Below are 56,147 nucleotides of genomic sequence, written 5' to 3'. Positions count from 1 at the left end.
GTAAATGCCACCTGAAGGTCTGACCTGCGGTGATTCGCGGTTAATCCACAGATCGCGCCGCCGGTGTCGCTCCACTGTAGAGCTTCGCGGGCAGTCGAGCCTTGATGCGGCAAGGGATTCCACTCCACCGGACCCGGGGTGGAGCAATGCGGCCACCCGTCCGGGTGGCCGCATTTTCGCGCAGTCTCAGTTCTCCGACAAAAAGCGAGAAATCTTCACTCGAAAGGGTGGTGTCACCAGTTCCGCACGGCCGGCGCGTACCCCGCCGGCTTGTCGCCGACTTTCGTGTCCGGCGAGATGATCCAGTTCTGGTACTGCGCCGTGAACATCCGGTACACCGACGCCGGTGGCACCGCGCTCGCCTCGTCGAGCACCTTGCGCAGCTCGGCCGGGATCTCGAAGTCCAACGCCGCCATGCTCGCGCCGAGCTGGTCGGCGTTGCTGGCTCCGACGATCGCCGACGCGATGCCCGGTTGCGTGGCCACCCAGTTGATCGCCACCTGGGCCATCGTCACGCCCAGCTTGCCCGCCACCTCTTCGAGGGGCTTCAGCAGCAGCTCCCAGTCGCGATCGTGCCAGGTTTGCGCGTCCGGGCCGGCGAAGCGGCCTTCCGTCGGCTTGCGGTACTTGCCCGTGAGAAAGCCGCCGGCCAGGGGGCTCCACGCCGTCACGCCGAGGCCGAGGTGCTGTCCCATCGGGACGTGCTCGGTCTCGATTTCGCGCTCCGCCAGGGAATACGGCAGCTGCAGGTTGATCATCGGGGTGAGCGAGTTCGATTCGGCGATGCTCTGGGCCCGGGCCGCGTACCAGGCCGGGACGTCGGACAGGCCCGCGTAGCGGATCTTGCCCGCTCGGACGAGGTCGTCGAGCGCGCGGACGACCTCCTCGACCGGGGTGAGCCGGTCCCATGTGTGCAGCAGGAACAGGTCGACGTGGTCGGTGCCCAGCCGGCGCAGCGACGCCTCGAGCGCGCGAATCAGGTGCTTGCGGCCGTTGCCGCCCGCGTTGGGGTCGCCGGGGTCGACGCTGTTGGTGAACTTGGTGGTCAGGACCACCCGGTCGCGCACCTTCGCTTCGGCGATGAGGCGGCCGAGGATGGTCTCGCTTTCGCCGGCGGTGTAGAAGTCCGCCGTGTCGAGGAAGTTGCCGCCCTCGTCGAGGTACTTGCGGAAGATCGGGCGGGCTTCGGCTTCGGTCTTCCCGTAGGCGGCGTGGAAGCCGCCGGTGCCGAAGTTCATGGTGCCGAGCGCGAGCCTGCTGACGCGCAGTCCGGATCGGCCGAGGAGGTAGTACTGGTCGAGTGCCATGACTCCACCGTGCCGAGCCATTTTTGGACCCGCAAGTCCAATCGCCGTGGGTGCCGGAGGGAGGCCGGCACCCACGGCGGGGATTCAGCGGCAGCGGTAGCTCGACGCCACCGCCGGGTCGCCACCCGTGTAGCGCGAGACCGACGGGTACGGGCACAGGTTCCGGGTCTTGCCGTCCGCCGAAGCGGCCGTCAGCGTCGCCGGGGCCTTGCCCTTCTCGACCCAGTCGACCAGCTGCCCGAGCGCGTTCGTCGGCTCCGGACCGCCACCGCCGAAGCAGTGCTCGACGCCCGGCGCCGAGAACAGCCGGTAGAAGTCGTTCACCCGGTGCGCGCCACCCATGGTCCGCTCGACTTCACGGCGGTAGGACAGCGTGCCGCCCGGCGGGATCAGCTGGTCGTTCGCGCCCACGAACGTGATCAGCTTGCCGCCGGCGCGGTGGAACGCCGACAGGTCCGGGTCGGACGTGCCGATGACGTCGTCGTACTCCCGCACCGACTGGCGGAACACGTCGGCGTACTGGGCGTACGTCAGCTTCGACGTGTCGAAGTCCGCCTGCTTCTCCACGAACGACTGCACCCACTTGACGGCCACCGGGAAGCCCGGCGCGACGAGCGTGCCGTCGGGGCCGGGCGTCGTGCCGGCCAGCCAGGTGAAGTCCGCGCCCTTGGGCAGTCCGGACCACAGCTTGCGGCCGCGCTCGTCGGTCGGGCCGGCCCAGATCTTGCGCATGACGTCGGCGTCCGCCGCCGTGACGGTGAACTCCTGGCCGTCGCAGACGACCTTCGTGCCGACGAGGCTGCGCGGGTCGTAGCTGCACTCGTCCGGCCGGTCGACGATGCCGTTGGTGACGCCGTCGCGCGCGTCGCACGCCTTGACCGCGGCGTTCCGGAACGCCGTCAGCACGCAGGTGCTGGGGAAGTCGTGGCTCTGGTTCATCACGACTTGCGGCCACAGCGTCGCGACGGCGAACTGCGTCCAGTCGACGGCCGGGGCGTTGGCCAGGATGCCGTCGAAGTCGTGGGCGTAGTTCTGGGCTTCGGAGTAGCCCTGGCGGCCCCCGGTCGAGCAGCCGGTCCAGTACGAGTACGTCGCCGGGCGGTGGTAGTACCGCTGCGTGACGGCCTTGCCGATCAGCGCCTCTTCGTGCACCGAACGGGTGGCGAAGTTGGTCAGGAGCGTCCGGTCGACCTTGCCGGAGGCGGGCAGCGCCCACGACGTGTCGAGCCCGTCCAGGGACACGCCGGCGTCGGTCGTCACGCCGGTGTAGCCGTCCTTGACGGCCTGGGCGAGGCCGTCGAAGTTGCCGGCGGCGTAGGCGCTGCCGCCGAGAGCCTGCAGCCGGCCGGTCCAGCCGGTGTCGGGCAGGGCCACGGCGACCTTGACGTGGTCGGTGCCGGAGTGGGTCAGCGTGACGGTGATCTGGCAGTACGCGGTCTTGTGTTCCGCCTGGACCGACTCGATCTTCGCGCCGGCGGGTGCCTCGACCGGCACCGCGGCACAGACCGGCGTCGTGGCCGACGCGCTCGGGGCGAGCGGCACCAGGCCGGTCAGCAGGAGCGGCACGGCGGCCGCCAAGAACTTGGGGATGCGTCTCATCGGTTCCTCGGATCGCTTGCGTGGACGCTGCGAAGCTAGGGGGCGGCGGGTGGGCGCCGCGCCCGTCGGGTGACGCTGTTGATGTACGTCACTCGGCCTTGAGCTGCGGAAACACCGGTTGGGTAAGGTCGGTTGCATGGCGCTGCACGGGCGGGAAGCCGAGCTGAAGGAGCTGGGCGAGCTCGTCGACGGTCCCGGGGACCGCAGCGGGGTCGTCATCCGCGGCGAAGCCGGCATCGGCAAGTCGGCGCTGGTGGCGCAGACGGCGGACGCGGCGTCGGTCGCGGGCCTGCGCGTGCTGCGGACGACCGGGGCGGAGGCCGAGCAGAACCTCGCGTACGCGGGGCTGCACCAGCTGCTGTACCCGGTCCGGGCGGGGGTGGCCGAGCTGCCGGCGCCCCAGCGGGACGCGCTGCGCACGGCTTTGGGCCTGGCGGACGGCGCTTCGCCGAGCGCGTACCTGGTGGGGCTCGCGGCGTTGACGTTGCTGGCGGAGGAGGCGGCGGCGAAGCCGTTGCTGCTGGTGGCCGAGGACGCGCACTGGCTGGACCGGGCGAGCGCGGACGTCCTGGCGTTCGTGGCGCGGCGGATCGAGAACGAGCCGATCGTCCTGGTGGCGACGGTCCGGGAGGGAGCTGACTCACCGCTGCTGGACGCGGGATTGGCCCCGATGGTCCTGGACCGGCTGGCGGCGGACGACGCGGCGGATCTGCTGGACGCGGTCGCACCGCGGCTGGCCCCGGCGGTCCGGACGAGGTTGCTGACGGAGGCGGCGGGGCATCCGCTGGCGTTGACGGAGCTGCCGTCGGCACTGGCGGACTTCGACGGGGTGGACCCGGTGCTGCCGTTGACGGAGAGGCTGGAGCGCACGTTCACGGCGCGGGTGGCGGGCCTGCCGGAAGCGACTCGCACGGCGCTGCTGGTGGCGGCGCTGAACGAGACGACGGCGCTGGCGGAGACGTTGGCGGCGACGGAAACCCTGGTCATGTCGGTCGTGGAACCGGACATCTTCGCCCCCGCCGTCGAGGCCCGGCTCGTCGAACTCTCCGCCGGGACCGTCACCTTCCGCCACCCCCTCATGCGCTCGGCCATCCCCGCCGCCGCCGCGCCGGACGAACGGCGCCGCGTGCACCTCGCCCTGGTCGAAGCCCTGCAAGACCAGCCCGACCGCCGCGCCTGGCACCAGGCCGCCGCCACCGCCGGGCCCGACGAGACCGTCGCCGCCGAACTCGAACGAACCGCCGAACGCGCCCGGTACCGCGGTGGGGCCGCCGCTGCCATCGCCGCTCTCGAACAGGCCGCGCGGCTGAGCAAGCCCGAAACGAGAACAGGTCGGCTGCTCAAAGCCGCCGAACTGGCCGTCGAGTCCGGGCGGCGCGAGACCGCCGAACGGCTCGTGCACGCCGCCAACCCCGCCGGCGCAACCCAGCGGGCCACCGCGAGCCGGCTGCTCAGCGAGTTCGAAGACGGCGTCCGTGAAGACCCCGCCCGCGTCGCCGAGCTGGCGGCCACCGCCCAGGCCGTCGCCGCCGACGGGCAGTGCGACGCCGCCCTGCGGATCCTCTGGAGCGCCGCCATGCGGTGCTTCTGGACCGAGCCGGGCCCGGCTGCCCGGCAGGCGCTGCTCGACGTCGCCGACGCGCTGCCCGTCCCGGCCGGCGACCCGCGGATCGTGGCCGTCACCGCGTACGTCGCTCCCTTCGAGCGCGGCCGGGACGTACTGGAAAAACTGAAGGAGCTGGCCGCGCGGACCGGCGCCGATCCCGAAGTCGACCGCTACCTCGGCAGCGCCGCGCTCCAGGTCGGGGCCTTCGACCTCGCCGCCCGCTTCTCCGCGGCCGCCGCGCCCGGCCTGCGCGCGCAAGGACGGCTGGGGGCGCTGCCGCGCGCGCTGGCCGTGCTCGCGTGGAGCCGCGTGCGGCTCGGGGACCTGGCCGGGGCCGTGCTCGCCGCCGCGGAGGCGGCCCGGTTCGCCCGGGAGACCGGTCAGCCGTTCATGTCCGGCCTGGCCACCGCCGTCCAAGCCGAGATCGCCGCCCTGCGCGGCGACCACAAGCAGGCGAAAACCCTGGCCGCCGAGGCCGAACGCACCGGGCTGGCCGCCGGGGCCCGGCCGGTGCTCGTCACCGTCCAGCTCACGCGCGGGCTCACCAACCTGAGCGAAGGCCGCTTCGAGGACGCCTTCGCCGACCTGCGCCGGCCACTCGACCCCGCCGACCCGACCTACCAGCTGGCCTTGCGCGCGTACTGCGTCGCCGAGTTGGCCGAGGCCGCCGTCCGAGCCGGGCGGACCGACGACCTGCGGGACGTCCTGGCCGAGCTGGAGTGCCTTGACTCGCCGTCGCCCGCGCTGCACATCGGGCTGCGGTACGCCCGCGCCGTGCTCGACCCCAGCGACGAGCGGTTCGCCGAAGCGCTCGGGGCCGACCTGAATGGCTGGCCCGCCGAACGCGGCCGCGTCCACCTGGCCTTCGGCGAGTGGCTGCGGCGGCAGCGGCGGGTCGTCGAATCGCGGACGCACCTGCGGACCGCGCGCGAGACGTTCGACGCCCTCGGCATGACGGCCTGGGCCGAGCGGGCCCGGCGCGAACTGCGCGGCGCGGGCGAGTCGAGCCCGAACCGCGGCCCGGACGCGCGCGAGAAGCTGACCCCGCACGAACTGAGCATCGCCCAGCTGGCCGCGGAGGGGCTGACGAACCGCGAGATCGGGCAGCGGCTGTACCTTTCGCACCGGACCGTCGGCACCCACCTGCACCGGATCTTCCCGAAGCTCGGCGTGAGCTCCCGCGCCGACCTCGCCGCGACGCTGAAGACCCTCGAAGGGTGACGTACACCGGCTGCGTCACCTGACGGGCGCGAAGGTCACCGAACCGGCTCTAACGTCGTGAAAGTCCCACGGTCTTTCGCACAGGAGTCAAGATGATCAGCAGGAGAAGGTTCGGGCAGGCGTTCGCGGCGGGGCTGGCGGCGACGTCCTTGGCGGCCTGCTCGTCGAACGCCGCCGCCCCCGCCGCGGCCCCGTCGACGACCCCTGACCTGCGGGCCGGCTCGGGCGAGCACACCTCGCTCGGCGAGGTCAAGCACGCCGACGCCGGGGTGCTGACCATGGCGTACTACGAGTCCGGCCCGGCGACCGGGCAGCCGGTGGTCCTGCTGCACGGGTGGCCGTACGACCCCTACAGCTACGTCGACGTCGCGCCGATCCTGGCCACGGCCGGCTACCGCGTGATCATCCCGTTCCTGCGCGGCTACGGCCCGACGACGTTCAAGTCGGCGCAGACGCTCCGCAACGGCCAGCAGGCGGCGGTCGCGCTCGACGTCGTCGCGCTGATGGACACGCTCAAGATCGACAAGGCGGTCCTCGGCGGCTACGACTGGGGCTCGCGGACGGTCGACATCATCGCCGCGCTGTTCCCGGAGCGGTGCAAGGCGGTCGTCGCGGTGAGCGGGTACATCGTCACGAACCTGGCGGCGAACCAGAAACCCCTGGCACCGCAGGCCGAACTCGGCTGGTGGTACCAGTACTACTTCGCCACCGAGCGCGGCCGCGCGGGCTACGCGGCGAACCGCCACGACTTCAACAAGCTGATCTGGAAGACGGCGTCCCCGGCGTGGCACTTCGACGACGCGACGTACGACCGCAGCGCGGCGGCGTTCGACAACCCGGACCACGTCGACATCGTGATCCACAACTACCGCTGGCGCCTGAGCCTCGCCCCGGGCGAGCCGCAGTACGACGTCTACGAGCAGAAGCTGCAGGCGGGCCCGGCCATCACGGTCCCGGCGATCACGATCGCCAGCGACTTCGACGGCGCGGCCAAGGACGGCAAGGCGTACCGCAGCAAGTACACGGGGAAGTACGAGCACCGGATCCTCGACGGCATCGGCCACAACGTCCCGCAGGAGGCGCCGAAGCCGTTCGCCCAGGCCATTGTGGACGCCGACCGGATGTAAGCGGGTCGTGAGTGAGAAACAGCGTTCCAACCCTGTTTCTCACTCACGACAACCCGCGCCGGTGCTCAGGCGACGGTGGCGTCGAGGGTGACCTCGATGTTGCCCCGGGTCGCCTTCGAGTACGGGCACACCTGGTGGGCGCCCTGCACCAGCTCGTCCGCCGTGGCCTGGTCGATGCCCGTCGCCTCCAGGTGCAGGACCGCGCTCAGCTTGAACTCGCTCGCCTCCGTGTCGTGGTGCAGCGTCACTTCCGCCACCACCGCGAGGTCGTTCAGCGGCACCTTCCTCGCACCCGCGACCCGGCGCACCGCGCCGACGAAGCACGACGCCCAGCCCGCCGCGAACAGCTGCTCCGGGTTGGTGCCGTCGCCCGCGCCGCCGAACGCCTTGGGGACGGCGAGCGACACGTCGAGCGCGCCGTCGTCGGAGGTCGCGCGGCCGCCGTTGCGGCCCTCCGCGGTGGACGTGGCGACGGCCGTGTAGGTCACTTCGGACATGTTCTTCCTTTCAGCGGGTGACCTCACCACGCTAGGAATCCCGGCCGGGCCGCGGCGACCGTCGGACGACGTCACCCTTGTACGTCACCGCCTTCGAGCCGCAGCCACCGGTCGATCCCGATCGCGTCGAGGAACCGTTCGTCGTGGCTCACCACCACGAACGCGCCGCGGAACGCCGTCAGCGCGCTCTCCAGCTGTCCCGTGCTGACCAGGTCGAGGTTGTTCGTCGGCTCGTCCAGCAGCAACAGTTGCGGGGCCGGCTCGGCGAACAGGACGCACGCCAGCGTCGCGCGCAGCCGTTCACCGCCCGACAGCACGCCGACCGGCAGGTGCACCCGCGAGCCGCGGAACAGGAAGCGCGCCAACAGGTTCATCCGTTGCGCCGGCGGCAACGCCGGCGCAACGGACGCCAGGTTCTCGGCCACCGTGCGGTCGTCGTCCAGGAGATCGAGCCGCTGGGAGAGGAACGCGATCCGGCCGTCGGCGCGCGACACCGAGCCGCTGTCGGGAGCCAGATCGCCGTTCACCAGCCGCAGCAAAGTGGACTTGCCGGCGCCGTTGGGCCCGGTCAGCGCGATCCGCTCCGGCCCGCGGATCGCCAGGTCGACGCCGTGGGGGAACAGCCCGCGCGCCCGCAGGCCCTCGCCGACGAACAGCGTGCGGCCCGCGGGGACCTCCGTCTGCGGCAGCTCCAGGCTGATCTTCTGCTCGTCCCGCCGCGCGCGTTCGGCCTGGTCGAGCTTGGCCTTCGCCGCGCCGACGCGGGCCGCGTGCGTGCCGTCCGCCTTGCCGGCCGACTCCTGGGCGTTGCGCTTCATGGTGCCGGCGAAGATCTTCGGCAGCCCGGCGTTGCCCAGGTTGCGTGACGCGGTGCTCGCGCGGCGGGCGGCGCGCTCGCGGGCCTGTTGCATCTCCCGCTTCTCGCGCTTGACCTCCTGTTCGGCGTTGCGGATGTTCTTCTCGGCGACCTCCCGCGCGGCCCGGACGGCCTCAACGTAGGCCGTGAAGTTGCCGCCGTGGAACCGGATTTCGCCGCGGTCGAGCTCGGCGATCCGGTCCATCCGGTCGAGCAGCGCGCGGTCGTGGCTGACCACGACCAGGCATCCGGACCAGTCGTCGAGCACCGCGTACAGCCGGTGGCGGGCGTCGAGGTCGAGGTTGTTGGTCGGCTCGTCGAGCAGCAGCACGTCGGGTCGCTTGAGCAGCTGCGCGGCCAGCCCGAGCGAGACGATCTGGCCGCCGGACAGCGTGCTCAGCGACCGGTCCAGCGCGACGTCGAGGCCGAGCCGGTCGAGCTGGGCCCGGGTGCGTTCTTCGATGTCCCAGTCGGTGCCGATGGTGGTGAAGTGCGCCTCGGCGGCGTCGCCGGATTCGACGGCCGCGATGGCCGCCAGGACCGGCGCGACGCCGAGGACTTCGGCGACGGACGGCTCCCCGCTCAGCGGCAGGTCCTGCGGCAGGTAGCCGAGGACGCCGTCGGCGGTGACGCTGCCCGCCGACGGCCGCAGGACGCCCGCGACGAGCTTCAGCAGCGTCGTCTTGCCGGAGCCGTTCGGGGCGACGAGCCCGGTGCGGCCGCCCGGGAAGGTGGCGGAGAGGCGGTCGAACACGGGGGTGTCGTCCGGCCAGGAGAAGGACAGGCCGGACAGCACGATTTCGGACATGGTGAAGACCTCGAAGTGGTGCGAAGCGAAAGGGGGACGTCGAAAGCGGCCCGCGCCGGCACTGCCGGGGGCCTGCACACTCCGGAGCTATCCGGAGATGTCGACGTCACCTGCCACGACTGGTCTCCTCCACAAGGATCTTGCCTTCGAACATAGCAGGGTTGTCCGGCCACCGGCCGGGTAACCGCCCCCGATGCGCATCGTGGTCACGGGAGCAACGGGCAACCTCGGCACCGGCGTCGTCGCGGCGCTGAACGCCGATCCGCAGGTCGAGACGGTCGTCGGGGTGGCGCGGCGGCCGGCCGAGGGCGTCGTCCCGGCCGACGTCGAGCGCGACGACCTCGGACCGCTCTTCCGCGGCGCGGACGCCGTCGTCCACCTGGCCTGGCTGTTCCAGCCGACCCGCAGCCCGGAAACCACCTGGCGCGCGAACGTCCTCGGGTCACTGCGCGTGTTCGACGCCGCGGCCGCGGCGGGCGTGCCCAAGCTCGTCTACTCGTCGTCCGTCGGCGCCTATTCGCCGCGCGAAGACGACGAACCGGTGACCGAGGACTGGCCGACGCACGGCTGGCCCGGCGCGGCCTACACGCGCGAGAAGTCCTATGTGGAGCGCTACCTCGACGCGTTCGAGCAGCGCCACCCGAAGCTCGACGTCGTCCGCGTCCGGCCCGCGTTCGTCTTCCAGCGCGCGGCCGCGACGGCGCAGCGCCGCCTGTTCGCCGGGCCGTTCATGCCGGGCAGCCTGGTCCGGCCGGGACTGATCCCGCTGGTCCCGGACGTCCGGGGGCTGCGCGCGCAGGTCGTGCACACCGACGACCTGGCCGACGCGGTCCGCCGGGCCGTGACGCGGCCGGTGCGCGGGGCGTTCAACATCGCGACGGGCCCGGTCGTCGACCCCAAGTTCGCCGCTGACCTGCTGCACGCCCGGACGATCCCGGTCCCGGCGGGCGTGGTCCGCGCCGCGGTGGACGCGGCCTGGCGCCTGCACGCCGTCCCCGCGTCGCCGGGGTTGTTCGACGCCGTCATGCGGCTGCCGCTGATGGACACGAGCCGGGCGGAGTCCGAGCTGGACTGGCGGCCGAAGCACGACGCCGCGTACACGCTGAACGAGTTCCTCGCGGGGCTGCGTGAGGGCGCGGGTGCGGACACGGCCCCGCTGGCCCCGGACCGGCACCGGCTGCACGAGATCGCGACGGGCGTCGGCAAACGCCCTTAGCCGCTGGACGGGGCCTTGCTGAGGTCGACGACGCAGAAGCGGTTGCCGTCCGGGTCGGCGAGGACGACGAAGTCCGGCTCGGCGGGGTAGCGGTCCCAGTCGACCTCGGTCGCGCCCAGCTCGAGCAGCCGGGCGACCTCGGCCGTCTGCTCCGCCGTCGTGTCGACCAGCAGGTCGAGGTGCACCCGCGGGTACGGCTCGACCGGCGACTCACTGAACATGAGCCCGAGCGCGTGGCCGGAGCCGTCGGCGTGCTCCAGCGTGCGCCAGCGGTCGCTGGCCCACTCCTCGGCCACGACGAGGCGCAGCGCCGCCAACCAGAAGGCGGCGGCGCGGTCGACGTCGGAGACGCCGATCACCGGGAACCCGAGCCTGAGCACGGTCCGAGCGTAGTGCCGGGGCGAGCCCGGCGCCGCGCGATCGGGTGATTGACGCCGCGGCCCGCCGGGTAACCGCCGGGTTCGCCGCCGACGAGGAGGGCCTATGGCGACTACCGAAACGGCACTCGAGCTGCGGGTCGACGGGACCGCGCGCCGCGTCACGGTCGACCCGCGGCGGACCCTGCTCGACCTGCTGCGCGACCAGCTCGGCGTGTACAGCCCGAAGAAGGGCTGCGACCACGGCCAGTGCGGCACCTGCACGGTGCTGCTCGACGGCCGCCGCGTGCTCGCCTGCCTCGTCCTCGCGGTGACCTGCGAAGGCGCCGAGGTGACGACGGCGGCGGGCCTGGCCCCGGACGGCGAGCTGCACCCGGTGCAGCGGGCCTTCCTCGAGCACGACGGCTTCCAGTGCGGCTACTGCACCCCCGGCCAGATCTGTTCCGCGGCCGGGCTGTTGACCGAGTTTTCCGAAGGTGCGCCGAGCCACGTCACCGAACCGGTGACCGAGACTCCACAGTGGACGGACAACGAGATCGCCGAGCGGATGAGCGGCAACCTCTGCCGCTGCGGGGCCTACGCCGGCATCGTGGCCGCCGTCCGGCAGGCGGGAGGCGACCGGTGAAACCGTTCGCGTACGGCAAGCCGGCCACCGCGGCCGAGGCGGTCGAAGCCGTCGCGGGCGACCCGGCGGCGGCGTTCCTGGCCGGCGGCACCAACCTGGTCGACCACCTGAAGCTCGGCGTCGCGGCACCCGGCCGGATCGTCGACGTCACGGCGTTGACGTCGACGGAGATCCGGGAGGACGCCGACGGCGGCCTGGAGATCGGCGCGGGCGTGCGCAACAGCGACCTCGCGGCCGACCGGCGCGTGCGCGAGCGCTACCCGGTGCTGGCCCAGGCCCTGCTCTCCGGCGCGTCGGCGCAGCTGCGGAACATGGCCACCACCGGCGGGAACCCGTTGCAGCGCACCAGGTGCCTGTACTTCCAGGACGTCACGACGCCCTGCAACAAGCGGAACCCGGGCGAAGGCTGCTCGGCACTCGGCGGGGCCACCCGCCAGCACGCGATCCTCGGCGCTTCCGAGCACTGCGTCGCCACCCACCCGTCCGACCTGGCGGTGGCGCTGTCCGCCTTGGACACCCGCGTGCACGTGCTCGGGCCGGAGGGCGATCGCGAAGTGCCGTTCACCGAACTCCATCGCCTGCCCGGCGACCGGCCGGACCGCGACACCGTCCTCGAGCACGGCGACCTGATCACCGCGATCACCGTTCCCCCGCTGCCCTGGGCCCGCCGGTCGGCCTACCGCAAGGTCCGCGACCGCGCCTCCTACGCCTTCGCCTTGGTCTCCGTGGCCGCCGCCGTGTCCATTGTGGACGACCGGATCGAGGGCGTCCGGGTCGCGCTCGGCGGTGTCGCGCACAAGCCGTGGCGTGCCCACCGCGCCGAAGAGGTGCTGCGCGGCGAGCGTCCGGCCGAAGCGCTGTTCCGCGCGGCCGCCGGAGCCGAACTCGCCGACGCCCGGCCCCTCGACGGGATCGACGGGGGAAACGCTTTCAAGTTCCCGCTCGTCACCCGCACCCTGACCGCCGTCCTGCGCGACCTGACCGCCGAGGAGCGCCGCCGATGACCGAACTGCTGGAACCGGAAGCCATCGGCCGCGCCCTCACCCGCCGCGACGGGCCGGCGAAGGTCACCGGCACCGCGCCGTACGCTTACGAGGCCCCTGTCGAGCACGCCGCCTATTGCCACCCGGTGCAGGCGGCGATCGCCCGGGGCCGCTGCACGCGGGTCGGCACCGTCGAGGCCGAGTCGCTCGACGGCGTCCTGCGGGTGCTGACGCCGTTCACCGCCGAACGGCTGGCGGACACCGAGGACGCCGAGCTGGCCGTGCTGCAGGATCAAGAGGTCCCGTTCCGCGGGAGCGTGCTCGCCCTGGTGATCGCCGAAAGCCCGGAGACCGCGCGGCAGGCGGCGGACCTCGTCGAGATCGAGTACGAGCGCGACGAAGCCGACGTTGAGCTTCGCGCCGACCGCGACGACCTCTACCAGCCGGAGAAGGTCAACCCGTCCTTCCCGACGGCCACCGACGAGGGCGATGTCGACGCCGCCCTGCGCGACGCCGAGGTCACCGTCGACCAGACCTACACGACGGCGATGTACCACAACAACCCGCTCGAACCGCACACCACGACGGCACTGTGGGAAGACGACGCGCTCACGCTGTGGGACTCCACGCAGGGTGTCCACCCGGTGCGCGGCACCGTCGCGAAGGTGTTCGGCCTGCCCGAAGAGCAGGTACGGGTGATCTGCCCGTACGTCGGCGGCGGTTTCGGCTCGAAGGGCACCGCGCACGCCCCCGTCGTCCTCGCGGCGCTGGCCGCGCGGGCCGTGCCGGGTCGCCCGGTGAAGCTCGCGCTGACCCGGCAGCAGATGTTCAGCCTGGCCGGCTACCGCACGCCGACGATCCAGCGGATGCGCCTGGGCGCCGGCCGCGACGGGCGGCTGACGGCGATCCGGCTGGACGTCGTCGAGCAGACGTCGCGGATCAAGGAGTTCGCGGAGCAGACCGCGGTGCCCGCGCGGATGATGTACGCCGCGGCGAACCGGCGCACCAGCCACCGGCTCGCCGCGCTCGACGTGCCGGTGCCGTCGTGGATGCGCGCGCCGGGGGAGTGCCCCGGCATGTTCGGGCCCGAAGTGGCGATGGACGAACTCGCGTACGAGCTGGGCGTCGACCCGGTCGAGCTGCGCGTCCGCAACGAACCCGAGCGCGACCCGGAGACCGGGAACCCGTTCTCCAGCCGCAACCTCGTCGAGTGCCTGCGCACCGGCGCCGCGGAGTTCGGCTGGGCGGACCGGGATCCGCGGCCGGGCGTGCGCCGGGACGGCCGGTGGCTGGTCGGCACCGGCGTCGCCGCGTCGGTCTACCCGGCTCGCCGGCAGCCCGGCTCGACCGCGGTGATCCGGTTCGAAGAAGGCCGCTACACCGCGGAGATCGGGGCCGCCGACCTCGGCACCGGCGCGTGGACGATCCTGCCGCAGATCGCGGCGGACGCCCTCGGCGTGCCGGTCGAGGACGTCGACGTCCGGATCGGCGACACCGAGCGGCCGAAGGCGACGGTGGCCGGCGGGTCCACCGGGACGACGTCGTGGGGCGCCACCCTGGTCGCCGCCGCCGAAGCGTTCCGCGACAAGTACGGCGACCACCCCGGCGACGGGGACGAGGTTTCGGCGGACACGCCGGAGAACCCGGACGAGGACCGGTACGCGATGTACGCCTTCGGCGCGCAGTTCGCCGAGGCCCGCGTCGACGCCGACACCGGCGAGGTGCGCGTCTCGCGGCTGCACGGCACGTTCGCGGCCGGCCGGATCGTCAACCCGCGCACCGCGCGCTCGCAGTTCCTCGGCGGCATGACCATGGGCCTGTCCATGGCGCTGCACGAGCACAGCCTGCTCGACCCGCGGTTCGGCCACGTCGTCAACCACGACCTGGCGGAGTACCACATCGCGGCCAACGCGGACGTCCGCGACCTGAAAGCGGACTGGCTCGACGAGGTCGACCCGCACGTGAACCCCATGGGCAGCAAGGGGATCGGCGAGATCGGCATCGTGGGAACGGCGGCGGCCGTGGCCAACGCCGTCTTCCACGCCACCGGCGTCCGCGTGCGCGACCTGCCGATCACCCTGGACAAGCTGCTGCCGGGGCTGCCCTGATCAGTGTCCCTGGATCTCGGGCTCCGGGTACTGGCCGCGGCGGCGGTCGATCGCCGTAGTAGCGATGCCGAGGGCGATCATCGCGACGCCGAGGCCGAGGTGCAGCCAGTCGTCGGCGTCGTCGACCGGGATGAAGTTGGCCGGGCTGTCGTGGTTCAGCGCCAGGCCGAACACGAAGAGCAGGACGTACACCCCGCCGCCGATCATCAGGAACGCCCGCGATCCGCCGTTGCTCCGCGCGGCCAGCACGCCGAGCACGCCGAAGAGCAGGTGGACCAGGTTGTGCAGCACGGAAACGGTGAACACGCCGAACAGCCGCGCTCCCGATTCGTGCCCGGCGAAGTGCAGATCGCCGTAGCCGGCGGTGATCCCCGGCACGAACCCGAGCACCCCCACCACCAGGAACGCGATCCCGACCGCCAGGGCGGCGGACCGCGCGGTACTGCGCCGCGCGTGGACTTCCGTGGACATGACACCTCCGCGTGATGGGCCGGCTGAGTGGCTACCCGGCCCGGGCGCGGACAAACCGGTCACGTCGCGACGGCGGCGCGCACCTCTTCCAGCACCCGGCGCAGCGGCTGCCCGGTGGCGTCCGCGGCGGCCTTGACCTCGTCGTACTCCGGCTGCGCGGTGACGACGGATCCGTTGAGGAACCCGCGTTTCACGCTCACCTCGTGCCCGCGGTAGTCGACCGTCACACTGTCGCGCGGCAGGGACCGCCGCTCGACCGGGGACAGCCGCACGCCGAGGGTCGACGTGTGGGCGAACACCGCCGCGCAGACGCCGTCGACGCGGTCGTCGGCCGTCAGCGCCGTCAGGACCATGCCCGGCCGGCCCTTCGGCGCGGTCACCGGCGCGCACCACGCGTCGGCGGCCCCCGCGCCGCGCAGGGCGGCCAGGACTTCGGGCCAGAGCCGGGGGTCGAGGTCGTCCACCGTCGTCTCGACGACGGTCATCTTCGCGCGCACCCACGCGCGCTCCTCCGAAGCCGCGCCGACGACCACACGGACGATGTTCGCGTGCCCGGGTGGATCGGCCGTGCCCGCGCCGACGCCGACCTTGACCGGCACGCACGCCGGCATCGGGCCGTAGGTGCCGGCCAGCGTCACGAGCAGCGCGGCGCCCGTGGGCGTGCACAGCTCCCGCGCCGCCGGGTGCGCGGCGACCGGCGCACCCGCGTCGGTGAGCAGGGCGAGCACCGCGGGCGGCGGCACGGTGAGCCGGCCATGCGCCGCGGTCACCGTGCCGCCGCCGACGGCGATCGGCGAGACCGTCACGGTCGCGTCCAGCAGGCCGAGCGCCTCCAGGCCGAGGGCGCACCCGACGATGTCGGCGATCGCGTCCAGCGCGCCGACTTCGTGGAAGTGCACGTGGTCCCGGCCGATGCCGTGCACGGCGGCTTCCGCGTCCGCCAGCCGGCCGAACACCTTGCTGGCAAAGGCTTTCACGGCCTCGGGCAGTGCGGCTTCGGAGATCAGGCAGAGGATCTCCGGGAGGTGGCGGGCGTGCCGCGTCTCGGGCGCCTCGACGACGACGTGCCGCGCCCGCAGGCCGTGCCGCCGCACCACCCGCTCGGTCAGCCGGATGCCGTCGACGCGCAGCGCGGCCAGGCCTTCGGTGATCGCGTCGAAGTCCGCGCCCGCGTCGACCAGCGCGGCCAGCAGCATGTCGCCGGCGCAGCCGTTGCCCGCGTCGATCCACGCGACGGTCACGGTGCCGCCGACTGCCGGGCGACGCGGGCGGCGGCGACGCCCGCGCCGAAGCCGTTGTCGATGTTGACCGTCACCACGCCGGGGGCGCAGCTGTTGAGCATGGTCAGGAACGCGGTCAGGCCGTCGAGGTGCCAGCCGTAGCCGACGCTCGTGGGCACGGCGACCAGCGGCTTGCCGCACAGTCCACCGAGGACGGTCGGCAGCGCGGCCTCCATACCGGCGATCGCCACGACGGCGTCGGCGGCGGCGATCCGGTCGCGTTCGGCCAGCAGCCGGTGCAGCCCGGCCACGCCGACGTCGACGACGAGGTCCGACTCCGCGCCGAAGACCGCGACCGTCGTGGCGCACTCCCGCGCGACGGGCAGGTCCGACGTCCCCGCGCACACGACGGCCACCTTGCCGCGCGGCGGTGGCACGGTCCCGAGCGTCACCGTGCGGCCGGTGTCGTCGATGTCCGCGCCGGGCAAGCGATCCCGGCACAGCGCGCGCGCCTCGTCGCCGGCCCGCGTGGCGAGCACCGCGCGGTCCGGATGGGCTTCGTGCAGCCGCGCGAGCGCGGCCGCGATCTGCTCCGGGGTCTTCCCCGCCCCGAACACCACTTCCGGATCCCCGGTCCGGGCGGCCCGGTCGAGGTCCAATCGCGCAAAGCCCAGATCGGCGGTCGTCGCCGTAACCCCAGTCGATACCACCTTCGACACGTTAGCCTTCTCGCGCGTCGTATGTAAACTGCTCCCGGGGGATGTCGCACGAATACGGCAATGGGTTGACTGGGTGGACCCGCCGCGATCGACTTACCGAACGCAAGACGCCTCGAGCGGAGGACATAGTGCTGTTCTTTTGCCGAAATGGGATCACCGCGCCCGCGCTACCAGCGGGGACGCCGTAATGGACGCCGGAATCGAAGACCGGCTGCTGGACCGGGTCCGCGCGCTCGGCGCGGTCGCCGTCGCCTTCTCCGGTGGCGTCGACTCGGCGCTCGTGCTGGCCGCGGCGGCGCAGGCGCTGCCCGGCGGCCGCGTGCTGGCGGCGATCGCCGACTCGCCGAGCCTCGCGCGGGCCGAACTCGCCGCGGCGCGGGAAATCGCGGCCGGCCTCGGCGTCGAGCTCGCCGAGGTCCCGACCGGTGAGCTCGACGTTCCCGGATACCGGGACAACGCCGGCGACCGCTGCTACTTCTGCAAACGCACGGTGCTGGACGCGATCGGCGCGCTGGCGCTGCGGCGCGGGTTCGCGCACGTGGCGACCGGGACGCACGCCGACGACCACCGCGCCCTGCACCGGCCCGGCCTGCGCGCGGCCCGCGAGCTGCGGGTCGTCGAGCCACTGGCGGCGGCCGGGCTGGGGAAGGCCGAGGTCAGGGCGCTGGCGGCCGCGTGGGCGCTGCCCGTGGCGGACAAGCCGTCGACACCTTGCCTGGCCTCACGTATCTCCGTGGGCGTGCCCGTCTCTTTACGGAGGTTGGGACTGGTGGAACGCGCCGAGATCGCGGTGGGCGCGCGGCTGGCCGAGGCGGGGATCCGCCCGCACGACCTGCGCGTCCGCTTGCTCGGCCGGGGATTCCGGGTGGAGGTGGATGGCCCTGCGCACGGGGCAGTCGCGGCGCGGCCGGGGCTCGCCGCGGCCGTCGTCGGCGAACTCGCCGGCCTCGGGCTGACCGGCCCGGGCGAGATCGGGGCCTATCGCGCACCCGCACTCGCACCACCGTCGTAGGTCATTTGCCCGCGCGGTGATTTGTGCCGTCGCCGAACGGGCTATGAAAAAACCACACACCGGACCCGTCGCTGTCACGTCGGATATATTCGTCGGCCAATTGCGACGATTCGTGTACGGACCGAGTCGATCATTATCGGTTGCCGTGCCGAAATCACCGTGTCGGTTATTCCGTCTTGCCGAGCGCGTTTCTCGGCTATATTTCCCGAGTTCGGCGGTTGCCGCTGCGAGCGGTAGCCGCCCGCGTACGGTGGGGGAGGATCGCATGTACTTCGAGTTGCTCGGCACCTTGCGGGTCCAGCGTGACGGGGAGCGGGTGGACCTCGGCGGGCTGCGCCAGCAGCGGCTGCTGGTGATGCTGCTGCTGAACGTGAACAAGGTGGTCGGCGCCGACCGGCTGCTGGAGGCCATGTGGGACGGTGAGCCGCCGGTGACCGCGCGAAGACAGCTGCACAACGCCGTCGCCGCGCTGAGACGCAGCTTCGGGGCGGCCAAGCACCTCGTCGTCAAGGACGGCCCCGGCTACCGGATCACCGCGGACCCGCAGAACGTCGACGCGCACCGGTTCACCGCGCTGGTCGCGTCCGCCTCGGCGGCGGCCGCGGCCGGGCGGACCACCTTCGCCGTCGAGCACCTGGAGGCGGCGCTCGCCCTGTGGAACGGGCCCGCGCTGTCGGGGTTGCAGAGTTCGGTGTTCGAGATCGCCGCCGCGCGGCTGGAAGAGAACCGGTTGACCGCGACCGAACGGCTCATCGGGCTGCGCCTGGACGGCGGCGAGGCGTCGGCGCTCGTGCCGCAGCTCGGCGAGCTCGTCTCGCGGCACCCGCTGCGCGAGGAGACCCGCAAGCTGCTGATGCTGGCCCTGCACCGGTGCGGCCGGACGGCCGACGCGCTCAACGCGTACGAGCAGGGCCGGCGGATGCTGCGCGACGAGCTGGGTGTCGACCCCGGGGCGAGCATCCGCGAGCTGTACGAACGGATCCTGCGCGACGACCCGCCGAAGCGGCGGCCCGAGCCCGCGCCGGGCCGGTCGTTCCTGCCGTACGACACCGCGCACTTCACCGGCCGCGCCGAGGAACTGCGCTTCCTGGCCGGCAGCCGGCCCGCCGGGACCGCGTTGAGCATCCTGGCCGTCGACGGGATGGCCGGCGTCGGCAAGACGACGCTGGCCGTCCGGCTCGCCCACCAGCTCGCGCACCGGTACCCGGAGGGCCACCTCTACATCGACCTGCACGGGCACACGGCCGGCCAGACGCCGCTCGAACCGGGCGCGGCGCTGGAGCGGCTGCTGCTGGACTTCGGGCTCCCGCCGGCCCGGATCCCCCGCGACGCCCGGCAGCGCGCGGCCCGCTGGCGCGCGGAGGTCGCCGAGCGGCGCGTCCTGGTGGTGCTGGACAACGCCCTCGACGCCCGGCAGGTCCGCCCGCTGCTGCCCGGCACGGGCAAGGCGCAGGTGATCATCACCAGCCGCCGCCGGCTGACCGGCCTCGACGGGGTGACGTCCCGCTCGCTGGACGTCTTCCCGGCGCCGGACGCGGCGGCGCTGTTCACCCGGATCGCCGGACCGGAGCGGACCGCGGGCCGGCCGGACGCGGTCGCGGAGATCGTGGCGCTGTGCGGGAACCTGCCGCTGGCGATCACGATCGCGGCGTGCCGCTTCCACAACCGGCCGGCGTGGACCCTGGACGACCTGGCGCTCCGCCTGCGCGACCGCGGGCGGCGGCTGGCCGAGCTCGGCCTGGAGGACCGCAGCGTGGCGGCGCGGTTCGAGGTGTCGTACGAGCGGCTGACGGCCGAGCAGCGCCGGCTGTTCCGGGCGCTGGGCGCGTTCGCCGGCGAGGAGTTCGACGCGGCCGACGCGGCGCTGCTGCTGAGCCGGCCGGTGCCGGAGGCGGAACGGCTGCTGGAGGAGCTGTTCGACGCCCACGTGCTGCGGCAGCGGACGGCGGGCCGGTACCACTTCCACGCCCTGGTCCGGGAGCACGCCCGGGCGAAGGGCGAGGAGCCCGAGGCGCTGCTGACGACGTTCGGCCGCACGACGCTGCCCTCGGTCGGCGCGCTGGAGTGCAGCCTCGGCTGACCCCGCCGCGATGCAGTGAATGACTCGTTCCTGTCGCCAGGCGACAGGAATGAGTCATTCACGTCGTCCGGGCGGGCTGTCCTTCGGTGACAACTCCGGTACCGAGCGCGAAGCCTTGTCTCGCAATGCATCCGCACCGATGTAGCGCTGATGCAACGCCGATGGTCCCGCCCGGCATCCTCGGGTCCAGGAGCCAAAACCGTGGTCCCGCAGCAGAAAGTGATGCCATGGAGTTCACGCACAAGACCGTCCTGAGCCCCGAGCTGCGCGCCCGGGTGCTCGCCGATCCGAGCATCGGCGGGGGAAACCTGCTGCCCGCCATGCTCGAACTCAACCCGTTCCCGGACGAGCCCTTCATCCACTCGCTCACGCCGATCCCGTACACCGACGGCGAGACGCGGCACTGGTTCAGCCTCCGCGACCTCGACCACCTCGTGCAGAGCTGGTCGGTCTGGTACCTCGAGCGCGGGGTGCGGCCGCACGACCGGGTCGCCGTCTTCCCGCCGGACTCCATCCAGTACTTCCTGCACCTCTCGGCGCTCGCGCGGATCGGCGCGATCTCCATGCTGATCAACAGCAACGCGAAGCGGGACAGCGCCGTCGCCCTGATCGAGCGCAGCGGGGCCATCGGCCTCTACACCGACGCCGAGCGGCTCGCCCGGGTCGCCCCGGACCTCGACCGGCTGAACCTGAAGTGGGTCCACACCTACCAGGACGGGCCGCCCTCGGCCGTCCTCCCGGACGCGGACCGGTTCCGGCACCACCCGGACGACCCCGTCGGCCTCATGCACTCCTCCGGCACCACCGGCCTGCCGAAGCCGGTCATCCACACCCACAAGACCATTTTGGACGGTCCGAAGTGGCGTGCGGTGAACTACCAGGAAGAGCCGGACGCGCTCATCCTCAACGCGCTTCCGCAGTCGCACCAGGGTTGTGTGTCCTTCAACGCCTACGCCGTGCTGGGCGGGCAGCCGATGGTCGTCCACCGGGACGTTTCCGGCAGCGAGCTGGCCGAAGCCGTCGAGACGCACAAGCCGACGATGGTGATGGCCTTCGGCCACGCCTACCCGGAGCTCGCGGCGATCGAGACGCCGAAGGGCGCGCTCGACTCGGTGAACATCTGGGTGTCCATGGCGGACGCCATCCACGAGCGGCACCTGAAGAACATCCTCGGCCGCCGGTCGCCGGAGCTGCCACCGGCCGCGTTCCTGGACCGGCTCGGCACCACCGAGCTGGGCTGGGGCGTGCTCATGCAGCCGCGCACCCTCGCGACCGAGCGCAACGACCGCTGCGTCGGCAAGTCCGTCGGCTACGCCGAGGTCGCCATCGTGCGGGAGAACGGCACGCTCGCCGAGCCCTACGAGTACGGCTTCCTCGGCGCGAAACCGCCGTCGATGACCGTGGGGTACTGGGGCAACCAGGACACCTACTACCGCAGCAAGCTCGCCGGCTACTGGCTGACCGGGGACGTCGCCTACCGCGACGAAGAGGGCAACTTCTACCAGGTCGACCGCGCGGTCGACGTCGTGCACACCGCCGAAGGGCCCGGCTACTCGGTGCTCATGGAGGAGCTGATCCTCAACGAGGTCACGGGCGTCGAAGACTGCACCGTCGTGGCCGGCGGTTACGGCGGCCGGAAAGTGGCCGTGGCCGTCGTGACCGGCCGGGACGTCGACGCCGAGAAGGTGCTGTTCGCGGCCAACGAAGCCCTGCGCGCCAACGGGAAACCCGAGTTGTCGGTCGTCGAGGTCGCCGCCGGCGACGACGACTTTCCGCTCGGTGTGACCGGGAAGTCGCTCAAGCGCTTCCTCCGCGACAAGTACAAGGACCTCGCCGTCCACGTCCGGGACCGCCGGGGCAAAAACCTCGCGACGAGCGACGCGCTCGCGTGACCATCGGAGAAGAGACGATCGCCGTGACCCACCAAGACCAACTGCTCGTGTTCGACGAGACCGTGACCCGCGCCCGGGTCGACGGCTGGCTGCGGTACCTGGCGTCCGCCGGCTCGCCGACGCAGGTGTACCGCCTCGGCGCGAGCCACGTCCTCCCGGTGTCCGGAGTGGACAACCCCGAGCTGCTCGCCGCGGCGGCGGACCTGCCGTCGCCGACCCGGCGCGTGCCGCGGGGCGGCGAGGCGTGGCTCGGCCGCCGGGAGCTGCGGCCGGCCGGGACGGAGGTCACCTTGGGCCCGGCCACGATCGGGGACGGCTCGGTGGCGGTGATCGCCGGGCCGTGCGCGGTCGAGACGCCGGAACAGATGCTGGCGACGGCGGAGCTCGTCGCCGAGCACGGCGCCGTCGCGTTGCGGGGCGGGGTCTTCAAGCCGCGGACGTCACCGCATTCGTTCCAAGGTCTCGGGTTCGGCGGTCTCGAGCTGCTCGTCGAAGCCCGGAAGCAGACCGGCTTGCCGTTCGTCACCGAGGTCGTCGACGCCGAGCACGTCAAGCGGCTGGCCGAGGTCGTCGACGGCTTCCAGATCGGCGCGCGGAACATGCAGAACTTCGCGCTGCTGAGCGCGGTGGGCCAGAGCGGCCTGCCGGTCGTGCTCAAGCGCGGGTTCGGCTGCACGGTCGAGGAGACCCTTTCCGCCGGGGAGTATCTGCTGCTGGAGGGCAACGACCAGGTGGTGCTGTGCGAGCGCGGCATCCGCACGTTCGAGCCGTCGGCGCGGTTCACCCTCGACCTGACGGCGGTGGCGCTGTGGAAGCAGCGCACCCACCTGCCGGTCATCGTGGACCCGAGCCACTCCGGCGGACGTCCGGAGCTGGTGGAGCCGCTGTCGCTCGCCGCGGTCGCGGCCGGTGCGGACGCGCTGCTTGTCGACGTGCACGTCCAGCCGGAGCAGGCGCTGTGCGACGCCAAGCAGGCGTTGCGGCCGGAGCAGTTCGCCGGGCTGATGACCCGGCTCGCCGGCGCCGCGGCCGGCCTGGGCCGCACCTTGCAGAAACGCTGACCAAGACGTCGTGAGTGGGAAACAGGGTTGAACACTGTTTCCCACTCACGACCTGTACGGGAGTGGGAGACAGTGTTCGGGGAGACGTCGGAGATCGCCGTGGTCGGGCTGGGCCCGCGCGGGCTGTCGGTCGCGGAACGGCTGAGCGCCAACGCACGCGCGCTCGTGCCGCGGGGCCACCGGCTCGTGGTGCACCTCGTCGACCCGCGGCTGGCCGACGGCGGCCAGGTGTGGCGCAGCACGCAGGACCGCCTGCTGCTGATGAACACCGTCGCGTCGCAGGTGACGATGTTCGTCGATGACACCGTCGACTGCGCGGGCCCGGTCGTGCGCGGCCCGAGCCTGTACGAGTGGGCACGCTCGATCGCCCTGCTCGGCAGCCCGGCCGTGCCGGACGCCGTCCGGGCCGAAGCCGAGGAGCTGGGGCCGGACGACTACCCGTCGCGGGCGTTCTACGGCAGTTACCTGCGGTGGACGCGGCGGCGGATCACCCGGACCGCGCCGCCGTCGCTCGAGTTCGTGGCGCACCAGGCGCGGGCGGTCGACGTCCGGGACGCCGGCGGCCGGCAGGACGTCTTGCTGGACGACGGCACGACGATCGGCGGGCTGGCCGCCGTCGTGCTGGCGCTCGGCCACCAGCCGCACGAGCTCAGCCCGGCCGAAGCGGACCTGAGCCGGTACGCCGGGCGGCACGGCCTGCGATACGTGCCGCCGGGCAACCCGGCCGACGCGTCGCTCGACGACGTGCCCGCCGGCGAACCGGTGCTGCTGCGCGGGATGGGCTTGAACTTCTTCGACCACCTGGCCCTGTTCACGCTCGGGCGCGGCGGCGAGTTCACCCGCGAGCCGGGCGGCGCGCTGACGTATGTGCCGTCCGGCCGGGAGCCGCGGCTGGTCGCCGGGTCGCGGCGCGGCGTCCCGTACCAGGCCCGCGCCCGCAACGAAAAGGGCGCGTCCGGACGGCACGAACCGCGGTTCCTCACCACATCCGTGATCGAGCGGCTGCGGGACGGCGCCGACTTCCGCCGGGACGTCTGGCCGCTGATCGACCAGGAGGTCCGCACGGTCTTCTACGCGGCCCTGGTGCGGGAACGCGGATGCGCGTGCGACGTCGAGGAGCTCACCGAAGCGTTCGCTGCGGCCGGGCCCGCGGAGGTGCCCGCGGATCCGTTGGCGGTGCGCGAAACCGAGGCGCAGCGGATCGTGCTGGCCAAGTTCGGGCTCGACCGGACCTGGGACTGGCGGACGGTCGCGGCGCCTTACTCGGCGGCCGACCTGGCTTCGACGGCGACCTTCCGCGTGTGGCTTCGGTCCTTTGTGGACATGGAACTCGCGGAGGCGCACAAGGGCAACGTGACCGGCCCGCTCAAGGCGGCCACGGATGTGCTGCGCGACCTGCGCAACGAGATCCGGCTGGTCGTCGACCACGGCGGCATCTCCGGCGCGTCCTACCGCGACGACCTGCGGCGCTGGTACATGCCGCTCAACGCGTACCTGTCGATCGGGCCGCCCGCCGGGCGCGTCGAGCAGTTCGGTGCGCTCCTCGACGCGGGCGTGCTCGAAGTGCTCGGCCCGGACCTGCGGATCGAGGCGGCCGGCGGCCGGTTCGCCGCACGCTCGGCGGCGTGCCCCGACGTCGCGATCCGCGCGAAGACGCTGATCGAGGCACGCCTGCCGGACACCGATTTGCGGCGCACGACGGACCCGCTGCTGCGCGCGTTGCTGGCGCGCGGGGAATGCCGTCCGTACCGCATCGGCGAGTTCGAGACGGGCGGCCTCGCGGTGACGCGCCGGCCGTACCACGTGCTGGACGCGGAAAACCGGCCGCACCCGAGCCGGTTCGCGTTCGGCGTGCCGACCGAAGCGGTGCACTGGGTGACGGCGGCGGGCATCCGGCCCGGCGTCAATTCGGTGATCCTCGGCGACGCGGACGCCATCGCGCGTTCGTGCCTGCGGATCGCCGTCGAACGGGACGACTTGGGGAGGACCGCATGAGCGAGCTGCTCGCTCCCGCGTGGGCCGGAACCGGCGCCGGCGCGCTCGTCGACGACCACGCTCTGCTGGCCGCGATGCTCGACACCGAGGCCGCGCTGGCCGAGGCACAAGCCGAACTGGGTGTGGTTCCCGAGACCGCGGCGAAGGCCATACGAGAGGTGGAGGTGACCGACCTCGACCTGCGGTCGATCGCGGCGGGAGTGCGCGAGACGGCGAACCCGGTGGTCGCCTTCGTCGCCGGGCTCACCGCGGCCGTCGCCCCGGCCGCCGCCGAGTACGTCCACCGCGGCAGCACCAGCCAGGACATCCTCGACACCGCCCTGATGCTGCTGTGCGCGAGTACCCTCGACCGCGTCGAGCGCGATCTGCGAACCACCGCCGCGAGCCTGGCGGACCACGTCCGGACCCACCGGGACACGCCGATGGCCGGGCGCACCCTGACCCAGCACGCCGTGCCCGTCACGTTCGGGCTCAAGGCGGCGACCTGGCTGCACCTCGTCCTCGACGCCGTCGAGCGGGTGCGCCGGGCGCGCGCGGACCTGCCGGTCTCGCTCGGCGGCGCGGCCGGAACGCTCGCCGCCTACGAGGAGTACGGGCCCGGCTCGCTGGAACTGCCCGACCGCGTGGCGGAAAAGCTCGGCTTGGCCCCGCAAGTCCTGCCCTGGCACGGGAGCCGCACGCCGATCGCCGACGTCGCTTCGGCGCTGTTGGTCACCACAGGCGCACTCGGCAAGATCGCCGCGGACGTCCTCGTGCTGGCCCGTACCGAGATCGGCGAGGTCACCGAGGAGCGCGCGCCCGGGCGTGGGGCGTCCTCGGCGATGCCGCAGAAGCACAACCCGGTGTTCGCGACGCTCGTGGCGACCGCGGCCCGGCAGCTGCCCCCGCTCGCCGTCGTGCTGTTCGCGTCGATGACGGCCGAGGACGAGCGTTCGTCGGGTGGCTGGCACGCCGAGTGGCAGCCGCTGCGGGACGCGCTGCGCATCACGGCCGGGGCCGCCGCCAACTCCGTCCGGCTGGCCGAGACGCTGCGGGTGCACCCCGAAGCGATGGCGGCGAACCTGCGGCTGACGCGGGGCGCGATCGTCTCCGAGCGTATCAACGCCGTCCTGGCCCCCAAACTGGGCAAGGCCGCGGCCAAGCGCCTGCTGACCGAGGCCACCGCCGAAGCCGAGCGCACCGGCGCGGACCTGGCCGGCCTGCTCGACGTTTCCCCCGGCCTGCTGGACCCGGCGGGCTACACCGGACTTTCCGGCCCGCTGGCCGACCGGGCCCTGGCCCGCTTCGAACGCGAGGAGCGACGATGACGACCCTGGACTTCGCCCACGAGCGGACCGATCCGATGCCCGCCGACCAGCGCGAGGAGCTGCTGCGGATGCCGGGCTTCGGGTCGCTCTACTCCGACCACATGGTCACCGCCCGGTGGACCGCCGGCCGCGGCTGGCACGACGCCCGCAGCCGGCCCCTCGCCGCGTTCTCGCTGCACCCCGCGACCATGGCGTTCCACTATGGACAGACGATCTTCGAGGGGCTGAAGGCGTTCTGGCGCCCGGACGGCAAGCACGTCCTCTTCCGGCCGCACGACCACGCCGCCCGGTTCGCGCGGTCGGCCCGCCGGATGGCCATGCCGGAGCTGCCGGAGGCGGACTTCCTCGCGGCCGTGACGGCGCTGTTGCGCGTGGACGGCGATTGGGTGCCGCGGGCGCGTGGGCACAGTTTCTACCTGCGGCCGTTCATGATCGCCGGCGAGACGCACCTGTCGAACCGGCCCGCCGAGGAATACCTGTTCGCGGTCATCGGCAGCCCCGCCCGGCCCGCGACGGCGGAACCGGCCCCGATCCGGCTGTGGGCGTCTCCCGAGTACGTCCGCGCGGCGGACGGCGGCACCGGCACGATCAAGTGCGGCGGCAACTACGGCGGGTCGTACGTCGCGCAGCGCGAGGCCGCGGCGCACGGCTGCCACCAGGTCGTCTGGCTGGACGCGCGCGAGCGCCGGTACGTCGAAGAAGTGGGCGGCTCCAACCTGTTCTTCGTCGAAGGCGACCGGCTCGTGACGCCGCCGCTGAGCGGGACGCTGCTGGCCGGCGTCACGCGCGACTCGATCCTGCGGCTGGCCCCGCGGCTCGGCTTGGCGGTCGCCGAAGAGCCGGTCACCCTCGACGACTGGGAACGCCGCTCCCGGGAGGGTCGCATCACCGAGACGTTCGCGTGCGGCACGGCCCGCGCGCTGGCCCCGGTCGGGCACGCCGTCACGCCGGACCGCGAGTGGGCCATCGGCGACGGCATGACGGGCCCGGTCACCCGCCGCTTGCTGAACGCCTTGCTGGACATTCAGTACGGCGAAACCCCCGACGAGTTCGGCTGGTTGCACACCCCGGAGAGGACCCCGTGAAGATCGACTTCTACTTCGACCCCGCCTGCCCGTTCGCCTGGATCACCTCGCGGTGGATCCTCGAAGTCGAACGCCACCGCGAAATCACCCTGCGGTTCCGCGTGATGAGCCTCGGCGTGCTCAACGAAGACCGCGAAATCGAGCCGTGGTACCGCGAGTTCTGCGACCGCTCGTGGGGCCCGGCCCGGGTCTGCGTCGCCGCCGCCCAGCAGCACGGCGAGGAGGTCCTGCGCGACCTCTACACCGCGCTCGGCACCCGGATCCACAGGGGACGGAACAAGGACTTTCCCGACGTCGTCGCGCAGGCACTGGCCGAGGTCGGGCTGCCGGCCGGGCTCATCGACGCGATGGAGAGCACCGAGTACGACGAAGCCCTGCGCAAGAGCCACGCCGAGGCGCTGGCCCCGGTCGGCGCGGACCTCGGCACCCCGGCCATCCACGTCGACGGAATCGGCTTCTTCGGGCCCGTGCTCAACGCCATCCCGCGCGGGCGGGATGCGGTCGACCTCTTCGACGGCGTGGTCGCGCTCTCGCGCAATCCGCACTTCTTCGAGCTGAAGCGCGCCCGGACGCCGGGCCTGAGTTACGAGTGAGGGAACGGACATGAGACGCATCGGGTTCGTCGAGTCGAACCGGTCCGGATCCGGCTTCGACGCCCTGCGGGCGGCGCGCGGGCTGGGCCTGCACGTCACCTTCTTCAGCTGCGGGCTGGACCGCTACCACGCGACGCCGGGCGGCACCGAAGTGCTGGACCGGTGCGTCGACGAGTTCGTGTCCTGCCCCACCCACGAGCTGGAACCGCTGCTGGAGGCGGTCAAGGCCGTCGACGCCGCCAAGCCGCTCGACGCACTGCTCTCGGTGGCCGAGTACGAGGTCATCCAGGCCGCCGAAGCGGCCCGCCAGCTCGGCCTGCCCGGCCCTGACCCGGCCGCCGTCCGGATCGCCCGCGACAAGGCCGCGCAACGACGGCGGTGGGCCGAACGCGGGGTGCCCGTGCCGGAGTTCCGCGTCGTCACGACGGCCGGGCGGGCCGTGCTGGCGGCGGAGGAGATCGGGCTGCCGTGCGTGGTGAAGGCGGTGGACGAGACCAGCGGCGCGCACGTCGTCCGCTGCACCACGCTCGATGAGGTCACCGGGACGTTCACCGCCATCCGTTCCGCGACGACCAACCGCCGCGGCCAGGCCCGCTCGCCCGAGGTGCTCGTCGAGGAGTGCCTTGTCGGGTTCGAGGTCAGCGTCGAGGTGCTGGCCGAGGCGGGCACGGTCCGTGTGCTCGGCGTCACCGACAAGATCCTCGGCGGCCGCAACCGGTTCGTCGAGCTGGGGCACGGCTTCCCGACGGCGTTGCCCGCCGCGGTCCGGCGCGAGCTGGAGTCGGCCGCGGTGGCCGCCACCGAGGCCGTCGGCTTCGACCTCGGCATCGCGCACGTCGAACTCAAGTACACCGGCGACGGCCCGAAGCTGATCGAGATCAACCCGCGGCCGGCCGGCGACCGGATCACCGAGCTGATGGACGCGAGCTTCGGGTGGTGCACGATGGAACTGCTGATCCGCCAGTACCTGGGGGAGTCCGCCAGCGACGTCGTGACCGAGCCGGCGCGCGGCGCGGCCATCCGGTACCTCACCGCCGACCCCGGGATCGTGACCGCCGTGACCGGCCTGGACATCGCGACCGCGGTGCCCGGGGTCCGCGAAGCCGGGGTGTCGGTGCGGCCTGGTGGGCGCGTCGACCCGTTGCGGGTCAACGAAGACCGCGTCGGCCACGTCCTCGCGACGGCCGCCGACGCCTACCTGGCGGGCCGGATCGCCGAGGCGGCGGCCCAGCAGATCGTGGTCGAAACCCGCGCCGATGCGCCGCCGATGGCCCGCTGATGGCCGCGTCGGCGAGGCTGGACGGCGTCCGGACGGGAGGAAGAGAAGACATGCCGAACCTCGTGATGGTGATGCCCTACAAGGCATACCTCGGCAAGGCGCGGGCGGAGGGCTTCCGGATCACGGCGATCTGGGACCCGGCCGAGGCCACGCGGCTGTTCGGCGCGGACGCGCCCGCGTACCTCAAGGAGGTCGAGAGCCTCGCCGAGAGCCTGTGGCTGGTCGACTTCACCGACCGGGCCGCCTACGCCGAAGCGATCCGCGCGGCCGTCCGGGACACCGGCGCCGGCCACGTCTGGCACGTCGGCAGCGAGGAGAGCATGCAGCTCGCCTACGAGGTCGCCGACGAACTGGGCGCGGCGGTCAACTCGCCGCGCTCGGTGTTCCTGCTCAACGACAAGCTCGCCATGCGGACCCTGTTGCGCGACAAGGGCATCTCGACCGTCCGGTTCGCCGTGGCGGACCGCTGGCAGGACGTCGAGGCGCTGCTCGGCGACTTCACACTGCCCGTCGTTGTGAAGCCCGCCGCGCTGTCGGCCAGCCGCGGGACGCGGCTGCTCATCGATCCGGCCGAGCTGCCCGCCTGGGGCGACGAGCTGGCCGCGCTGGCGTACTCCGGGCCGTTGCTGGTCGAGGAATACCTGCGCGGTCCCGAGTTCAGCGTCGAGACGATGACCGTGCGCGGCGAGCACCACGTCATCGGCGTGACGCGCAAGCTGCTCGGCCCGCTGCCGCACTTCGTCGAGCGGGGCCACCTCTTCGGTGAGCCGGAGACGGCGGAGACGCGGGAGGCCGCCGCGCTCGCGGTCGAGCTGCTCGACGCCGTCGGCTACCAGTGCGGCCCGGCGCACACCGAGGTCATCCTGACCGCCGACGGACCGCGGATCGTGGAATCACAGGCGCGGCTGGGCGGGGACAAGATCCCCGACATCATCCAGCACGCGCGCGGGTTCGACGTCAAGCGCGCGATGTTCGCCGCGCTCGCCGGGCGGACGTCACTGCCGGAGCCGGGCGGCTCGGTGGGGCACATCGCGTACTTCTCCTTCCCCACGGGGGTTCTGCAATCGGTGTCGGGTCTCGACGCGGTGAAAGCACTGCCCTATGTGGACACTCTGAGCTTCCCGTTCGCCCCCGGAGACGTCCTGCCGGAGACGGTCAGCTCCAAGACCCGGCACGGGTTCGTCATTCTCACCGGTTCCGAAGACGCCGAACAGGCCCAAGCCCGCGCGGACCACGTCCGCTCCCTGATCGAGGTGGTCCTCCGATGAGGAGCTTCTTCGCCCTGCACCGCAACGTCCGGGTCCGGATCGGCCTCGCGTTCGTGCACAAGCTGATCGACGCGATGATCCTCACGTTCATCGCGATCTACCTGGCGGCGCACGTCGGTGTCGCGGTCGCCGGCGCGCTGATCCTGGTGTTCGCCGCGTTCGCGGTGGTCGGGATGCTGGTGGGCGGGCACCTGTCCGAACGCTGGGGCCGTCGTCCGGTGCTCGTCATCGGTGACCTGATCGGCACCGGCTTCCTCGCGGTGATGGCCGTCGCGTACTACTCGGAGTGGGGCGCGCTCGCGGTCTACTTCTCCTACGCCGTGGTGAAGTTCGGGACGAACCTCGCGCTGCCCGCCAACGACGCGACGATCATCGACGTCACGCCGCCGGACGAGCGCAAGTTCGTCTACACGGTCAACTACTGGGTGATCAACCTCGCCCTCGGCACCGGTGCGCTGCTCGGCGCGTTCCTGTACAGCGCCCACTTCGGCGCGGTGATCCTCGGCGGCGCCATCGGGATGGCCTTCGCCCTCACGATCACCGTGACGATGGTCGCCGAGACCAGGCCGGAGATCCCCCGGCCGCCCACCAAGCTCACCGGGCTCGCGCAGTTCGCCCAGGGCTACAAGGTCGTGCTCGCCGACTCGACGTTCCGCCGGCTGATCATCGCCGCCACGCTGATCCTGACTCTCGAAGGGCAGCTGAGCACCGCGATCGGCATCCGGCTGTCGACGGACTTCCCCACGCAGCCGGTGTTCCCGTTCGGCGCGGTGACCGGCGTCGAGATGCTCGGCGTGCTCAAGGCGGTCAACACGATCCTGGTCGTCGCGTTCGCGCTGGTGGTCAACACGCTGCTGAAGCGGATGCCGGACCGCACGCGCCTGTACGCGGGAATCACGTTGTACGCGGGCGGGTTCGCGGTGCTCGCCGTCACCGACGACGCCTGGCTGCTGCTCGTCGCCGTCGTCGTGCTGACCGTCGGGGAGCTGATGAACCTGCCGGTGCAGCAGGCGCTGCTGGCCGAGCTGGCCCCGGACGACGGCCGGCCGCGGTACCTGGCCGCGTACTACCTGCACATCCGGTTCGGCCAGATCGTCAACTCGATCCTGATCAGCCTGAGCGCGGTGGTGAGCACGGCCGGGATGGCCGGGATCTACCTGGCCTTCGGCGTCGTGATCATCCTGCAGTACCGGGCGATCCTGGCCCGGCGCGAGACCCGCGTCGCGGTCTCCGCCTGAATCCACTGGGAAGGAAACCATGTCGGCACGGTCCGAGCGGATCACCAAGGCCTACCTCGCCGGGTGCGAGGAGGCGGACAGCCCGCTGCGCCACGCGCGGGCGAGCCTCGAGCTGTCGGAGACCAAGCGCCTGTCCTGGCCCCGGCTGCTGCCGCGGCCGATCGTGGTCGACGAGGCGGAGTACCGGGCGTTCGGCCGCGACCTCGTCACGGTCTACGAACTCGTCGGCAGCCTGCCGCGGCGGCTCTTCGGCGGCGACTTCGACCGGTTCCGCCGGTCGCTGGGCATCGACGACCGGCACGCGGCGCTGATGACCCGGCTGCTCGGCGAGGAACCCCCGCCGCTCTACGGGCGCGCCGACGTCTACTACGACGGCTCGGCGTTCAAGCTGCTCGAGTACAACATCGGCAGCGCGCTCGGCGGCCTGGACATGGTGGGCACGCTGCCCAAGGCGTACCTGCGGGTCCCGGCGGTCGCCGAGTTCGCCGCCGAGCACGGGCTCGGGTTCCTCGACATGGGCTCCGACCTCGCCGGGGCGCTGCGCAACGCGGGCAAGACGATCGGGGCCGGCGACCCGGTGGTCGCGATCGTCGAAGGCCCCGGCGGCATGACGACGTACGGCCACCAGCGGCGCGCGATCGCCGAACTGCTGGAAGAAAACGACGTCGTCTGCCGCGTCGGGGAGATCGGCGACCTGGAGTTCCGGGCCGGAAAGCCGTACCTCGACGGCGCGGGCGTCGACGTCATCCTGCGCTACTACGGCCTCGAGGAAATGCTGGAGCACCCGGACTGCGACGCCCTCCTGGAACCGGTCTTCCGCGCCCACGAGAACGGCCAGGTCGTCGTCTGGACGCCGACGAACGTGTTCAGCAACAAGGGAACCCTCGCGATGCTGTCGGAGTTCGTGAACATCTTCGAACCGGACGAGCGGGCCGCGATCGAGCGCGTGCTGCCGTGGTGCCGGATGCTCGGCCGCCCCGGCGCCGGCCCGGACGCCGGCCGCATCGACGAGTGCCTCGAGCGGCAGGACCAGCTGGTGTTCAAGCCGACCGGCCTCTACGGCGGCCAAGGCGTCGTCATCGGCCCGGAGGTCGACGCCGCGACGTGGCGGGAGACCCTGGAGGCCGGTTCGCGGACCGGATCGCTCGTCCAGGAGATCGTGCGGCCCAACCTGGAGACGGTGATCGACCCCGACACCGGAGAACGCTCCGAGTGGTATGCGCTGTGGGCGGCGTTCATGACGCCGACAGGGTTGTCCGGCGGCGGCGTGCGCGCGATCCCGCCCGGCGGAACGACCGTCATCACGATGATCAACAACCCCGACGTCCGCAACACCTGCCTCTTCACCTGCTGAGCAAGGAGAACCCGGTGCCCCGACTCGTCGACCTCACCCACGGCTTCTACGACGGAATGCCGTCCTACCCCGCCGACTGGTTCCCGAAGTTCGTCAGCGAACGCTCGATGACGCCGGAGACCGACCCGTACGGCACCAAGCGCACCTTCTCGTACCTGCACGTGTTCCCGCACAACGGGACGCACATGGAGTACAAGCTGCACTTCTACCCCGGCACCGAAGGCATCGACGAGGTGCCGCTGCGGACGTTGATCGGCCGCGCCTGCGTCGCCGACCTGTCGCACAAGGGTGAGCTCGACGAGGTGACCGGCGACGACCTGGAGCAGGCCCTGCGGCCGGTGTGGCAGGCGGGCGACCGGCTGCTCATCCGCACGGACTACCTGCGGCACAACTGGGGCCGGCCCGACTACTGGGACCGCCCGCCGTACCTGACGCTGTCGGCCGCGCAGTGGGCCATCGACAACGGCGCCTGCCTCATCGGCTTCGACTGTCTCACCGAACGGCCCGGCGACGCGGAGTCCCCGGTGCACCACGCGCTGCTCGCCGCCGGGATCCCGCTGCTGGAGTACGTCACCAACATGCACGAGCTGACCAAGCAGGTGGTGCAGCTGATCGCGCTGCCGACCAAGGTCGCCGGCGCCGAAGCCGCGCCCGCGCGCGTCATCGCGATGGAGGACACCGATGACTGAACAGGTCGCCCTTTCGGCCGTCGGCGGTGACGCCGACGTGCCGGACGGCCTGGCGCGGATGCTCGACCTGCTCGGCGACCCCCTGTCCGCGCTGCCGCCGGGCGCGGAGGTGCTGATCAAGCCGAACCTGTTCCAGACCGCGCCCGGATTCCACGTGCGCCCGGCGCTGCTGGCCGCGATCGCCCGCGCCGTCGCCGAACACGGGGCGCGGCCGGTGATCGCCGAGCGCACGCACGCCATCTACGAGATCCTGCGCGACCACGAGGCCGCGAAGTACGCCCGCGTGGTCAGCTTCGACGACCTCCCGCTGCGCATCACCGGCATCCCCGGGGCGACGTCGCTGCGGGTGCCGATCGCCGTCCCGGAGCTGATCCTGGACTGCGACTACTTCATCGGCGTCCCGCAGCTGCGCACGCACGCGAGCGTCGTCTACTCGAACGCGATGAAGAACCTGGTCGGGCTACTGCCCGGGTACACGACGCGGATCGTGCACATGGCGGGCGTCGACGAGTCCACTGTGGACCTCAACCTGATGCGCCCGCAGGACCTGGTGGTCTGCGACGGGACCACCGTGATCGAGGGCAACTACCCGATGGACGGCCGGGCCCGCGAGGTCGGCTTCCTGGCGGCGAGCCGCAACGCCGTCGCGCTGGACGTCGCCGTCGGAACCCTGGCCGGCTTCGACCCGGACAGCGTCGCGTACCTGCGGGACGCGCACGTGCGGGGGATGGGCCCCCTTTCCCTCGACGACATCGAGCTGCTCGGGTCCCCGCTCGACGAGCTGGCCTTCGACATGGTGAAGGCGCCGGTCGAGATCGTCGTGCCGCGCGAGGGTATCCACGTCTACGCGGACAACGCCTGCCCGGCGTGCAGCCGGTTCGTCGCCGGCGCGATGCGGGCGCTGGCCGGGGAACTGTGCGAGTGGGACGGGGAGATGACGGTGATTTCCGGGCCCCAGGTCGAGGTGCCGCCGCTACGCGGCGAGGTCATCCTCGTCGGCAACTGCCTGTACGAGAGCCGGGACCTCGGCATCTTCGTCGAAGGCTGCCCGCCGCGGGCGATCCAGCTCGCCGCGTTCCGCTACGCCATGGGCAAGCCCGTCGGCGACCACGAGCGGACGCAGTTCCGGGTGCCGGCGGTCGCGCGATGATCACGTCCGCGCTGTCCCCGGGCGCCCGGCTGCACCGCTGCGTCGTCCCGCTGGCGTCCACAGTGGACCCGGTGGCGGCCGCCGCGGCGCTGCGGCCCGCCGGGCGCGTCATGCTCACCGCCGGGCCGGGCGGCCGCGACGCGGTGCTGGCCGCGGGCGAGCTCGCCGTCCTGTCGCACCCCGGCGGCGACGGGCCCGCCCCGCTCACCGCGGCGGTGGACCTGCTGGCCGGGCTGGACCTGCCGCCGGACACCACCGACGCCGAGGTGGCCTGGTACGGGTTCCTGGCCTACGACGCCGCGCGCGACTTCGAGCGGCTGCCCAGCCGGCACGCGGCGAGCGGGCGGCCGGTGTACGAGTTCTTCCTGCCCGAGGTGCTGGTCACCGAGGGGCGGGTGATCGGCCGGGGTACCACCCCCGCGGCCGCCCGCAAGGCGGCCGAGCAGGTCGCCCGCACGCTCGACCGGGTCGTCGTCGCTCCACTCGGGACGGTCGCGGTCGGAACCGGGACGTTCGGTTTCGAATACGACGAGTACGTCCACGCTCTGCGCCGGGCTCAGCAGCACATCCTCGACGGTGACGTCTTCCAGCTCGTGCTGTCGAATCCCTGGACGGCACCGGCCACTGTGGACGGACTGGCCGTCTATCGTCGCTTGACGGAGATCAACCCGTCGCCGTACCACTTCTGGTTCGGCGGGCCGGAGTTCGAGGCCGTGGGGGCGTCGCCGGAGCCGTGCCTGACGCTGAGAGGTGGCCGGGCGCTGATCCGCCCGCTGGCCGGCACCCGGCCGCGGGGCCGCGACGGCCGTGCCGACCGGCTCGCCGAGGACGACCTGCGGTCGTCGGTGAAGGAGCTGGCCGAGCACCGGATGCTGGTCGACCTGGCCCGCAACGACCTCGGCCGGGTGTGCCGCCCCGGCACGGTGTCGGTGGAGCGGTTGATGGCCGTCGAGCGGTATTCGCACGTCATGCACCTGACGTCCGACGTGTGGGGCGAGCCCGCCCGGGAGCGCGGCACGGCCGAGCTGATCCGGGCGACGTTCCCGGCGGGCACCATGACCGGCACGCCGAAGGTGCGCGCGATGGAGATCATCGATTCCTTGGAGCCTGCCCGGCGCTGGCTGTATTCGGGCGCGGCCGGTTCGTTCGGGGTGTCGCATGTGGACCTGTACCTGACGATCCGCAGCATGGTCTGGTGCGACGGCGAAATCCGGCTGCAGGCGGGCGGCGGCATCGTCCACGACTCCGACCCGGCCGAGGAGTACGCGGAGTGCCTGGCGAAGCTCGGATCCGGGGCGCGGGCCCTCGGCGTGACGGTGGAAGGGGCGGCCGCGTGATCTGCGTGCTCGACAACTACGACTCGTTCGTCTACAACCTGGTGCAGTACCTGGGCGATCTGGGTGCGTCGTGCCAGGTCTACCGCAACGACGAGGTGACGGTGGCCGACGTCGCCGCGCTCGAGCCGGAGCTGGTGCTCATCTCCCCGGGCCCGGGCGACCCGGCGGACGCGGGCATCTCGGTCGAGCTGGTCCGCGCGCTGGCGGGCCGCGTGCCGATCCTCGGCGTGTGCCTGGGCCACCAGGCGATCGGCGCGGCGTTCGGCGCCCGGGTGGTGCACGCGGCCGAGCCGATGCACGGCAAGTGCTCGCCCCTGGCCCACGACGGCCGCGGTGTGTTCGCCGGGCTGCCGAATCCCTTGACGGTGGCCCGGTACCACTCGCTGGTACTCGACCCGGCGTCCCTGCCGGCGGACCTGGTCGTGACGGCGTGGTCGTCGACGGGCGAGGTGATGGGCATCCGGCACCGCGAGCTGCCGATCGAGGGGGTCCAGTTCCACCCGGAGTCGCTGTTCACCGAGGGCGGGATGGCGATGGTGGCGAACGCGATGCGCTCGCGCACCCTGGTGCGCAGTTAGGCGAGTTCGGCCGAGACGACCGAAGGCAGCTCCCGCAGCCGTTCGAGCAGCGGCTCGGCCTCCTCGGCGGCCAGCAGGACCGCGCAGACCATGCTGCTCTCGCGGACGCCGTCCTTGATGTCGACCGACAGCTCGTGGACCAGGTGGCCGCCCAGGGCGCCGACCAGCGCCGGGATCTCCTCGGCGCCGCCGACGAAGTACGTGGCGATGCGGCGGCGCAGCAGCATCGCCGAGCGGGCCGCGGGAATGGCGAAAGACGTGGACATGGCTGATCTCCCGAAAGAAAGAAGGAACGAGATCGGGGCCAGGTCCCGGAAAAGAGCGATCGACGACGCTGCGCGCCGGCGACCTGGGTTCAGCCGGCGCGCCGGGTTACGAGTCGCGAGGACGTCATGAGGCGCTGCACGGCGACAGGCTAACACGACGCCCACGCGCGGGGGCAAGACCCGAGCCCGGACGTCATGAACGACCCTTTCAGGGCGCCGGAGGTCAGGGCTCCGGCAAAGTCGTGGCCGCGCGGTCTGACCGGCGTCGCGGCGATGTCATGAAAGGGTCGTTCATGACGTCTGACGAGGTGAACGACCCTTTCATGGAATCGCGCGCCGGGGTCGGGGCCGCGCCCGGTCAGCCGGCGCGGATGACGCCCAGGCCCAGCGGCGTGATCTCGTGGATCTGCGACTTGCCCGACCGCGCGCTGGTGATCAGCCCGCTGGCCCGCAGCACCGACGCGTGCTGGCTGGCCGTCGCCAGGGACACGCCCGTCGCCGCGGCCAGCTCGCTCGTGTTGCACCGGGTGGTCGCGACCGTCACCAGCACCCGCGCCCGCGTCTGGCCGAGCAGCGCCACCAGCGACGGCCCGGGCTCGGCGTCGCTGTCGAAGCACGCGTGGCCGATCGAGTAGACCAGCGCCGGCGGCAGGTCCGGGTCCTTGTACGTCGTCGGCATGCCGTGCGCGAAGAACGTCGGGATCAGGCGCAGGCCGCGGCCGTCGAGGTGCAGTTCCTGCTCGATCGGGAAGCGCACCCGCAGCACCGGCGGCGTCCACGTGACGTCCGGGTGCAGCGTCGAGAGCAGCAGCTGCGGCCCGCCGCGGTCCAGGTTCGCCCGCAGCCGGCGGCGGTCGCGCGCGACGACGTGGCGGACCGTCGCCCAGTCCGGAGCCAGGCACTGGCGGTAGTAGTCGTGCAGGGCGGTGCCGAGCCGGTGCAGTTCGCGGGTCTCGCCGCCGGCCAGCCGGCGCAGCCACGGCGTGACGCGCGTGCCCTGCGCCGCCAGCTCCGCGACGTCCCCGGCCAGCGCCTTCACCGGGGTCTCGAGCACCGCGGCCACGCCGTCACCGATCGTGGTGTGCCCGGCCGGGGTGAGGAAGTCCGGGCAGTACCCGTACGGCGGGACGGCCGACATCAGCAGCCGCCCGGACTCGGGGACGGCGGTGCGCGAGCCCTTGCGCCACCGGCCGAAGAACGGCTCGCCCTCGGGCCGGCGGATCCGGTAGCTGCTCATCAGCAGCTCCCACATCGGATCGGCGTCCTCGGCGATGGTCACCTTCGCCAGGTCCGCGTCCGTGAAGTGGATCTTCAGCATGCCCGCACCGCCCTTTCCCGGCCGAGGATAGCCGCGGTGACGCGGAGTGACGTTTCACCCAGGCGCGAAAGGTCCGCGCGGCTGTTGACGCTGCTCACGAGCCGCTGGCACCGTCGTGCTCACCTCTCGCCGGATTTCACGGCGAGTGGCGCGGGCCGGCTGGGGGTCGGCCCGGCCCGCGACCGTCCGGCGCGGACGGAAATTCACGCACCCGGCGCAGGCGAAAAGCAGCGTCGCCGCCCATTACCCTCCGTAGCTGATGCGTACGGGGGAAACGGCCGCCGTTCCTTGACAGCACCGCCGCCCGCGGAGTTATGTCTCCGGTCTGAATTCCGGGGAAAAAAGATCCAGGAAATCGTTCTCGGGCCACCGGTACGAATCGAGCCAAGCCACCGATGAAAGAAGACGAACCGCTTCGCCGTCGTTCCACCGCGTCGTGGAATCCCGGCACCTGGCGGCTGCGCACCAAGATCTCCGTCGTGTTGTTGCTGCCTGTCCTGGTCGCGCTGCTGCTGGCGGGCGGCCGCGTGCAGGCCGAGCTCGCCCAGGCCGGCGCGCTCAGCGCCGTGCGCGACCAAATGCCGGTCGTGCAAGGGATCGCCGAGCTCGCCGGCCTCGTCGACGACGAGATGATCCACGACGGCGCGGCCGCGCAGACCGCCGCGGTCGACGCGAAAACCGCCTCGATCCGCCACGACGCCGAATTCGCGCAGCTCGGCCCGGAGCTTTCCCGTACGCTGGAAGATCAATTGGGAAAATTGGCCGGCCTACGTCAGCAGGAAGGCCCGGCCGGTGGGAAAGCCGCCGCCTACCACGACTTCGTCGTCGGCTTGAGTGAAGTGATCCCCGGCATCGTCGCGCAGGCCGGGAATGTCGATCTCGACCGTCCGGCCGATATCACCAAAGCATTGACGCAGCTGAGGACGTCGCTGGCCGGCCAAGAGGTGCCGGACGGAAGATCCGCGGGCGCGCTCGCGGCCGCCGTCGCCGAAGAGACGGTGCTCACCGGGCAGATCCGCCGCGCGCTGCCGTCCGGTGCGGTGGCCGCGCGGTTCGCCGCCGCGACCATCCCCGGCGCCGGCGGCCCCGCGGCCAAGCGCGCGGCGCTCGGGCCCATCCTGGACGACCAGGTGCGGACGCTCTCGGACGCGGTCGGCGCGCGGACCAACCTCACCCGCTCCGACGCGCTGCGCGACGCCGCGCTCGTGCTCGCGGCCCTGCTCGGCGCCCTCGCGATCGCGCTCGCCGTGGCCCGCTCGGTGGTCGCCCCGATCCGGCGGCTGCACGCGGCCGCGGTCGACACCGCGCGCCGCCGGCTGCCCGCCACCATCGAGCGGATCCGGGAGGGCGACGACGTCGACTGGCAGGCGACCGAGCGGCTGCCCGTCGAGTCCGACGAGGAGGTCGGCGAGCTGGCCCGCGCCTTCGACGACATGCACCGGCAGGCGGTGCGGCTGGCCGTCGGCGAGCAGGCCGAGATGCGGATCCAGGTCAGCGAGATGTTCATGACGCTGTCGCGGCGCAGCCAGTCGCTGGTGGAGCTGCAGCTGTCGGTGATCGAGGACCTCGAAGCCGACGAGCAGGACCCGCAGCGGCTGGCCGAGCTCTTCCGGATCGACCACATCGCCACCCGGCTGCGGCGCAACGGCGAGAACCTGCAGGTCCTCGCGGGCGGACGGCCGGTGCGCCGCGACGTCGGGCCGGTCGCGACGGTCGAGCTGCTGCGCGCGGCGACGTCGGAGGTCAAGGACTACCAGCGCGTCACGCTCGGCAACGCGCCCCGCGGGTCGGTGCAGTCCGAGGCCGCGGCCGACGTCGTGCACATCCTCGCCGAGCTGCTGGAGAACGCGATCCGGTCGTCCCCGCCGGACGAGCAGGTCGTGCTCACCGCCGACCGCGGCTTCGACGGCGGCGTGCTGATCGAGGTCGTCGACGTCGGGCTCGGCATGACCCGCGAGGACCTCGACGCGGCGAACGCCCGGCTGGCCGCCGGCGCGTCGGTGAGCCCGGAGACCACCCGCCGGATGGGCCTGTTCGTGGTGAGCAGGCTCGCCGCCTCGCACGGGATCACCGTGCGGCTGCGGCACACGACCACGCGGACCGCGAGCGCCGGCATCACCGCCAGCGTGCACGTGCCCGGGGTGCTGATCCTGGTCGACCTGCCGCCGCGGCCCGGGCTGCCCGCGGTGCCGCCGGCTCGCAACGGCAGTGCCCGCCACGAGCCGGAACCCCGGTGGCCCGCCGAAGAACCGCCGGCCGTCGCGGACCCCGTGCCGATGCCGACGCCGATCTTCGACCAGATGCTTTCGCACTGGTTCGCCGACCCGCCCGCGCAACCGGCGCGTCCCGGCGAGTGGGCGACCCCGGCCGACGACGTCCGGCAGGCGGCCGAAGCCGCGGTCGGCACGCTGGACGACCTCGAGTTCACCGAGTCCGGCCTGCCGACCCGGCAGCCCGGCGCGCAGCTCGCCCCGGGCTCGGTCACCCCGCGTCAGCCGCAGGAGGCCGATACGTCGTTCCGGGACCCGGCCGCGGTGCGGAGCAACCTTTCCCGGCACTACAGCGGTATGCGCGCGGCCCGCCACCGGGTCGCGACCGACCCGAAGGGCCCGTGATGAGCATGAGCACCCGGCAGGAAGGAGCGGAAGTGACCGACCAGTCCCGGAGCTGGCTGGTGTCGGCGTTCACGCAGGAGGTGCCCGGCGTCGCGCACGCCGCGCTCGTCTCGGCGGACGGCCTGCTCGTGGCGGCGAACGACTCGATGCCGCGCGACCGCGCGGACCAGCTCTCCGCGATCGCGTCCGGGCTCGCCAGCCTCGCGCTCGGCACCGCGGACCTGTTCACCGCCGGCCGGGTCGTGCAGTCGGTCATCGAGATGGAGCAGGGTTTCCTGCTGCTGATGAACGTCGGCGACGGCTCGAACCTGGTGGTGCTGGCCAACCCGGGCTGCGACATCGGCCTGGTCGGCTACGAGATGACGCTGCTCGTCGACCGGGTCGGGAAGATGGTCGAGACGCCGGCCCGGCCTGCGGCGGAACCCGGGGCGAGCCGGTGACCGAAGGCCGGCGCCGCGAAGGCGGGCGGCACGCGGCATCGCTGGCCCGTCCGTACGCGTGGACCGCCGGGCGCACCCGGCCGACGGTCGACCTGGCGGTGGAAGCCCTTGTCGAGACGACGGCCGAGGGCCGGACGGCGCCCTTCAGCCCGACCAACCCGCTGGCCGCGGTGACGCAGCTGTGCCTGCACCAGCGCTCGGTGGCGGAGGTCGCGCTGCACCTGGGCGTGCCGCTGGGCGTGGCCCGGGTGCTCATCGGCGACCTGCTGGTCGCCGGCCAGGTGTCCATCCGCGACACGCTCACCGCGGACGCCTCCTTCGACGAACGCAACGACCTGCTCGAAAGGGTCCTCAGTGGACTACGCGCACTCTGACAAGCGGATCACCTCGGCCAAGATCGTCGTGGCCGGCGGGTTCGGGGCCGGCAAGACGACGTTCGTCGGCGCCGTCTCCGAGATCGACCCGCTGCGCACCGAAGCCGTGATGACGGCCGCGGCCATCGGCGTCGACCGGACCGAAGCGGTGCCGGGGAAGTTCGCCACGACGGTGGCGATGGACTTCGGCCGGCTCACGCTGGCCGACGACCTGATCCTCTACGTGTTCGGCACGCCGGGCCAGCACCGGTTCTGGTTCATGTGGGACGACCTCGTCTGCGGCGCGGTGGCGGCGATCGTCCTGGTCGACACGCGCCGGCTGGCGGACAGCTTCGCCTCGATCGACTTCTTCGAGTCGCGCGGGCTGCCGTTCCTGGTCGCCGTCAACCAGTTCCAGGACACCCGCCAGCACCCGCCGGAGCAGGTGCGCGAAGCGCTGAAGATCCCCGCGGAGGTCCAGATCATCACCTGCGACGCGCGCTCGCCGGAATCGACGAAGCAGACCCTCATCGCGGCGGCCGAACACGCGTTGGTCGCGTTGCACGCGCCGCGCCAGCGGCAGACCTGACAGGAGCCGGAAAATGCACATGGACCACGACGACTTCGCCATGGGCCACTGGCTCGTGGTGCTCGCGTACCTCACTTCGGTGGTGGGCTGCGCGCTCGGGCTGGCGTGCACGCTGCAGGCGCGCACGACGGACAACGCGCGCACCCGGCTGACCTGGCTCGGGCTCGCGGCGCTGTCGATCGGCGGTGTCGGTATCTGGGTCATGCACTTCATCGCGATGCTCGGGTTCTCGACGCCGGGGCTGCCGGTGCGCTACGACATCCTGCGCACGGCGCTGTCCGCGGTCCTGTCGGTGGCGGCGGTGTTCTGCGGCCTGCTGGTGTTCGGCGTCCGCAACCGGTTCGCCTGGCGGCGGCTGCTCCTCGGCGGGCTGCTGACCGGGCTCGCCGTGAACGTCATGCACTACACGGGGATGTGGGCGGTGCAGATCAAGGGCACGATCGGCTACGACCCGACGCTGGTGGTGCTGTCGGTGGTGATCGCGGTGGTTGCGGCGACGGCGGCGCTGTGGTTCACGGTCGGGCTGGACAAGCTCCTGCCGCGCCTGGCGGCGGGCCTGGTGATGGCGGCGGCGGTGACGGGCATGCACTACACGGGCATGGCGGCGGTCCGGCTGCACCTCGACTCCGGAGCGCCGGACCCCTCGGGCGCGGAGGTGTTTTCGTTCCTGTTCCCGGTGTTCGTGCTGGCGGCGCTGGCGATGGCGGTGCCGATCTGCGCGGTGCTGATGGCCTCGTCCAGTTCGGACGCGCCCCGGCACACGACGATGGTCCCGTGAGCGGTGTAGTGAATGACTCATTCCTGTCGCCAGGTGACATGAATGAGTCATTCACTACACGGGCGACTCGTCAGTCCGAAGTGGACACCGGGAACCGGTCCGCGCTGAAGTGCACCAGGATCGCCTTCGCGGTAGCGCAGATCTCCTCGCCCGCGCGGAGGGTGCCGGTGGCGTGCAGCTTCCGCCCGTCCCGGCGGTCCAGCCGCCCCTCCGCGCTGAGCGGCACGGCGTACGGCGTGCCCCGGTGGTAGTCGACGGTCAGCGACGCCGTCATGCCGGGGAAGCCGGCCGCCGCGGTGGCGCGGCCCAGCACGTGGTCCAGGACCGCCGCCACCCAGCCGCCGTGGACCCGGCCCGGTGGTCCTTCGTGCGCCGCGCCGAGGAGGACCTCCGCGCGGACCTCGTCCGGTCCGACGTGCGTCCACGACAACGGTGGCGCCAACGGGTTCCCGGGTCCTTCCAGCGGGTTGTTGACGCTCAGGTGGCCACCGCCTTCGAGCGCCGCCAGCAGCAACGGTGGTGCGCCGCCGGCCGCCCGCAGCGCGGCGGTGACCGCTTCGACCCGGCTCGCGGCGGCGGCCAAGTCGGCTTCGTCGCCCGCGCACACGGAAGCTTCGATCAGCTCGCGGATCCGGGACCCCAGCAGCGCGCGCCCGGGCGGCACGCCGTCGACGATCGGGAAGGTCATCGCGCCCCCAGGAACTAGAACGTGTTCCAGGTTACCAGGTCGGCCGGGCCGTGACCCCGCCGTCGACGACGAGGTCGTGCCCGGTGACCCAGGAAGCCAGCGGAGAGGCCAGGAAGACGCACGCGTTGCCGACGTCTTCGGGCGTGCCGAGCCGGCCCAGCGGCGCGGCGCGGTGCCACCGTTCGACGCCTTCGGGCCAGTCGCGCTCGAGCCCGTCGCGCGCGATCAGCCCGGGCGACACGGTGTTGACGCGGATCCCGCGCGGGCCGTACTCCAGCGCGGCGCCCCGGGCGTGCATGACGAGCGCCGCCTTGGCCGCGCTGTAGTGGACGTGCCCGGGCGCGGGCTGCCGGGCTTCGATCGACGCGACGTGCGTGACGCTGCCGCCGGCACCCAGCACCCGCGCGGCGGCTTGGGTGCAGGAGAAGGCGCTGGTCAGCGTCGCGTCGAGCATCGCGCGCCACTGGTGCGCGGTCAGGTCGGCGAGGGGTTCGACGGGCTGGACGCCGGCGTTGTTGACGAGCGCGTCGAGCCGCCCGCCCCACTCCGCGACGGCTGCCAATAGTGCGTGGCAGGCGTTGTCGTCGGTGAGTTCGGCGGCGAAGGAGCGCGCTCGTCCGCCCGCGGCTTCGATGGCGGCGACGACGTCGTCGCCCGCACCGGGACGCCGGTGGTGCACGGCCACGGCGCTGCCGGCTTCGGCGAAGCGAAGGGCGATCCCGCGGCCGATCGTGCCGGACGCGCCGGTGACGCAGGTGACGGTCCCGGCGAGGTCGGGCAGGTGGCTCGGCACGCGCGGATCGTAGCTTCCGGCGAAATTCTTCCGGCGGATTTGCCGCCTTTTCCCGGTATCGTGCCGACATGCTCTCGCCGGTGCCCGCCGCCCTCGCCCCAGCCGCACCGGGTTCCGCGCCGTGGTGGGGTGTTCCCGTGATCGCCGGGGGCTTCCTGCTCGCGGGCGCGGTGATCGCGTTCCTGGCGACGTCGCTGAGCGACCGGCGGCGGCTGAACCGCGAGGACCGGCGCCAGTGGGACCGCGACCTCCGCGACTCCTACCTGGAGATCACCCGGTACTTCGGGCGGATCACCGCGTTCCGGTACCAGGTGCTCACCGACGAGGGCGACCGCCGGTCGCGCTACCAGGCCGGCGCCGAGGCGCTCGCGGGCCTGCGGGAGCAGGTCGCGATGCTGGAGGTGATCGGGACGCCGGCGGTGATCGCCCGGGCGCACGAACTGGAGGACCGCAGCGCCGCGGTCGTTTCCCTGTGGCACGAGCTGATCAACCCCGGGAAACCCGAGTACCGGGCCCTGAACACGGCCCGCAACGAGCTGCTCGACGCCGTCAAGGACAGCGTCCGGGGCGCCCGCCGCTCGTAGCCCCGGCGGCCGCGCAGGCCGTACCTTGTGGGGCATGGCCGATACCCAGCGTTCGAAGTTCTCCGAGCTCCTGCAGGCGCAGATCCGGCACGAGTTCACCGCCGCGCAGCAGTACATCGCCCTCGCCGTCTGGTTCGACGCCCGCGATCTGCCGAGGCTGGCGAAACGCTTCTACCGGCAGTCGATCGAGGAGCGCAACCACGCGCTCGCCATGGTCCAGTACCTGCTCGACCGCGACCAGCCGGTGGCGATCCCCGGCAGCGGCGACGTCCGCAACGACTTCTCCAGCGTGCACGAGGCGATCGAGCTGGCCCTCGAGCAGGAGCGGGAGGTGACCGCCGACATCGAGGCCATGGCGAAGGCCGCGCGGGCGGAGGAGGACTACCTGGGCGAGCAGTTCGTGGCCTGGTTCCTCAAGGAGCAGGTCGAAGAGGTGGCCCAGATGTCCACGCTGCTCACGGTCGTCGAGCGCGCCGCGGACAACCTCTTCGAGGTCGAGAACCACCTCTACCGCGAGTCGGCGACGGGCGTCGAGGACGCGCCGGCCATGCCACCGGTCGCGGGCGGCAAGCTCTGACGGCTACCGGAACGGTGCGCACTTCGTGCCGGATGACCGGTCTCACCGTGATCCCGGCGCGCGGGTGCGGAGCCGCTCACGAGGCCGTGATGCCGGGTTCACCGCGCCGCAGCGGGCGGCGGTTCGACTGGGGCCGGTGATCGTCCGATCGCCGTAACCGAGACCGCCAGGAGGAGCACCGTGCCCGTCCCGATTTCCGAAGCCCTCGGTGTCCAGGCGGACGCCGCGCGAAGCAAGATCGCCGAGCTGCGGCGGCCGGGCCGGTACCTGCTGAGCTCCGCCCTGGCGGGCGCGTACATCGGGATCGCCGTGGTGGTGCTGCTCGCCGTGACCGGGCCGTTGAACGCGGCGCAGTCGCCGTGGACGAAGCTCGTGCAGGGGCTGGTGTTCGGGATCGCGCTGACGCTCGTGGTGTTCGCGGGCGGTGAGCTGTCGACCGGCAACATGATGACGATGGTGCAGGGCGCGTTCGCGCGCCGCCGCGGGGTGGGCCAGGGGATCGCGGTGATCGCCGGGTCGTTCGCGGGCAACCTGGCCGGCTCGGTCCTGTTCGCCTGGCTGGTGCACGAAAGCGGGATCCTGCAGGCGGGCGCGACCCCGGGGCACGCCGCGCCCGCCGCCGCGTTGCTCGCCGCGACGGTGCAGGCGAAGACCGCGGAGTCGGCGGCGATGCTCTTCTTTCGCGGCGTGCTCTGCAACCTGCTGGTCTGCCTCGGGGTCTGGATGGCGGCCCGGACGAAGTCGGACGGCGCGAAGCTGGTGCTGCTCTTCTGGTGCCTGCTCGCGTTCATCGGCTCCGGGTTCGAGCACGTGGTGGCCAACATGACGACGTTCTCCCTCGGCCTGTTCGAAGGCGTGCCGGGAGCGACGTTCGGGGCGTTCGCGCTCAACCTGGTGCTGGTCGGGCTGGGCAACCTCGTGGGCGGCGGCCTGATCGTCGGCGCGGGCTACGGGTTCCTCGGCCGCGGCGAACCGGCGCTGACGGCCGCGCCGCGTCCGGCCGGCGAAGCGCTGGAACCCGTCTCCGCCTAGGCAGGAGTACGATCAGGGCAGTCGTCCTGTACGACTGCCCTGATCGGAGGTTCCATGACTTCACCAGCGGCCGCGCGCGGCGAAGCGGTCCGGCAGCGGCTGCTGACGGCGGCGGCCGAACTCGTCCCGGAACGCGGGTGGCCCGCGGTCAGCACCCGGGTCATCGCCGAGCGCGCGGGTGTCACGCCCAGCGTCGTGCACTACCACTTCGCGTCGGTCCAGGTGCTGCTCGCCGAGGCCGTGCTGGCCGCGATGCGCGAGCTGGCCGGCGAGGTCGAACCGCTGCTGGAGCGGGCGCGCACGCCCGAGGAGGTCGTCGACGCGCTGGCCGGCTCCGTCGAGCGGTACACCGGCGCCGACCCGGCGTCGCTGCTGTTCGTCGAGGCCTACCTCGCCGCGACGCGCGACGATACCCTGCGCCGGGGGATCGCGGCGATCCTCGACGGCCTGCGGACGCGGCTGGGCGGGCGGCTCCACGCCCTCGGCGTCCCGGACGCCGACGCGACCGCGGCGGTGCTCGTCGCCACCGTCGACGGGTTGCTGCTGCACCGGCCGCTGAGCCCGGCTCCCGCGGCGGCGGCCGTCCTGCTCCGGCTGGTCCGGTCGTGACGGCGGCGCGGCCCGGACGGGTCCTGCGAGCGGTCTTCCGGGCCCCGGTACGCCTGTACGACCACGGCTTCGGGTGGCTGCTCGGCCGGCGGTTCCTGTGCCTGACACACGTCGGCCGCCGCTCGGGCCGCACCTACCGCACGGTCCTCGAAGTCGTCGGCGTCGCCCGCGGCGAGTACTTCGTCGTGGCCGGGCTGGGCGCGGGCGCCGACTGGTACCGCAACATCCGGGCCCGGCCGCCGGTCGAGGTCGTGGTGGGCCGGCGCCGGTTCGCGCCGAGCCACCGGGTGCTCGGCGAGGCCGAAGCGGTCGAGGTGCTCGCGCGGTACGAGCACCGCAACCGCTTGGCGGCTCCGATCCTGCGGCACGTGCTGAGCAAGCTCTTGGGCCGGCGGTACGACGGCAGCGAGGACGGGCGCCGGCTCATGGCGAGCCAGCTGCCCATCGTCGGATTGCGCCAACAGCAATAGAAAGGCGGAAGCGGCACACCCCCAACGCGTGCCGCTTCCGCCTTTTTCAGCGGCAGAACGAAACTTCCGGGTAGGCCGGGGCGTCGAGCGGCGGCCGGTTCTCGCCCCGCAGGTGCCGGTCGAAGAACGCATTCACGTACGTCCGCGTGATCTCCTGCGTCCGCGCGGCGCTCGTCGTCGCGCCCAGGTCGACGCCGAGCTGGTCCCCGACCAGGCCCACGTCGGTGAAGGACGCGTGCAGCGTGCCCGCCACCTCGATCCAGCGCTTCCAGCCGGTCAGCTGCGCCCAGTCCCGTTCCCACGGCACGTTCCCCGGCGCGCACGCCGGCGTCCGCGCGTGGCTGACGAACATGAACGGCCGGGCCAGCCCGGGTGCGGTGAGCGGGACCTCCGTCGTGCCGTCGATGTCGATCCCGGCCCGGATGCGGGAGTCGGCGACCATCGCGGGGATCGTGCTCGCGCCCCCCATGGAGTGCCCGGCCATGCCGATCCGCGACGCGTCGACGAGCGGGCCCCACTTCTTCGAGCGGGTGAGGGAATCCAGCACGAACGACACGTCGGCGGCCCGGCCCAGTTCCAGCTTCGTCCAGAACGCGGTGTCGTGCGGCACCTCGCAGGACGCGCACCCGGCGAAGTGCCCGTCCGGGAAGCTCGTGCCGGTGTTCTCGTAGGTGTGGCCGACGAGCGCGACGGCGTACCCGTGGCTCGCCAGGTCCTCGGCCAGCGCGGTGAGCGTGGCGCGGGGCTTGGTGTAGCCGGGCGAAAGCACCACCAGGGGCAGGTGGTGCCCGGCCGGCCGGGCACCGGCCACCGAGTTGGTCGCCACCCCGGTGAGCAGGTCCGGCGGCACGTCCAGGCCGCTGTCCCGCAACAGGGCTGCGGATTCGGCCGAGGTCAGGTACTGCGTCTTCGGCCCGTGCGCGGACGCCGCCGGGTAGAAGAGCGAGACCATCAGTTCCCGGTAGGGCACCGACGGCACCCAGGGGTCCGGGCGCGAGGTGTCCTTCAGGTACACCGGTGTGCTGCCCACCGGCCGGTTCCCGGTCGGCGCGGGCAAGGAGAGCGTCATGGCGGAGTCGACCTCCGGGGAGTGCGGCTGGGCCGAAGCCACGGGCGCGGACAAGGCCAGCGCGGTGACCGCGGTCAGGATCATTGTCTTCATCCGATGAACGTCACTTCCGGGTAGGCGGGCGACGGCGCGGCCAGCAGCGGCTGGGGCCGGCACCGCAGGTTCCGGTCGAAGAAAGCGCTTACGTAGTTCCGGGTGATCGTCAGCGCCCGGTTCGCGTCGATCGACGCGCCGAGGTCGACGCCCAGCTGCTCGGCCAGCACACCGAGGTCGGTGAAGGACGCGTGCGCCGTGCCGGACACCATGAGCCAGCGCTTCCAGCCCGTCAGGTGCGTCCAGTCGGTTTCCCAGTCGTCGTACGGACCGGGCTGACCCGGCGTGTACTCGTCCATGCTGCCCAGGAACAGGAACGGCCGGGACAGCCCCGAAGCCGGCAGCGGCACGTGGATGCTCCCGTCGATGTCGGCGCCGGCCCGGATGCGCGGGTCGGCCAGCATCGCCTGCGTCGTGACCGCGCCGCCCGCGGAGTGGCCGGTCATGCCGATCCGCGCCGGGTCGATCAGGGCGCCCCACTTCTTCGAGCGCAGCAGCTCGTCGAGCACGAACGACGTGTCCTTCGACCGCACCTGCGCGAACTTCTCCCAGAACCCGGGCTGGTCGTCGACTTCGCAGGCGGCGCAGCCGGTGACGTGCCCGTCGGGGAAGGTCGTGGCGCGGTTTTCGTAGGTGTGGTCGATCGCCGCGACGGCGTAGCCCCGGCTGGCGAGGTCCTCGGCCAGCGCGGTGAGCGTGGCGCGCGGCTGCGTCCAGCCCGGTGACAGCACGACCAGCGGCAGGCCGTGCCACCGCCCGGCCGGCTTCGCGTCGACGACGGCGTTCGTCCGGACGGTGCTCAGGACGTCCAGCGGCAGCCCTGGGATGTTCTCCCGTTCGAGGTTGCGCTCGGACTCCAGCGGCGTCATGTACTGCTTCGTGGGCCCGTTCGCCCGGGCCGCCGGGTAGAAGACGGAGACCATCAGCTCCCGGTAGGGCACGGTCGCCACCCAGGGATCGGGGCGCGAGGTGTCCACAAGGGACAGTGTGCTGACGCCGACGGGCTCGCGGCCGGTCGGGCGGGGCAGGTGGGGCGTCGTGGCCGCCGAAGCGACCGGCGACGCGGACAGCGTGAGGGTGAGGGCGGTGGCTACCGCGAGAGTGCGCATGATTCCCCCAGTCGGAATCGTCAGGACAGGTGGCGGACGCGTCGGAAGCAGAACCAGGTGAGCAGTGCGGTCATGGCGAGGTAGAGCGCGAGTTCGAGCCACTGCAGCGCCCAGAACCGCGAACCCGGCTGGTAGGTCAGGCGCTGCTGGTAGCCGTGCCGGCCGAGCTGGGCCATGCACGCTTCCATGGTTCCGCGCTCCGGCGGGCCCTGGCCCGGCCGCGGGGCGCAGGTCTGGATGAAGTCCGGCAGCGGCTCGGCGATGTTGCCCGCGGGGTCGATGGTCTCGTTCGCCAGTACCCACGCGCCGGCCGGGTTCCGCACGCCGATCTCCAGGATGCCGTGGGTGTCGTCGCCGGTGATGTTCGTGATGTCCTTGCTGACGATCGGTACCGTCATCTGCGCCGGCGGGATGAGGTACGGCCGCACGAAGTTCGGCACCACGAGCAGCACGGCGGCGAGCGCGACGAGCGTGACGGCCATGGCGGCCACCGTCCGCTTCAGCAGCATCCCGACCGCGACTCCGAGCGCGAGCGCGAAGGCCGCATAACCGATCGGGACGATGCCGCGGGCGCCGAAGACGACGGGCATGATGCGCGAGAGCATCCCGCGGTCGGTCTGCTGGGCCGCGAGCGCGTCGATCGGGCTCGCCCACCACGACACCGCCCAGCCGAGCAGGCCGGCCGCCACCATCGCGGCGAGCAGCCCGACGCCGAGCTTGGTGGTGAGCCAGCGCTTGCGCGTGACGGTCTGGTTCCAGACCAGGCTGTGCGTGCCGCTCTCCAGCTCGCGCGTGATCATCGGGACGCCCCAGAACACGCCGATCGCCGCGGGCAGCAGGTACAGCACCAGGATCGTGCCGCCGAAGAGGACGTCCTGGTCGGAGAAGTCGGTGCGCCCGACCAGGTCCGGCCCGGTGATGGCGAGCACGACGCCGATCAGGACCAGCGCGGTGAAGACGGACAGCGCCGACAGGCGGAACTGGCGCCAGGTCAGCCAGGTCATCGGAGGACCTCCAGGGCGGGACGGGCGGCGGCGGGGTTGCTCATGTACTCGAGGACGAGGTCCTCGAGGCCGATCCGCGCGACCGTCCACGCGGGATCGAGGATCGGCGCCTCGGTGCGCACGAGCACGGTGGTCTGGCGGTCGGTGTGCTTCTCGGAGACGACGTGCTGGTCCGCCGGCAGCGTGCCGACGTCACGGCGCGGCCCCGACAGCCGATGGTGCGTGGCCAGCAGCTCTTCGACCTCGCCGATCACCCGGACCTGCGAGTCCACCAGCACGACGAGGTGGTCGCAGACGCGTTCCAGGTCGTTGACCAGGTGCGAGGACATCACGACGGACAGCCCGTGCTCGGCGACGGCCTCCATGAGGTCCTGCAGGAATTCCCGGCGCGCCAGGGGATCCAGCGCGGCGACCGGCTCGTCGAGCAGCAGCAGCTCGGGGCGCTTGGCGATGCCGAGGGTGAGCGCGAGCTGCGCCCGCTGTCCACCGGACAGCTTCCCGGCGTGCTGCTTCGGGTCGAGCCCCAGCCGTTCGATCCGTTTCGCGGCGAGCGCGGCGTCCCAGCGCGGGTTGAGGTGCGCGCCGAGCCGCAGGTGCTCTTCGATGGTCAGTCCGGTGTAGACGGGCGTGCTCTGGGCGACGTACCCGACCTTCGCCAGCTGGTCCGGCCCGCTGCCGGGCACCCCGCCGCACACCTCGATGCTGCCGGTCGTCGGCTCCAGCATGCCGGAGGCGATGTTCAGGAGGGTGGACTTGCCGGCGCCGTTGGGGCCGACGAGCCCGGTGACGTGGCCGGCCTCGATTTCGAGCGTGCAGCCGGTCAGCGCCCACTTGCGCTTGTACTTCTTGCCCAGTCCCCGGGCGGTCAGGACGGTCACGCTATGTCCTCTCTGGCGGAGTCGCGAAACGTGGACATCAGCAGGGCCTCGATGCTCTCTTCGTCGAGCCCCGCCTTGCGGGCCTTGCCGAGCCAGCGGCGCAGGTCCTGCCGCAGCGACCCGAGCACGGCGAAGGAGGTGCCGCCGTTGAGCGTCGCGGTGACGAAGGTGCCGACGCCGGGCCGCGCCGAGACGAGGCCGTCGTGCTCCAGTTCGCGGTAGGCCTTCAGCACGGTGTTCGGGTTGATGGCGAGGGAGGCGACCACGTCCTTGACCTTCGGGAGCTGGTCTCCCTCGGCGAGCAGGCCCAGGCGGAGGGCGTGCCGCACCTGCTGGACCAGCTGCTGGTACGGCGAGAGACCCGACCGGGCGTCGAGGTGGAATTCGATCATCGGCAACTCCATTTATCTAGTTGCCTAGTACTATAGCTAAGCAGTGCAAGTCCGCGCCAGCCCCAGCGCCCCAAGGCGGCCTTGGTTGCGTCTGACGCACCGAAGGCCGCCTTGGGTGCGTCTGACGCACCGAAGGCCACATTGGGGCGCTGGGCGCCGGCGGTCGCGCGGGAACCCTCCCCGGGCTTCGCGCGAACAACTCACGAACGGCCGTGATCTTTTTCGGCGCGGCTGCCAACCCCATCACCGCCTCACCCGTCTGAGGGGGTGATCATCTCCTCCGACGAAAGGGTTCTTCGTGCGTCGATTTCCTGGGGGAGGCATCGTGCGCGGCATCGTCGTCGCGCTCGGTGTCTCGATGGCCGTCGTGGCCGGGCCGGCGGTGGCTTCCGCCTCCGTCGACAGCGTTCCCGCACCGAAGCTGAGCTGGGCCGGCTGTGAAGACGGCTTCCAGTGCGCCACCGCTTCGGTGCCGCTGGACTACGACCGGCCCGCCGGCGCGAAGATCGACCTCGCGCTCATCAAGCTGCCCGCCACCGATCCCGCGCACAAGATCGGCACGCTGTTCGTCAACTTCGGCGGCCCGGGCGCGTCCGGCCTGCAACGCCTGCGGGAACGCGGTAAGTGGCCGTGGCTGTTCTCCGACCAGCTGCGCGCGCGGTTCGACGTCGTCTCGTGGGATCCGCGCGGCATCGCGAACAGCACCGCCGTCCGGTGCTTCGACACCGTCGCCGAGCAGGAGTCGTTCTTCGGCTCCTTCCCGGAGATGCCCGGCGACCCGAGCGGCAACGCGGCCTTCTACGCCAAGTCCAAGGAACTCGCCGACCGCTGCCAAGCGAAGGCGGGCCCGATCCTCGAACACGTCTCGACGGCCAACACCGCGCGGGACCTCGAGCTGCTGCGCCGCGCGGTCGGCGACGCGAAGCTGACCTACCACGGCATTTCCTACGGGACCCAGCTCGGGGCCACGTACGCGAACCTGTTCCCGAACCGCATCCGGGCGATGGTGTTCGACGGCACGATGGACTTCGTCGGCAACGCCACCGGCCACGACGGCACTGGGAAGACCGTCCCGCTGGACACCCGCCAGGACGTCGCCACCGGCATCTCGCAGACGTTCGACCAGTTCCTGCGCCTGTGCACGGAAGCCGGCCCGAAGTGCGCGTTCTCTTCGGGTGACCCGAAGGCGAAGTGGACGGCCATCACGGCGCGGGCCAAGCAGGCCCCGATCACCGTGGACGGCGAAACCTGGACGTACTCCGGCATCATCAACGCTGCGGCGGACCTGTCCGACTCGCGGGGCTGGCCGGACATCGCGTCCCTGCTGCAGCGCCTGTACGACGCTCCTCGCACAGCGGCCGCGTTCAAGACGGGCGAGCCGTACACGGCCAACCGCACCGAGGCGTTCAACGCGATCCAGTGCAGCGACAGCGACGTCCCGGCCGACCCGGCGATCTACAGCCGGTACGCCGAATCCGAAGACCAGCGGGTGCCGTACTTCGGCCGGATCGCGGTGCTGGACATGATGAGCTGCGCGTTCTGGCAGGCCAAGGACGCCGACCGCTACACGGGCCCGTGGAACCGCCCGACGTCGGCGGAGATCCTGGTGCTGAACAACCGCTACGACCCGTCGACCCCGCTCCACGGCGCCCAGGACGGCGCCGCGGAACTGGCCCGCGCCCGGGTGTTCGTCACCGAGGGGTACGGCCACTCGTCGATGTACGTGCCGAGCACCTGCACCGAGCAGGTGAAGCGGGATTACCTGATCTCCGGGGCGTTCCCGGCGGCGGGCAAGACCTGCGCGATCGACGCGAGCCCCTTCGCGGGCTGAGGCCGAGGGGGCGGCACTTTCCGGTGAAAGTGCCGCCCCGAGGCTCACCCGGCCAGTTCGACGAGCCGTTTCGCGGCCACCAGCGCGCCGTCGGGACGGATCTCCCCGCCCACGGCCTTCGCCCGGCTTTCCGCGGCGAGCGCCGTGTCCAGCGCGGCGGACAGCGACTCGACCGTCGGTGCCGGGTCCAGGTGCGCCGCGCCGATGCCCAGCTCGGCGACCCGCGCCGCCCAGTGGGGCTGGTCCGCGATCCGCGGCACGACCAGCTGCGGCGCGCCGGCCCGGGCGGCCGTGGTGGTCGTACCGGCGCCGCCGTGGTGCACGACGGCGGCGACCCGGCGGAACAGCGCCTGCTGGTTGACCTCGCCGACGGCGAAGCAGTCGTCACCGTCGTCGATCGGGGCCAGTCCCGCCCAGCCGGCGGCCAGCACGATCCGGCGGCCCCGCGAACGGACCGCCTCGATGGCGATCCGCGCGATGCCGTCGGGCGCGTAGGCGGCCATGCTGCCGAAGCCGACGTACACCGGCGGCGCGCCGGCGTCGAGGAACTTCTCGAGCCCGTCCGGCAGCGGCCGCTCGTCGGGCATGATCCACGCGCCCGTCTGGAAGATGTCCAGGTCGGTCCGGCCCTCCGACGGACACAGCAGCGGGTCCGCGGCCAGCCACGGCTGATCGGTGAAGACGTAGTCGCGGACGTTGGCCACCGGCGGCAGGCCCAGCTCCGCGCGGTGGCTGCGCACGGCCGGGCCGTACAGGGCGTCGACCCGCTCGGCGTCCTGCCGCCACAGCACCCGGTTGTCGGTCTCGTCCGGCGACGACGGCGTGCCCGGCCGCGCCCCCGGCGGGAAGTGCCGCGACGGCAGCCCGAGCAGGTGGAAGCACGCGAACACGTACGGCAGGCCCAGGTGGTCCGCCACGTCCCGCGCGCCGGCCGGCAGCAGGCCGGTCGCCAGCAGCGCGTCACACCCCTCGGCGGCCGCCGTGAGCGTCTCGAACCGCGCGTCGACCAGCCGCGGCGCGAGCTTGAACGCGTCTTCGGCCGTCGGCGGCTTCGGATTGGCGACGATCGAGCGCACCGTCGGACCGAGCGGCACCAGCGGCACCTCCGCCCGCGCCAGCAGCCGCCCGAAGTCGTCGTCCGGCGGCGCGCACACGACCGCGTCCGCGCCCAGTTCCCGCAGGGCCACCGCGAGCCCGGCCAGCGGTTCGACGTCCCCTCGTGAACCCCACGTCGTCAACAGCACCCGCATTGAGCGTTCCCCCGTTTTCCCTGGTAGTGGCCTACGGCGGGCCATTGTGGGGGATCACCCCCGCCTTGCCGCAAGCCCGGGGTTCGGCTATACCTTGAAGGGGGCGGGGAGTTCTTCCGGGCGGGCACCGCCACTGACGAACGCGTCGCGCGGGTGCTGCACCGAAGCCAGCGACAGGATGTCGCGCCCGAACAGCGCCGCCGTCAGCCACACCGCGAGCACGCGGACCTTGCGCTCCCAGCTCGGCACGGCCAGCACGTGGTAGCCGCGGTGCATGAGCCAGGCCGGCAGGCCGGTGATCACGAGGCGCCGGTACTGGAAGATGCCGCGGCCGAGGCCGAGCGTCGCGATGGCACCCAGGCTGCGGTGGACGTACGGCTTCGGTTTCCGGCCGCGCAGGGTCGCGATGATGTTGCGCGCCAACAGCTTTCCCTGCCGGTACGCGTGCTGGGCGTTGGGCACCGTGCGCGCGCCCGGGACCGGCGAGGCGAGGTCGGGTACCGCGGCGTCGTCGCCGGCCGCCCAGGCGTCGGGCACGCCCTCGACCCGCAGGTCCGGCCGCACGACGACCAGGCCGCGCGCGTCGACCGGGAGGTCGGTGTGCTTGCCGATGACGGGGTTCGCGCCGTTGCCGGCGGTCCAGACGATCAGCTCCGAGTCGAACTCCTCGCCGGTCGAGAGCGTCACGTGCCCGCCGGTCGCCGACGTCACCAGCGTGTCGAGGTGGACGCGCGCGCCCCGCCGTTCCAGC

The 56,147-nt window shown here is 72.4% G+C and carries 52 protein-coding genes (1 of these 52 running past the window's edge); 33 read left to right on the top strand and 19 right to left on the bottom strand.

Going from position 1 to position 56,147, the window contains the following annotated elements; translation table 11 throughout:
- Positions 1-233: 233 nt before the first annotated feature.
- Both ABFJ78_RS25530 and ABFJ78_RS25525 read right to left on the bottom strand, forming a co-directional pair.
- Positions 234-1,307 carry an aldo/keto reductase gene (locus tag ABFJ78_RS25530; protein ID WP_436388882.1) on the bottom strand — a complete coding sequence of 358 codons (1,074 nt, stop codon included), beginning with the start codon at positions 1,305-1,307 and terminating at the stop codon, positions 234-236.
- A gap of 84 nt (positions 1,308-1,391) precedes the next feature.
- The gene (locus ABFJ78_RS25525; protein WP_436388881.1) at positions 1,392-2,906 is read right to left on the bottom strand and encodes a tannase/feruloyl esterase family alpha/beta hydrolase; all 1,515 of its coding nucleotides are present in this window, start codon (positions 2,904-2,906) and stop codon (positions 1,392-1,394) included.
- Positions 2,907-3,042: 136 nt separating this feature from the next.
- On the opposite strand from ABFJ78_RS25525, the gene ABFJ78_RS25520 reads away from it, so the two are divergent.
- Positions 3,043-5,733 (top strand): AAA family ATPase, encoded by a 2,691-nt coding sequence (locus tag ABFJ78_RS25520; protein WP_436388880.1) that lies wholly within the window; start codon positions 3,043-3,045, stop codon positions 5,731-5,733.
- Between the two features lie 92 nt (positions 5,734-5,825).
- Positions 5,826-6,860, top strand: a complete 1,035-nt coding sequence (locus tag ABFJ78_RS25515) for an alpha/beta fold hydrolase (RefSeq protein ID WP_436388879.1) — start codon at positions 5,826-5,828, stop codon at positions 6,858-6,860.
- Between the two features lie 65 nt (positions 6,861-6,925).
- Here ABFJ78_RS25515 and ABFJ78_RS25510 read toward each other — a convergent pair whose 3' ends face one another.
- Together ABFJ78_RS25510 and ABFJ78_RS25505 are read right to left on the bottom strand one after the other, a co-directional pair.
- Positions 6,926-7,357: an organic hydroperoxide resistance protein gene (locus tag ABFJ78_RS25510; protein ID WP_436388878.1), complete on the bottom strand. Its 432-nt coding sequence runs from the start codon at positions 7,355-7,357 to the stop codon at positions 6,926-6,928.
- A 71-nt stretch (positions 7,358-7,428) separates the two neighbouring features.
- Positions 7,429-9,021 carry an ABC-F family ATP-binding cassette domain-containing protein gene (locus ABFJ78_RS25505; protein WP_436388877.1) on the bottom strand — a complete coding sequence of 531 codons (1,593 nt, stop codon included), beginning with the start codon at positions 9,019-9,021 and terminating at the stop codon, positions 7,429-7,431.
- Between the two features lie 193 nt (positions 9,022-9,214).
- On the opposite strand from ABFJ78_RS25505, the gene ABFJ78_RS25500 reads away from it, so the two are divergent.
- Positions 9,215-10,237 (top strand): NAD-dependent epimerase/dehydratase family protein, encoded by a 1,023-nt coding sequence (locus tag ABFJ78_RS25500; RefSeq protein WP_436388876.1) that lies wholly within the window; start codon positions 9,215-9,217, stop codon positions 10,235-10,237.
- Here ABFJ78_RS25500 and ABFJ78_RS25495 read toward each other — a convergent pair.
- Positions 10,234-10,617 (bottom strand): VOC family protein, encoded by a 384-nt coding sequence (locus tag ABFJ78_RS25495; protein WP_436388875.1) that lies wholly within the window; start codon positions 10,615-10,617, stop codon positions 10,234-10,236. The two genes, ABFJ78_RS25500 and ABFJ78_RS25495, sit on opposite strands and share 4 nt — an antisense overlap.
- 103 nt (positions 10,618-10,720) lie before the next feature.
- Between ABFJ78_RS25495 and ABFJ78_RS25490 the strand changes: the two genes are divergently transcribed.
- Genes ABFJ78_RS25490 through ABFJ78_RS25480 form a run of 3 tightly spaced genes read left to right on the top strand, consistent with a single transcriptional unit; the run spans position 10,721 to position 14,330 of the window.
- Positions 10,721-11,239 carry a (2Fe-2S)-binding protein gene (locus ABFJ78_RS25490; RefSeq protein WP_436388874.1) on the top strand — a complete coding sequence of 173 codons (519 nt, stop codon included), beginning with the start codon at positions 10,721-10,723 and terminating at the stop codon, positions 11,237-11,239.
- Entirely contained in the window at positions 11,236-12,243 is a 1,008-nt protein-coding gene (locus ABFJ78_RS25485; protein ID WP_436388873.1) for an FAD binding domain-containing protein, read from the top strand. Before ABFJ78_RS25490 ends, ABFJ78_RS25485 begins: the two co-directional genes overlap by 4 nt.
- On the top strand, positions 12,240-14,330 hold the full coding sequence (locus ABFJ78_RS25480; protein WP_436388872.1) for a xanthine dehydrogenase family protein molybdopterin-binding subunit: 2,091 nt from the start codon (positions 12,240-12,242) through the stop codon (positions 14,328-14,330). Before ABFJ78_RS25485 ends, ABFJ78_RS25480 begins: the two co-directional genes overlap by 4 nt.
- Here ABFJ78_RS25480 and ABFJ78_RS25475 read toward each other — a convergent pair whose 3' ends face one another.
- The 3 genes from ABFJ78_RS25475 to larB are packed head-to-tail and all read right to left on the bottom strand — an operon-like array spanning position 14,331 to position 16,740.
- The gene (locus ABFJ78_RS25475) at positions 14,331-14,801 is read right to left on the bottom strand and encodes a DUF4383 domain-containing protein (protein ID WP_436388871.1); all 471 of its coding nucleotides are present in this window, start codon (positions 14,799-14,801) and stop codon (positions 14,331-14,333) included.
- Between the two features lie 59 nt (positions 14,802-14,860).
- A complete protein-coding gene (gene larC, locus ABFJ78_RS25470) occupies positions 14,861-16,042 on the bottom strand; it encodes a nickel pincer cofactor biosynthesis protein LarC (protein ID WP_436388869.1) in 1,182 nt (393 codons plus the stop codon).
- Positions 16,039-16,740: a nickel pincer cofactor biosynthesis protein LarB gene (gene larB / locus ABFJ78_RS25465; protein ID WP_436388868.1), complete on the bottom strand. Its 702-nt coding sequence runs from the start codon at positions 16,738-16,740 to the stop codon at positions 16,039-16,041. Before larB ends, larC begins: the two co-directional genes overlap by 4 nt.
- Before the next feature lie 187 nt (positions 16,741-16,927).
- On the opposite strand from larB, the gene ABFJ78_RS25460 reads away from it, so the two are divergent.
- From ABFJ78_RS25460 to ABFJ78_RS25385, 16 genes are all read left to right on the top strand, one after another.
- Positions 16,928-17,752, top strand: a complete 825-nt coding sequence (locus tag ABFJ78_RS25460; RefSeq protein WP_436388867.1) for an asparagine synthase-related protein — start codon at positions 16,928-16,930, stop codon at positions 17,750-17,752.
- Positions 17,753-18,017: 265 nt separating this feature from the next.
- Positions 18,018-19,832 carry a BTAD domain-containing putative transcriptional regulator gene (locus ABFJ78_RS25455; RefSeq protein ID WP_436388866.1) on the top strand — a complete coding sequence of 605 codons (1,815 nt, stop codon included), beginning with the start codon at positions 18,018-18,020 and terminating at the stop codon, positions 19,830-19,832.
- Positions 19,833-20,059: 227 nt separating this feature from the next.
- Positions 20,060-21,724, top strand: a complete 1,665-nt coding sequence (locus tag ABFJ78_RS25450; protein WP_436388865.1) for a class I adenylate-forming enzyme family protein — start codon at positions 20,060-20,062, stop codon at positions 21,722-21,724.
- Positions 21,721-22,785, top strand: a complete 1,065-nt coding sequence (gene aroF / locus ABFJ78_RS25445; RefSeq protein WP_436388864.1) for a 3-deoxy-7-phosphoheptulonate synthase — start codon at positions 21,721-21,723, stop codon at positions 22,783-22,785. The genes ABFJ78_RS25450 and aroF overlap by 4 nt, the downstream gene beginning before the upstream one ends.
- A gap of 72 nt (positions 22,786-22,857) precedes the next feature.
- Positions 22,858-24,780, top strand: a complete 1,923-nt coding sequence (locus tag ABFJ78_RS25440; protein ID WP_436388863.1) for an FAD/NAD(P)-binding protein — start codon at positions 22,858-22,860, stop codon at positions 24,778-24,780.
- Complete coding sequence (gene pcaB / locus ABFJ78_RS25435) at positions 24,777-26,087, top strand: 3-carboxy-cis,cis-muconate cycloisomerase (RefSeq protein WP_436388861.1); 1,311 nt, start codon at positions 24,777-24,779, stop codon at positions 26,085-26,087. The genes ABFJ78_RS25440 and pcaB overlap by 4 nt, the downstream gene beginning before the upstream one ends.
- Positions 26,084-27,172: a branched-chain amino acid aminotransferase gene (locus ABFJ78_RS25430; protein ID WP_436388860.1), complete on the top strand. Its 1,089-nt coding sequence runs from the start codon at positions 26,084-26,086 to the stop codon at positions 27,170-27,172. The genes pcaB and ABFJ78_RS25430 overlap by 4 nt, the downstream gene beginning before the upstream one ends.
- Positions 27,169-27,765 (top strand): DsbA family oxidoreductase, encoded by a 597-nt coding sequence (locus ABFJ78_RS25425; protein ID WP_436388859.1) that lies wholly within the window; start codon positions 27,169-27,171, stop codon positions 27,763-27,765. The genes ABFJ78_RS25430 and ABFJ78_RS25425 overlap by 4 nt, the downstream gene beginning before the upstream one ends.
- A gap of 10 nt (positions 27,766-27,775) precedes the next feature.
- Positions 27,776-29,044, top strand: coding sequence for an ATP-grasp domain-containing protein (locus ABFJ78_RS25420; RefSeq protein WP_436388858.1), 1,269 nt, complete (start codon positions 27,776-27,778; stop codon positions 29,042-29,044).
- A gap of 50 nt (positions 29,045-29,094) precedes the next feature.
- On the top strand, positions 29,095-30,312 hold the full coding sequence (locus ABFJ78_RS25415; RefSeq protein ID WP_436388857.1) for an ATP-grasp domain-containing protein: 1,218 nt from the start codon (positions 29,095-29,097) through the stop codon (positions 30,310-30,312).
- Positions 30,309-31,550 (top strand): MFS transporter, encoded by a 1,242-nt coding sequence (locus ABFJ78_RS25410; RefSeq protein WP_436388855.1) that lies wholly within the window; start codon positions 30,309-30,311, stop codon positions 31,548-31,550. Before ABFJ78_RS25415 ends, ABFJ78_RS25410 begins: the two co-directional genes overlap by 4 nt.
- A gap of 19 nt (positions 31,551-31,569) precedes the next feature.
- Positions 31,570-32,904: a hypothetical protein gene (locus ABFJ78_RS25405; RefSeq protein WP_436388854.1), complete on the top strand. Its 1,335-nt coding sequence runs from the start codon at positions 31,570-31,572 to the stop codon at positions 32,902-32,904.
- A gap of 14 nt (positions 32,905-32,918) precedes the next feature.
- Positions 32,919-33,593: a cyclase family protein gene (locus ABFJ78_RS25400; RefSeq protein WP_436388852.1), complete on the top strand. Its 675-nt coding sequence runs from the start codon at positions 32,919-32,921 to the stop codon at positions 33,591-33,593.
- Positions 33,586-34,743 (top strand): DUF362 domain-containing protein, encoded by a 1,158-nt coding sequence (locus ABFJ78_RS25395; protein ID WP_436388851.1) that lies wholly within the window; start codon positions 33,586-33,588, stop codon positions 34,741-34,743. Before ABFJ78_RS25400 ends, ABFJ78_RS25395 begins: the two co-directional genes overlap by 8 nt.
- On the top strand, positions 34,740-36,080 hold the full coding sequence (locus tag ABFJ78_RS25390; RefSeq protein ID WP_436388850.1) for an anthranilate synthase component I family protein: 1,341 nt from the start codon (positions 34,740-34,742) through the stop codon (positions 36,078-36,080). The genes ABFJ78_RS25395 and ABFJ78_RS25390 overlap by 4 nt, the downstream gene beginning before the upstream one ends.
- Positions 36,077-36,658: an anthranilate synthase component II gene (locus tag ABFJ78_RS25385; protein WP_436388849.1), complete on the top strand. Its 582-nt coding sequence runs from the start codon at positions 36,077-36,079 to the stop codon at positions 36,656-36,658. Before ABFJ78_RS25390 ends, ABFJ78_RS25385 begins: the two co-directional genes overlap by 4 nt.
- Here the strand turns inward: ABFJ78_RS25385 and ABFJ78_RS25380 are convergent.
- Complete coding sequence (locus ABFJ78_RS25380; RefSeq protein ID WP_436388848.1) at positions 36,655-36,924, bottom strand: hypothetical protein; 270 nt, start codon at positions 36,922-36,924, stop codon at positions 36,655-36,657. The two genes, ABFJ78_RS25385 and ABFJ78_RS25380, sit on opposite strands and share 4 nt — an antisense overlap.
- A 358-nt stretch (positions 36,925-37,282) precedes the next feature.
- Entirely contained in the window at positions 37,283-38,242 is a 960-nt protein-coding gene (locus tag ABFJ78_RS25375) for an ArsR/SmtB family transcription factor (RefSeq protein ID WP_436388847.1), read from the bottom strand.
- 395 nt (positions 38,243-38,637) lie between these two features.
- Here ABFJ78_RS25375 and ABFJ78_RS25370 point away from each other — a divergent pair, with 395 nt between their 5' ends.
- Genes ABFJ78_RS25370 through ABFJ78_RS25350 form a run of 5 tightly spaced genes read left to right on the top strand, consistent with a single transcriptional unit; the run spans position 38,638 to position 43,017 of the window.
- Entirely contained in the window at positions 38,638-40,857 is a 2,220-nt protein-coding gene (locus ABFJ78_RS25370) for an ATP-binding protein (RefSeq protein ID WP_436388846.1), read from the top strand.
- 5 nt (positions 40,858-40,862) lie between these two features.
- Positions 40,863-41,297, top strand: a complete 435-nt coding sequence (locus ABFJ78_RS25365; RefSeq protein ID WP_436389021.1) for a roadblock/LC7 domain-containing protein — start codon at positions 40,863-40,865, stop codon at positions 41,295-41,297.
- Entirely contained in the window at positions 41,294-41,671 is a 378-nt protein-coding gene (locus ABFJ78_RS25360) for a DUF742 domain-containing protein (protein ID WP_364462721.1), read from the top strand. The genes ABFJ78_RS25365 and ABFJ78_RS25360 overlap by 4 nt, the downstream gene beginning before the upstream one ends.
- A complete protein-coding gene (locus ABFJ78_RS25355) occupies positions 41,652-42,239 on the top strand; it encodes a GTP-binding protein (RefSeq protein ID WP_436388845.1) in 588 nt (195 codons plus the stop codon). Before ABFJ78_RS25360 ends, ABFJ78_RS25355 begins: the two co-directional genes overlap by 20 nt.
- A 19-nt stretch (positions 42,240-42,258) precedes the next feature.
- Positions 42,259-43,017, top strand: a complete 759-nt coding sequence (locus tag ABFJ78_RS25350) for an MHYT domain-containing protein (RefSeq protein ID WP_436389020.1) — start codon at positions 42,259-42,261, stop codon at positions 43,015-43,017.
- A gap of 70 nt (positions 43,018-43,087) precedes the next feature.
- Here ABFJ78_RS25350 and ABFJ78_RS25345 read toward each other — a convergent pair whose 3' ends face one another.
- Both ABFJ78_RS25345 and ABFJ78_RS25340 read right to left on the bottom strand, forming a co-directional pair.
- On the bottom strand, positions 43,088-43,705 hold the full coding sequence (locus tag ABFJ78_RS25345; RefSeq protein WP_436388844.1) for a PaaI family thioesterase: 618 nt from the start codon (positions 43,703-43,705) through the stop codon (positions 43,088-43,090).
- Positions 43,706-43,736: 31 nt separating this feature from the next.
- On the bottom strand, positions 43,737-44,486 hold the full coding sequence (locus ABFJ78_RS25340; RefSeq protein WP_436389018.1) for an SDR family NAD(P)-dependent oxidoreductase: 750 nt from the start codon (positions 44,484-44,486) through the stop codon (positions 43,737-43,739).
- 80 nt (positions 44,487-44,566) lie between these two features.
- On the opposite strand from ABFJ78_RS25340, the gene ABFJ78_RS25335 reads away from it, so the two are divergent.
- The 5 genes from ABFJ78_RS25335 to ABFJ78_RS25315 all read left to right on the top strand — a co-directional run bounded on the left by ABFJ78_RS25335 (position 44,567) and on the right by ABFJ78_RS25315 (position 47,770).
- On the top strand, positions 44,567-45,082 hold the full coding sequence (locus ABFJ78_RS25335; RefSeq protein WP_436388843.1) for a hypothetical protein: 516 nt from the start codon (positions 44,567-44,569) through the stop codon (positions 45,080-45,082).
- A 34-nt stretch (positions 45,083-45,116) separates the two neighbouring features.
- Positions 45,117-45,659 carry a ferritin gene (locus tag ABFJ78_RS25330; RefSeq protein ID WP_436388842.1) on the top strand — a complete coding sequence of 181 codons (543 nt, stop codon included), beginning with the start codon at positions 45,117-45,119 and terminating at the stop codon, positions 45,657-45,659.
- A gap of 180 nt (positions 45,660-45,839) precedes the next feature.
- Complete coding sequence (locus tag ABFJ78_RS25325) at positions 45,840-46,691, top strand: formate/nitrite transporter family protein (RefSeq protein ID WP_436388841.1); 852 nt, start codon at positions 45,840-45,842, stop codon at positions 46,689-46,691.
- Between the two features lie 54 nt (positions 46,692-46,745).
- A complete protein-coding gene (locus ABFJ78_RS25320) occupies positions 46,746-47,300 on the top strand; it encodes a TetR/AcrR family transcriptional regulator (RefSeq protein WP_436388840.1) in 555 nt (184 codons plus the stop codon).
- Positions 47,297-47,770, top strand: coding sequence for a nitroreductase family deazaflavin-dependent oxidoreductase (locus tag ABFJ78_RS25315; protein WP_436388839.1), 474 nt, complete (start codon positions 47,297-47,299; stop codon positions 47,768-47,770). The genes ABFJ78_RS25320 and ABFJ78_RS25315 overlap by 4 nt, the downstream gene beginning before the upstream one ends.
- Positions 47,771-47,816: 46 nt before the next feature.
- Here ABFJ78_RS25315 and ABFJ78_RS25310 read toward each other — a convergent pair whose 3' ends face one another.
- Genes ABFJ78_RS25310 through ABFJ78_RS25290 form a run of 5 tightly spaced genes read right to left on the bottom strand, consistent with a single transcriptional unit; the run spans position 47,817 to position 52,315 of the window.
- Positions 47,817-48,932: an alpha/beta hydrolase family protein gene (locus tag ABFJ78_RS25310; protein ID WP_436388838.1), complete on the bottom strand. Its 1,116-nt coding sequence runs from the start codon at positions 48,930-48,932 to the stop codon at positions 47,817-47,819.
- A complete protein-coding gene (locus ABFJ78_RS25305; protein WP_436388837.1) occupies positions 48,929-50,041 on the bottom strand; it encodes an alpha/beta hydrolase family protein in 1,113 nt (370 codons plus the stop codon). The genes ABFJ78_RS25310 and ABFJ78_RS25305 overlap by 4 nt, the downstream gene beginning before the upstream one ends.
- 20 nt (positions 50,042-50,061) lie before the next feature.
- A complete protein-coding gene (locus ABFJ78_RS25300; RefSeq protein WP_436388836.1) occupies positions 50,062-51,045 on the bottom strand; it encodes an ABC transporter permease subunit in 984 nt (327 codons plus the stop codon).
- Positions 51,042-51,923, bottom strand: coding sequence for an ABC transporter ATP-binding protein (locus ABFJ78_RS25295; protein ID WP_436388835.1), 882 nt, complete (start codon positions 51,921-51,923; stop codon positions 51,042-51,044). Before ABFJ78_RS25295 ends, ABFJ78_RS25300 begins: the two co-directional genes overlap by 4 nt.
- Positions 51,920-52,315 carry a GntR family transcriptional regulator gene (locus ABFJ78_RS25290; RefSeq protein ID WP_400878524.1) on the bottom strand — a complete coding sequence of 132 codons (396 nt, stop codon included), beginning with the start codon at positions 52,313-52,315 and terminating at the stop codon, positions 51,920-51,922. The genes ABFJ78_RS25295 and ABFJ78_RS25290 overlap by 4 nt, the downstream gene beginning before the upstream one ends.
- Before the next feature lie 325 nt (positions 52,316-52,640).
- Between ABFJ78_RS25290 and ABFJ78_RS25285 the strand changes: the two genes are divergently transcribed.
- On the top strand, positions 52,641-54,146 hold the full coding sequence (locus ABFJ78_RS25285) for an alpha/beta fold hydrolase (RefSeq protein WP_436388834.1): 1,506 nt from the start codon (positions 52,641-52,643) through the stop codon (positions 54,144-54,146).
- Between the two features lie 44 nt (positions 54,147-54,190).
- On the opposite strand, the gene ABFJ78_RS25280 is transcribed toward ABFJ78_RS25285, so the two are convergent.
- Positions 54,191-55,396: a glycosyltransferase gene (locus tag ABFJ78_RS25280; RefSeq protein ID WP_436388833.1), complete on the bottom strand. Its 1,206-nt coding sequence runs from the start codon at positions 55,394-55,396 to the stop codon at positions 54,191-54,193.
- 87 nt (positions 55,397-55,483) lie between these two features.
- A protein-coding gene (locus tag ABFJ78_RS25275) for an NAD(P)/FAD-dependent oxidoreductase (protein WP_436388832.1) crosses the window boundary here: on the bottom strand, positions 55,484-56,147 show its end. It continues 668 nt past the right edge of the window; only the last 664 of its 1,332 coding nucleotides appear in the window; its start codon lies beyond the right edge, outside the window; its stop codon occupies positions 55,484-55,486.

The organism is Amycolatopsis sp. MEPSY49 (assembly GCF_051337345.1).
GTDB lineage: Bacteria > Actinomycetota > Actinomycetes > Mycobacteriales > Pseudonocardiaceae > Amycolatopsis.
This window is presented reverse-complemented; position numbering and strand designations above follow the sequence as displayed.

Coding starts and splice junctions, on each gene's coding strand:
- ABFJ78_RS25530 (WP_436388882.1), bottom strand. CDS start 1,307: ATGGCACTCGACCAGTACTACCTCCTCGGCCGATCCGGACTGCGCGTC.
- ABFJ78_RS25525 (WP_436388881.1), bottom strand. CDS start 2,906: ATGAGACGCATCCCCAAGTTCTTGGCGGCCGCCGTGCCGCTCCTGCTG.
- ABFJ78_RS25520 (WP_436388880.1), top strand. CDS start 3,043: ATGGCGCTGCACGGGCGGGAAGCCGAGCTGAAGGAGCTGGGCGAGCTC.
- ABFJ78_RS25515 (WP_436388879.1), top strand. CDS start 5,826: ATGATCAGCAGGAGAAGGTTCGGGCAGGCGTTCGCGGCGGGGCTGGCG.
- ABFJ78_RS25510 (WP_436388878.1), bottom strand. CDS start 7,357: ATGTCCGAAGTGACCTACACGGCCGTCGCCACGTCCACCGCGGAGGGC.
- ABFJ78_RS25505 (WP_436388877.1), bottom strand. CDS start 9,021: ATGTCCGAAATCGTGCTGTCCGGCCTGTCCTTCTCCTGGCCGGACGAC.
- ABFJ78_RS25500 (WP_436388876.1), top strand. CDS start 9,215: ATGCGCATCGTGGTCACGGGAGCAACGGGCAACCTCGGCACCGGCGTC.
- ABFJ78_RS25490 (WP_436388874.1), top strand. CDS start 10,721: ATGGCGACTACCGAAACGGCACTCGAGCTGCGGGTCGACGGGACCGCG.
- ABFJ78_RS25480 (WP_436388872.1), top strand. CDS start 12,240: ATGACCGAACTGCTGGAACCGGAAGCCATCGGCCGCGCCCTCACCCGC.
- ABFJ78_RS25475 (WP_436388871.1), bottom strand. CDS start 14,801: ATGTCCACGGAAGTCCACGCGCGGCGCAGTACCGCGCGGTCCGCCGCC.
- ABFJ78_RS25460 (WP_436388867.1), top strand. CDS start 16,928: ATGGACGCCGGAATCGAAGACCGGCTGCTGGACCGGGTCCGCGCGCTC.
- ABFJ78_RS25455 (WP_436388866.1), top strand. CDS start 18,018: ATGTACTTCGAGTTGCTCGGCACCTTGCGGGTCCAGCGTGACGGGGAG.
- ABFJ78_RS25450 (WP_436388865.1), top strand. CDS start 20,060: ATGGAGTTCACGCACAAGACCGTCCTGAGCCCCGAGCTGCGCGCCCGG.
- pcaB (WP_436388861.1), top strand. CDS start 24,777: ATGAGCGAGCTGCTCGCTCCCGCGTGGGCCGGAACCGGCGCCGGCGCG.
- ABFJ78_RS25430 (WP_436388860.1), top strand. CDS start 26,084: ATGACGACCCTGGACTTCGCCCACGAGCGGACCGATCCGATGCCCGCC.
- ABFJ78_RS25420 (WP_436388858.1), top strand. CDS start 27,776: ATGAGACGCATCGGGTTCGTCGAGTCGAACCGGTCCGGATCCGGCTTC.
- ABFJ78_RS25415 (WP_436388857.1), top strand. CDS start 29,095: ATGCCGAACCTCGTGATGGTGATGCCCTACAAGGCATACCTCGGCAAG.
- ABFJ78_RS25410 (WP_436388855.1), top strand. CDS start 30,309: ATGAGGAGCTTCTTCGCCCTGCACCGCAACGTCCGGGTCCGGATCGGC.
- ABFJ78_RS25405 (WP_436388854.1), top strand. CDS start 31,570: ATGTCGGCACGGTCCGAGCGGATCACCAAGGCCTACCTCGCCGGGTGC.
- ABFJ78_RS25395 (WP_436388851.1), top strand. CDS start 33,586: ATGACTGAACAGGTCGCCCTTTCGGCCGTCGGCGGTGACGCCGACGTG.
- ABFJ78_RS25390 (WP_436388850.1), top strand. CDS start 34,740: ATGATCACGTCCGCGCTGTCCCCGGGCGCCCGGCTGCACCGCTGCGTC.
- ABFJ78_RS25380 (WP_436388848.1), bottom strand. CDS start 36,924: ATGTCCACGTCTTTCGCCATTCCCGCGGCCCGCTCGGCGATGCTGCTG.
- ABFJ78_RS25375 (WP_436388847.1), bottom strand. CDS start 38,242: ATGCTGAAGATCCACTTCACGGACGCGGACCTGGCGAAGGTGACCATC.
- ABFJ78_RS25370 (WP_436388846.1), top strand. CDS start 38,638: ATGAAAGAAGACGAACCGCTTCGCCGTCGTTCCACCGCGTCGTGGAAT.
- ABFJ78_RS25365 (WP_436389021.1), top strand. CDS start 40,863: ATGAGCACCCGGCAGGAAGGAGCGGAAGTGACCGACCAGTCCCGGAGC.
- ABFJ78_RS25350 (WP_436389020.1), top strand. CDS start 42,259: ATGGACCACGACGACTTCGCCATGGGCCACTGGCTCGTGGTGCTCGCG.
- ABFJ78_RS25345 (WP_436388844.1), bottom strand. CDS start 43,705: ATGACCTTCCCGATCGTCGACGGCGTGCCGCCCGGGCGCGCGCTGCTG.
- ABFJ78_RS25335 (WP_436388843.1), top strand. CDS start 44,567: ATGCTCTCGCCGGTGCCCGCCGCCCTCGCCCCAGCCGCACCGGGTTCC.
- ABFJ78_RS25330 (WP_436388842.1), top strand. CDS start 45,117: ATGGCCGATACCCAGCGTTCGAAGTTCTCCGAGCTCCTGCAGGCGCAG.
- ABFJ78_RS25320 (WP_436388840.1), top strand. CDS start 46,746: ATGACTTCACCAGCGGCCGCGCGCGGCGAAGCGGTCCGGCAGCGGCTG.
- ABFJ78_RS25310 (WP_436388838.1), bottom strand. CDS start 48,932: ATGAAGACAATGATCCTGACCGCGGTCACCGCGCTGGCCTTGTCCGCG.
- ABFJ78_RS25305 (WP_436388837.1), bottom strand. CDS start 50,041: ATGCGCACTCTCGCGGTAGCCACCGCCCTCACCCTCACGCTGTCCGCG.
- ABFJ78_RS25300 (WP_436388836.1), bottom strand. CDS start 51,045: ATGACCTGGCTGACCTGGCGCCAGTTCCGCCTGTCGGCGCTGTCCGTC.
- ABFJ78_RS25290 (WP_400878524.1), bottom strand. CDS start 52,315: ATGATCGAATTCCACCTCGACGCCCGGTCGGGTCTCTCGCCGTACCAG.
- ABFJ78_RS25280 (WP_436388833.1), bottom strand. CDS start 55,396: ATGCGGGTGCTGTTGACGACGTGGGGTTCACGAGGGGACGTCGAACCG.